Source organism: Campylobacter showae CSUNSWCD, from assembly GCF_000313615.1.
GTDB classification, from domain to species: Bacteria; Campylobacterota; Campylobacteria; order Campylobacterales; family Campylobacteraceae; genus Campylobacter_A; species Campylobacter_A showae_A.
The window spans coordinates 56,882-113,428 of sequence record NZ_AMZQ01000010.1 but is presented as its reverse complement, the minus strand read 5'-3'; the positions used below and the strand labels follow the sequence as shown (position 1 = coordinate 113,428).

Annotated in this window: 55 protein-coding genes and 1 pseudogene (2 of these 56 only partly in view); 26 read left to right on the top strand and 30 right to left on the bottom strand. The window is 46.3% G+C overall.

Annotation, left to right across the window (positions count from 1 at the left end; translation table 11 throughout):
* The 6 genes from proC to CSUNSWCD_RS08045 all read left to right on the top strand — a co-directional run.
* Positions 1 to 522, top strand: the 3' portion of a protein-coding gene (gene proC / locus CSUNSWCD_RS08070) for a pyrroline-5-carboxylate reductase (protein WP_009495632.1). The gene continues 267 nt to the left of window position 1, outside the view; the window shows 522 of its 789 coding nt (coding positions 268-789); its start codon lies off the left edge, out of view; the stop codon is at positions 520 to 522.
* Between the two features lie 472 nt (positions 523 to 994).
* Positions 995 to 1,753 carry an amino acid ABC transporter substrate-binding protein gene (locus CSUNSWCD_RS08065; RefSeq protein WP_009495631.1) on the top strand — a complete coding sequence of 253 codons (759 nt, stop codon included), beginning with the start codon at positions 995 to 997 and terminating at the stop codon, positions 1,751 to 1,753.
* A 41-nt stretch (positions 1,754 to 1,794) separates the two neighbouring features.
* A complete protein-coding gene (locus CSUNSWCD_RS08060; RefSeq protein WP_002953323.1) occupies positions 1,795 to 2,547 on the top strand; it encodes an amino acid ABC transporter substrate-binding protein in 753 nt (250 codons plus the stop codon).
* Between the two features lie 6 nt (positions 2,548 to 2,553).
* Positions 2,554 to 3,222 (top strand): amino acid ABC transporter permease, encoded by a 669-nt coding sequence (locus CSUNSWCD_RS08055; RefSeq protein ID WP_009495629.1) that lies wholly within the window; start codon positions 2,554 to 2,556, stop codon positions 3,220 to 3,222.
* A complete protein-coding gene (locus tag CSUNSWCD_RS08050; RefSeq protein WP_009495625.1) occupies positions 3,222 to 3,956 on the top strand; it encodes an amino acid ABC transporter ATP-binding protein in 735 nt (244 codons plus the stop codon). The genes CSUNSWCD_RS08055 and CSUNSWCD_RS08050 overlap by 1 nt, the downstream gene beginning before the upstream one ends.
* A 15-nt stretch (positions 3,957 to 3,971) precedes the next feature.
* Positions 3,972 to 5,108 carry a trans-sulfuration enzyme family protein gene (locus CSUNSWCD_RS08045; RefSeq protein WP_009495622.1) on the top strand — a complete coding sequence of 379 codons (1,137 nt, stop codon included), beginning with the start codon at positions 3,972 to 3,974 and terminating at the stop codon, positions 5,106 to 5,108.
* Between the two features lie 125 nt (positions 5,109 to 5,233).
* Here the strand turns inward: CSUNSWCD_RS08045 and CSUNSWCD_RS08040 are convergent, their stop codons facing one another.
* Genes CSUNSWCD_RS08040 through CSUNSWCD_RS08025 form a run of 4 tightly spaced genes read right to left on the bottom strand, consistent with a single transcriptional unit; the run spans position 5,234 to position 7,804 of the window.
* Entirely contained in the window at positions 5,234 to 6,238 is a 1,005-nt protein-coding gene (locus tag CSUNSWCD_RS08040; RefSeq protein WP_009495619.1) for a TerC/Alx family metal homeostasis membrane protein, read from the bottom strand.
* Between the two features lie 9 nt (positions 6,239 to 6,247).
* Complete coding sequence (locus CSUNSWCD_RS08035) at positions 6,248 to 6,616, bottom strand: hypothetical protein (RefSeq protein ID WP_009495618.1); 369 nt, start codon at positions 6,614 to 6,616, stop codon at positions 6,248 to 6,250.
* The gene (locus CSUNSWCD_RS08030) at positions 6,613 to 7,215 is read right to left on the bottom strand and encodes a TerD family protein (protein WP_009495617.1); all 603 of its coding nucleotides are present in this window, start codon (positions 7,213 to 7,215) and stop codon (positions 6,613 to 6,615) included. The genes CSUNSWCD_RS08035 and CSUNSWCD_RS08030 overlap by 4 nt, the downstream gene beginning before the upstream one ends.
* A 10-nt stretch (positions 7,216 to 7,225) precedes the next feature.
* A complete protein-coding gene (locus CSUNSWCD_RS08025; protein ID WP_009495616.1) occupies positions 7,226 to 7,804 on the bottom strand; it encodes a TerD family protein in 579 nt (192 codons plus the stop codon).
* A gap of 96 nt (positions 7,805 to 7,900) precedes the next feature.
* On the opposite strand from CSUNSWCD_RS08025, the gene CSUNSWCD_RS08020 reads away from it, so the two are divergent.
* Positions 7,901 to 8,155 (top strand): helix-turn-helix domain-containing protein, encoded by a 255-nt coding sequence (locus tag CSUNSWCD_RS08020; protein WP_009495614.1) that lies wholly within the window; start codon positions 7,901 to 7,903, stop codon positions 8,153 to 8,155.
* A 178-nt stretch (positions 8,156 to 8,333) separates the two neighbouring features.
* On the opposite strand, the gene hemJ is transcribed toward CSUNSWCD_RS08020, so the two are convergent.
* From hemJ to glmM, 4 genes are all read right to left on the bottom strand, one after another.
* A complete protein-coding gene (hemJ, locus tag CSUNSWCD_RS08015) occupies positions 8,334 to 8,768 on the bottom strand; it encodes a protoporphyrinogen oxidase HemJ (protein WP_002944278.1) in 435 nt (144 codons plus the stop codon).
* 295 nt (positions 8,769 to 9,063) lie between these two features.
* A complete protein-coding gene (locus CSUNSWCD_RS08010) occupies positions 9,064 to 9,426 on the bottom strand; it encodes an NINE protein (protein ID WP_009495610.1) in 363 nt (120 codons plus the stop codon).
* Complete coding sequence (locus CSUNSWCD_RS08005; RefSeq protein WP_009495609.1) at positions 9,416 to 9,982, bottom strand: signal peptidase II; 567 nt, start codon at positions 9,980 to 9,982, stop codon at positions 9,416 to 9,418. Before CSUNSWCD_RS08005 ends, CSUNSWCD_RS08010 begins: the two co-directional genes overlap by 11 nt.
* Positions 9,975 to 11,318, bottom strand: coding sequence for a phosphoglucosamine mutase (gene glmM / locus CSUNSWCD_RS08000; RefSeq protein WP_009495608.1), 1,344 nt, complete (start codon positions 11,316 to 11,318; stop codon positions 9,975 to 9,977). Before glmM ends, CSUNSWCD_RS08005 begins: the two co-directional genes overlap by 8 nt.
* A 364-nt stretch (positions 11,319 to 11,682) precedes the next feature.
* On the opposite strand from glmM, the gene rpsT reads away from it, so the two are divergent.
* Both rpsT and prfA read left to right on the top strand, forming a co-directional pair.
* Complete coding sequence (rpsT, locus tag CSUNSWCD_RS07995) at positions 11,683 to 11,949, top strand: 30S ribosomal protein S20 (RefSeq protein ID WP_002949506.1); 267 nt, start codon at positions 11,683 to 11,685, stop codon at positions 11,947 to 11,949.
* A gap of 11 nt (positions 11,950 to 11,960) precedes the next feature.
* Positions 11,961 to 13,028 carry a peptide chain release factor 1 gene (gene prfA / locus CSUNSWCD_RS07990; RefSeq protein WP_009495599.1) on the top strand — a complete coding sequence of 356 codons (1,068 nt, stop codon included), beginning with the start codon at positions 11,961 to 11,963 and terminating at the stop codon, positions 13,026 to 13,028.
* Positions 13,029 to 13,615: 587 nt separating this feature from the next.
* Here the strand turns inward: prfA and CSUNSWCD_RS07985 are convergent.
* Genes CSUNSWCD_RS07985 through CSUNSWCD_RS07975 form a run of 3 tightly spaced genes read right to left on the bottom strand, consistent with a single transcriptional unit; the run spans position 13,616 to position 14,950 of the window.
* The gene (locus tag CSUNSWCD_RS07985; RefSeq protein WP_009495598.1) at positions 13,616 to 14,017 is read right to left on the bottom strand and encodes an SEL1-like repeat protein; all 402 of its coding nucleotides are present in this window, start codon (positions 14,015 to 14,017) and stop codon (positions 13,616 to 13,618) included.
* On the bottom strand, positions 14,014 to 14,268 hold the full coding sequence (locus CSUNSWCD_RS07980; protein WP_009495597.1) for a MarR family transcriptional regulator: 255 nt from the start codon (positions 14,266 to 14,268) through the stop codon (positions 14,014 to 14,016). Before CSUNSWCD_RS07980 ends, CSUNSWCD_RS07985 begins: the two co-directional genes overlap by 4 nt.
* Positions 14,269 to 14,278: 10 nt before the next feature.
* Entirely contained in the window at positions 14,279 to 14,950 is a 672-nt protein-coding gene (locus CSUNSWCD_RS07975) for a hypothetical protein (RefSeq protein ID WP_009495595.1), read from the bottom strand.
* A gap of 94 nt (positions 14,951 to 15,044) precedes the next feature.
* On the opposite strand from CSUNSWCD_RS07975, the gene CSUNSWCD_RS07970 reads away from it, so the two are divergent.
* The gene (locus CSUNSWCD_RS07970) at positions 15,045 to 15,815 is read left to right on the top strand and encodes an exodeoxyribonuclease III (protein WP_009495594.1); all 771 of its coding nucleotides are present in this window, start codon (positions 15,045 to 15,047) and stop codon (positions 15,813 to 15,815) included.
* A gap of 164 nt (positions 15,816 to 15,979) precedes the next feature.
* On the opposite strand, the gene CSUNSWCD_RS07965 is transcribed toward CSUNSWCD_RS07970, so the two are convergent.
* The gene (locus CSUNSWCD_RS07965) at positions 15,980 to 16,546 is read right to left on the bottom strand and encodes a manganese efflux pump MntP (protein WP_009495593.1); all 567 of its coding nucleotides are present in this window, start codon (positions 16,544 to 16,546) and stop codon (positions 15,980 to 15,982) included.
* 299 nt (positions 16,547 to 16,845) lie between these two features.
* Between CSUNSWCD_RS07965 and CSUNSWCD_RS07960 the strand changes: the two genes are divergently transcribed.
* From CSUNSWCD_RS07960 to CSUNSWCD_RS07945, 4 genes are all read left to right on the top strand, one after another.
* Positions 16,846 to 17,592 carry a DUF4197 domain-containing protein gene (locus CSUNSWCD_RS07960; protein WP_009495591.1) on the top strand — a complete coding sequence of 249 codons (747 nt, stop codon included), beginning with the start codon at positions 16,846 to 16,848 and terminating at the stop codon, positions 17,590 to 17,592.
* A gap of 14 nt (positions 17,593 to 17,606) precedes the next feature.
* Entirely contained in the window at positions 17,607 to 18,494 is an 888-nt protein-coding gene (locus CSUNSWCD_RS07955) for a DMT family transporter (RefSeq protein WP_009495589.1), read from the top strand.
* A 258-nt stretch (positions 18,495 to 18,752) separates the two neighbouring features.
* Positions 18,753 to 19,646: a DMT family transporter gene (locus CSUNSWCD_RS07950; RefSeq protein ID WP_009495582.1), complete on the top strand. Its 894-nt coding sequence runs from the start codon at positions 18,753 to 18,755 to the stop codon at positions 19,644 to 19,646.
* A 39-nt stretch (positions 19,647 to 19,685) separates the two neighbouring features.
* Positions 19,686 to 20,324 carry a DUF6630 family protein gene (locus CSUNSWCD_RS07945; RefSeq protein WP_034964655.1) on the top strand — a complete coding sequence of 213 codons (639 nt, stop codon included), beginning with the start codon at positions 19,686 to 19,688 and terminating at the stop codon, positions 20,322 to 20,324.
* A gap of 107 nt (positions 20,325 to 20,431) precedes the next feature.
* Here the strand turns inward: CSUNSWCD_RS07945 and CSUNSWCD_RS07940 are convergent, their stop codons facing one another.
* The 4 genes from CSUNSWCD_RS07940 to CSUNSWCD_RS07925 form a co-directional block, all read right to left on the bottom strand.
* The gene (locus CSUNSWCD_RS07940) at positions 20,432 to 21,286 is read right to left on the bottom strand and encodes a metal ABC transporter permease (protein WP_341871753.1); all 855 of its coding nucleotides are present in this window, start codon (positions 21,284 to 21,286) and stop codon (positions 20,432 to 20,434) included.
* 396 nt (positions 21,287 to 21,682) lie between these two features.
* Positions 21,683 to 22,438, bottom strand: coding sequence for a metal ABC transporter ATP-binding protein (locus tag CSUNSWCD_RS07935; protein ID WP_009495573.1), 756 nt, complete (start codon positions 22,436 to 22,438; stop codon positions 21,683 to 21,685).
* A complete protein-coding gene (locus CSUNSWCD_RS07930; protein WP_009495572.1) occupies positions 22,435 to 24,000 on the bottom strand; it encodes a nickel/cobalt transporter in 1,566 nt (521 codons plus the stop codon). The genes CSUNSWCD_RS07935 and CSUNSWCD_RS07930 overlap by 4 nt, the downstream gene beginning before the upstream one ends.
* Entirely contained in the window at positions 24,001 to 24,915 is a 915-nt protein-coding gene (locus tag CSUNSWCD_RS07925; RefSeq protein WP_009495571.1) for a metal ABC transporter solute-binding protein, Zn/Mn family, read from the bottom strand. It abuts the gene before it with no gap.
* 112 nt (positions 24,916 to 25,027) lie between these two features.
* Here CSUNSWCD_RS07925 and CSUNSWCD_RS07920 point away from each other — a divergent pair, with 112 nt between their 5' ends.
* On the top strand, positions 25,028 to 25,402 hold the full coding sequence (locus CSUNSWCD_RS07920; RefSeq protein ID WP_009495570.1) for a Fur family transcriptional regulator: 375 nt from the start codon (positions 25,028 to 25,030) through the stop codon (positions 25,400 to 25,402).
* A 127-nt stretch (positions 25,403 to 25,529) separates the two neighbouring features.
* Here CSUNSWCD_RS07920 and CSUNSWCD_RS07915 read toward each other — a convergent pair whose 3' ends face one another.
* Positions 25,530 to 25,925 (bottom strand): acyl-CoA thioesterase, encoded by a 396-nt coding sequence (locus CSUNSWCD_RS07915; protein WP_009495569.1) that lies wholly within the window; start codon positions 25,923 to 25,925, stop codon positions 25,530 to 25,532.
* 48 nt (positions 25,926 to 25,973) lie between these two features.
* Between CSUNSWCD_RS07915 and CSUNSWCD_RS07910 the strand changes: the two are divergent.
* From CSUNSWCD_RS07910 to CSUNSWCD_RS07900, 3 genes and pseudogenes are all read left to right on the top strand, one after another.
* Positions 25,974 to 26,696: pseudogene (locus CSUNSWCD_RS07910) on the top strand (class I SAM-dependent methyltransferase); the annotation flags it as partial.
* Between the two features lie 43 nt (positions 26,697 to 26,739).
* A complete protein-coding gene (locus CSUNSWCD_RS07905) occupies positions 26,740 to 27,621 on the top strand; it encodes a cytochrome-c peroxidase (protein WP_009495567.1) in 882 nt (293 codons plus the stop codon).
* Complete coding sequence (locus CSUNSWCD_RS07900; RefSeq protein WP_009495566.1) at positions 27,618 to 30,053, top strand: bifunctional diguanylate cyclase/phosphodiesterase; 2,436 nt, start codon at positions 27,618 to 27,620, stop codon at positions 30,051 to 30,053. The genes CSUNSWCD_RS07905 and CSUNSWCD_RS07900 overlap by 4 nt, the downstream gene beginning before the upstream one ends.
* 273 nt (positions 30,054 to 30,326) lie before the next feature.
* Here CSUNSWCD_RS07900 and CSUNSWCD_RS07895 read toward each other — a convergent pair whose 3' ends face one another.
* Both CSUNSWCD_RS07895 and CSUNSWCD_RS07890 read right to left on the bottom strand, forming a co-directional pair.
* Positions 30,327 to 30,872 carry a DUF1523 family protein gene (locus tag CSUNSWCD_RS07895; RefSeq protein WP_009495561.1) on the bottom strand — a complete coding sequence of 182 codons (546 nt, stop codon included), beginning with the start codon at positions 30,870 to 30,872 and terminating at the stop codon, positions 30,327 to 30,329.
* 76 nt (positions 30,873 to 30,948) lie between these two features.
* A complete protein-coding gene (locus tag CSUNSWCD_RS07890; protein WP_009495559.1) occupies positions 30,949 to 33,195 on the bottom strand; it encodes a nitric-oxide reductase large subunit in 2,247 nt (748 codons plus the stop codon).
* A gap of 151 nt (positions 33,196 to 33,346) precedes the next feature.
* On the opposite strand from CSUNSWCD_RS07890, the gene CSUNSWCD_RS07885 reads away from it, so the two are divergent.
* Positions 33,347 to 33,877: a hypothetical protein gene (locus CSUNSWCD_RS07885; RefSeq protein WP_009495557.1), complete on the top strand. Its 531-nt coding sequence runs from the start codon at positions 33,347 to 33,349 to the stop codon at positions 33,875 to 33,877.
* 322 nt (positions 33,878 to 34,199) lie between these two features.
* Here CSUNSWCD_RS07885 and CSUNSWCD_RS07880 read toward each other — a convergent pair whose 3' ends face one another.
* The 9 genes from CSUNSWCD_RS07880 to folE all read right to left on the bottom strand — a co-directional run bounded on the left by CSUNSWCD_RS07880 (position 34,200) and on the right by folE (position 45,414).
* A complete protein-coding gene (locus CSUNSWCD_RS07880; RefSeq protein WP_157788745.1) occupies positions 34,200 to 34,571 on the bottom strand; it encodes a hypothetical protein in 372 nt (123 codons plus the stop codon).
* Positions 34,572 to 34,652: 81 nt separating this feature from the next.
* Positions 34,653 to 36,425 (bottom strand): ABC transporter ATP-binding protein/permease, encoded by a 1,773-nt coding sequence (locus tag CSUNSWCD_RS07875; RefSeq protein WP_009495541.1) that lies wholly within the window; start codon positions 36,423 to 36,425, stop codon positions 34,653 to 34,655.
* A 185-nt stretch (positions 36,426 to 36,610) separates the two neighbouring features.
* Positions 36,611 to 38,824, bottom strand: a complete 2,214-nt coding sequence (locus CSUNSWCD_RS07870) for a TonB-dependent siderophore receptor (protein WP_009495537.1) — start codon at positions 38,822 to 38,824, stop codon at positions 36,611 to 36,613.
* Between the two features lie 217 nt (positions 38,825 to 39,041).
* Positions 39,042 to 39,461 (bottom strand): TOBE domain-containing protein, encoded by a 420-nt coding sequence (locus CSUNSWCD_RS07865; protein ID WP_009495535.1) that lies wholly within the window; start codon positions 39,459 to 39,461, stop codon positions 39,042 to 39,044.
* A gap of 316 nt (positions 39,462 to 39,777) precedes the next feature.
* Positions 39,778 to 40,770, bottom strand: a complete 993-nt coding sequence (locus CSUNSWCD_RS07860; RefSeq protein WP_009495533.1) for an iron-sulfur cluster assembly scaffold protein NifU — start codon at positions 40,768 to 40,770, stop codon at positions 39,778 to 39,780.
* Between the two features lie 384 nt (positions 40,771 to 41,154).
* On the bottom strand, positions 41,155 to 42,333 hold the full coding sequence (locus tag CSUNSWCD_RS07855) for a NifS family cysteine desulfurase (RefSeq protein WP_009495530.1): 1,179 nt from the start codon (positions 42,331 to 42,333) through the stop codon (positions 41,155 to 41,157).
* A gap of 378 nt (positions 42,334 to 42,711) precedes the next feature.
* Positions 42,712 to 43,392, bottom strand: a complete 681-nt coding sequence (locus tag CSUNSWCD_RS07850) for a hypothetical protein (protein ID WP_009495523.1) — start codon at positions 43,390 to 43,392, stop codon at positions 42,712 to 42,714.
* Positions 43,393 to 43,507: 115 nt separating this feature from the next.
* Positions 43,508 to 44,812, bottom strand: coding sequence for a flagellar protein export ATPase FliI (fliI, locus tag CSUNSWCD_RS07845; protein WP_009495521.1), 1,305 nt, complete (start codon positions 44,810 to 44,812; stop codon positions 43,508 to 43,510).
* Positions 44,812 to 45,414 carry a GTP cyclohydrolase I FolE gene (folE, locus tag CSUNSWCD_RS07840; RefSeq protein WP_009495520.1) on the bottom strand — a complete coding sequence of 201 codons (603 nt, stop codon included), beginning with the start codon at positions 45,412 to 45,414 and terminating at the stop codon, positions 44,812 to 44,814. Before folE ends, fliI begins: the two co-directional genes overlap by 1 nt.
* 140 nt (positions 45,415 to 45,554) lie before the next feature.
* Here folE and tig point away from each other — a divergent pair, with 140 nt between their 5' ends.
* From tig to purN, 7 genes are read left to right on the top strand one after another with little or no spacing between them, the layout of a single operon-like run.
* Complete coding sequence (gene tig, locus CSUNSWCD_RS07835) at positions 45,555 to 46,871, top strand: trigger factor (RefSeq protein WP_009495518.1); 1,317 nt, start codon at positions 45,555 to 45,557, stop codon at positions 46,869 to 46,871.
* A complete protein-coding gene (clpP, locus tag CSUNSWCD_RS07830; protein WP_002949394.1) occupies positions 46,871 to 47,461 on the top strand; it encodes an ATP-dependent Clp endopeptidase proteolytic subunit ClpP in 591 nt (196 codons plus the stop codon). Before tig ends, clpP begins: the two co-directional genes overlap by 1 nt.
* A 10-nt stretch (positions 47,462 to 47,471) precedes the next feature.
* Positions 47,472 to 48,509 carry a GGDEF domain-containing protein gene (locus CSUNSWCD_RS07825; RefSeq protein ID WP_034964649.1) on the top strand — a complete coding sequence of 346 codons (1,038 nt, stop codon included), beginning with the start codon at positions 47,472 to 47,474 and terminating at the stop codon, positions 48,507 to 48,509.
* Positions 48,506 to 49,018, top strand: coding sequence for a peptide deformylase (gene def, locus CSUNSWCD_RS07820; protein ID WP_009495513.1), 513 nt, complete (start codon positions 48,506 to 48,508; stop codon positions 49,016 to 49,018). Before CSUNSWCD_RS07825 ends, def begins: the two co-directional genes overlap by 4 nt.
* A complete protein-coding gene (locus CSUNSWCD_RS07815) occupies positions 49,015 to 50,535 on the top strand; it encodes a YifB family Mg chelatase-like AAA ATPase (protein WP_009495510.1) in 1,521 nt (506 codons plus the stop codon). Before def ends, CSUNSWCD_RS07815 begins: the two co-directional genes overlap by 4 nt.
* On the top strand, positions 50,532 to 51,953 hold the full coding sequence (locus CSUNSWCD_RS07810; RefSeq protein ID WP_009495508.1) for a bifunctional ADP-dependent NAD(P)H-hydrate dehydratase/NAD(P)H-hydrate epimerase: 1,422 nt from the start codon (positions 50,532 to 50,534) through the stop codon (positions 51,951 to 51,953). Before CSUNSWCD_RS07815 ends, CSUNSWCD_RS07810 begins: the two co-directional genes overlap by 4 nt.
* Positions 51,935 to 52,516: a phosphoribosylglycinamide formyltransferase gene (gene purN / locus CSUNSWCD_RS07805; protein ID WP_009495507.1), complete on the top strand. Its 582-nt coding sequence runs from the start codon at positions 51,935 to 51,937 to the stop codon at positions 52,514 to 52,516. Before CSUNSWCD_RS07810 ends, purN begins: the two co-directional genes overlap by 19 nt.
* 427 nt (positions 52,517 to 52,943) lie before the next feature.
* Here purN and CSUNSWCD_RS07800 read toward each other — a convergent pair whose 3' ends face one another.
* Together CSUNSWCD_RS07800 and CSUNSWCD_RS07795 are read right to left on the bottom strand one after the other, a co-directional pair.
* On the bottom strand, positions 52,944 to 54,320 hold the full coding sequence (locus CSUNSWCD_RS07800; protein WP_009495501.1) for an efflux transporter outer membrane subunit: 1,377 nt from the start codon (positions 54,318 to 54,320) through the stop codon (positions 52,944 to 52,946).
* On the bottom strand, positions 54,313 to 56,547 hold the 3' portion of the coding sequence (locus tag CSUNSWCD_RS07795) for an efflux RND transporter permease subunit (RefSeq protein ID WP_009495500.1). 903 nt of this gene lie beyond the right edge of the window; only the last 2,235 of its 3,138 coding nucleotides appear in the window; its start codon lies beyond the right edge, outside the window; the stop codon is at positions 54,313 to 54,315. The genes CSUNSWCD_RS07800 and CSUNSWCD_RS07795 overlap by 8 nt, the downstream gene beginning before the upstream one ends.

Here is a 56,547-nt window from a genome sequence, read left to right as displayed (position 1 = left end):
GTCACGCTCGCCCCGAGCTTTAGCCTGGAGCAAGCCTCGCAAATTTTGGGCGCGCAGGCTAAGATCGCGCGCGCGATGCCAAACACTCCCGCGGCAATCGCAGAGGGCGTAAGCGCGCTGTGTTTTAATGAAAATTTAAGCGCAGACGAGCGGGCGGCGGTGCGAGATATTTTTGAAAATTTCGGCGCCGTTTATGAGCTGGAGGAGGCCAAATTTGCCGCATTTACGGGTATCGCGGGTAGCCTGCCGGCCTATGTTTTTATGTTTATCGAGGCGGCGGCCGATGCAGGAGTGCTTGAGGGGCTGCCTAGAGCGCTGGCGTACGAAGCCGTCGCTGCTAGCGTCGCGGGCTCTGCGCGGCTCATGCTAAAAAGCGGCAAGCATCCTGCAGCCTTAAAAGACGAAATTTGCTCGCCCGGCGGTACGACGATAGAAGCGGTCAAAGCGCTGGAAAATGGGGGATTTCGCGCGGCGGTGATGGATGCGGTGGGCGCGTGCGTGAAAAAGGCGAGAGCCAAGTAAATTTACTGCTTTGGCCGATGCATAAAAACGATTTTTGGAGTTTGAAAGCGTGGATTTTTACTTATAGACGCAATCTGTTCTAGATTATGAGTTAAATTTAAAAATTCTAATCAAAATTTTAATTTTTATAAAATTTAAAATTTAACTTATAGTTCGATTTTATCGATATTAGAGCCGATTTTGTATCCAAAATTTATATCATTTAAAAAATAAAATCCGAAATTTTAATATAAATTTATTTTATCTTAAACTTTTTTTGCATAAAATTACCGCCAAATTTTACTCGAAAGGTACGCTATGAAAAACGATATGTGCGACATGTGTTGTTGCGAAATGAAAAGCTAGGGCGCTAGGCACGAATATCTTTTTAAGTGCTTAGCAAGTCGCTAAACATTTAAAAAGATATTTTCAACTCCGCACTCGCGGGCCTTTTTAGATGAATAGCCAACGATAAATTTAAAAAGGACAAAAAATGAAAAAACTACTAAAATCTTCTCTGCTTGCTTTGGCGAGCTTCGCTCTTTTAACCGGTGCAAATGCAAAAACTCTCGAAAACGGCGTTTTGAAAATCGCGACCGAAGGCACGTATTCGCCCTACTCATACCATGACAAAAACGACGCGCTAACGGGCTACGACGTAGAAGTGGCACGCGAAGTCGCTAAAAAGTTAAATTTAAAAGCGGAATTCGTCGAAGCTCCGTGGGATGCGATGCTTGCGGCATTTGATGCGGGCAAGACCGATATCGTGTTTAATCAAGTAAGCATCACGGACGAGCGTAAGAAAAAATACGATTACACCGTTCCATACACCGTCGCCTATGCCGCGCTAGTCACTCATAAAGACAATAATGAAATCAAAAGCTTCGAGGATCTAAAAGGCAAAAAAAGCGCGCATTCGGCGACTAGCAACTGGGCCGGCATCGCGCAAAAATACGGCGCGCAGATAGTCACCGTAGACGGCTTTAGTAAAGGGGTGGAGCTCATCATCAGCCGCCGTGCGGATGCAACGATAAACGACAGCGTGACCTTCTATGATTACATAAATCAGCGTCCAAACGCCCCTTTAAAAATAGCCGCTAGCGGTAGCGAGCCGATCTACTCCGCAGCCATCGTGAAAAAGGGCAACGAAGAGCTAGTAAACGACGTAAACAAAGCTCTTGGTGAGCTAAAAAGCGAAGGCAAGCTAAAAGAGATTTCGGTCAAATACTTCGGTAAAGATATCTCGGAGTAAATTTTACTCGCATAAAAGCAGCTAAATTTAAAGGATAAAAGATGGTTTCAAAACTACTAAAAATTTTGGCTCTGGGCGCATTTTTGACGCTAAATTTAAACGCCAAAACCATAAAAGAGGGCGTTTTAACGATTGCTACGGAAGGTACTTACGCGCCGTTTTCATATTATGACGATAAAAACGAGCTAAAGGGCTACGACGTTGATATCGCTCGTGAAGTCGCTAAGAAGTTAAATTTAAAGATCGAATTCCTAACCGCTCCGTGGGACGCGATGCTCGCGGCATTTGATGCGGGCAAGGCCGATGCGGTATTTAATCAAGTAAGCGTTACTGACGAACGCAAGAAAAAATATGATTACGCACAGCCCTACACCGTCGTGCACGGCGCCATCATCACTCATAAAGATAACGACGATATCAAAAGCTTTGATGATCTAAAAGGTAAGAAAAACGCCGACTCCGCTACCAGCAACTGGGCAAAGGTGGCCGCTAGCTACGGGGCGCAAAACGTCACGGTCGATAGCTTTAGCAAGAGCATGGAGCTTCTCGTTAGCAAGCGTGTAGATACCGTCGTGCGCGATAATATCGTATTTTACGACTTCATCAAGCAGCGCCCGGGCGCTCCAGTTAAAATAGCCGCCGAGGGAAGCGATACCGACTATACCGCGCCTATCGTGCAAAAGGGCAATACGGAACTTGCCGATCAGATCAGCAAGGCGATAGAGGAGCTAAAAAACGAAGGCAAGCTGGCTGAAATTTCGATCAGGTATTTCGGCAAAGATGTCTCGCGGTAACGGGCGATGAACGAATTTGACCGTATAAGCGAGCTTTTGCTAAGCTCGCTACAACCTATGGCGCTAGCGATGATAAAGGTGACGCTGCCTCTTACGGCGATCTCCTTTTCGCTGGGGCTTCTCATCGCGGTGCTAACGGCGATCGCGCGCATAGCAAATATCAAAATTTTAAAGCAACTTAGCGAATTTTATATCTGGATATTTCGCGGCACGCCGCTTTTGGTGCAGCTTTTTATCGTATATTTCGGTCTGCCGATCGTGGGTATTACGCTCGATGTTTGGAGCGCGGCGATCATAACTTTCAGCCTAAATATCGGCGCTTACGCTTCCGAAGCCGTTAGGGCGGCCGTGCTTTCGGTGCCCAAAGGCCAGTGGGAAGCCGCTACGGCGCTTGGTATGAGCTACGCGCAAATTTTACGCCGTATAATCGCTCCGCAAGCCGCGCGTATCTCGCTACCCCCGCTTTCAAATATCTTTATAAGCACGCTAAAAGACACCTCGCTTGCGGCTTCTATCACAATGGTCGATATGTTTATGGTTGCTCAGCGCATCGCCGCGCGCACCTTCGATCCGCTCACGCTTTACGTGCTCGCCGCGCTTTTTTACTTGATAGTCTGCACGTTTTTGACGTTTCTGCAAGCTAGGCTCGAGAAGAGATTTTCAAGGTACGTGTGATGATAAAATTTAAAAATTTGACTAAGAAATTCGGAGACAACGTTGTTTTAAACGGCTTAAATTTAGAATTTAAAGACGGCGAGACTACGGTTATTTTAGGAAGCTCGGGCTCGGGTAAATCAACCCTGCTGCGTTGCATAAATTTACTCGAGATCCCGGACGGCGGCGAGCTTGAGCTTGGAGGCGATAAGATAAATTTCGCCGGTAAAATTTCGAAAAAAGATATGCTACCGTTTCGCGAGCACACGGGGATGGTCTTTCAGAGCTTTAATCTATTTCCACACCTAACGGCTCTACAAAATGTAACCGAAGGCCCCGTGCAGGTGCTTAAAATCCCGAAAGATCAGGCGGAAATTGAGGCCCTGGCGCTACTTGAAAAGGTCGGACTGAAGGGTAAGGAGCACGAGTATCCAAGCAGGCTCTCGGGCGGTCAATCGCAGCGGGTGGCGATAGCGCGAGCACTTGCGATGAAGCCGTATTTTTTGCTTTTGGACGAGCCCACGAGTGCGCTTGATCCGGAGCTTGAGGCCGAGGTTTTGAAGGTCATCGGCGGCCTTAGCAAGGAGCGCGACTCGCTCATCATCGTCACGCATAATATGAACTTCGCCCGCAAAGTCGCGGATAGAATCTTATTTTTAGAGCGCGGCAATATCGAATTTGACGGTACGGCGGAGGAATTTTTCAGCAGCGATTCGCCGCGCATAGTCAAATTTATCTCGGCGATGGATTTTTAAATTTAAAGGAAAAAAATGAAAATAGATACGCTAATCGTAAAAGGCCTCGAAGCCAAAAACAACCCTCACGGCGCGGTCGTTCCGCCTATTTATCTTGCCACGACGTTTGCGCAAGACGGTTTAGACGACTTTCAAAAGTACGCTTATTCTCGTAGCGCAAATCCGACGAGAAATGCATTTGAAGAGCTTTTTGCTAAATTTGAAGACAGCAAATACGCATTTGCTCTAGCTTCGGGCATGGCGGCGACCTCGGCGGTTTTTAACCTGCTAAAAAGCGGCGACAAGGTGCTTTTAAACAGCAATGTTTACGGAGGCACTTACCGCTACGCAAACGGTATTTTCGCAAATTTCGGGATCAAATTTGAACTCGTCGAAGATCTAAATAAAATCTCTCGTCTAGACGAGGATGTTAAGATGATATTTATCGAAACGCCGTCAAATCCGCTACTGCGAGTAACGGATATCGCCAGACTAGCCGAGCTAGCTCGTAAAAACGGCGCGCTTGTCGTCGTCGATAATACTTTTTTGACGCCGTATTATCAAAAAGCGCTAAAATTTGGTGCCGATATCGTCGTTTATAGTGCGACGAAATATATCGGCGGACATGCCGACGTAATTGCGGGAATCGTGACTACGAACGACGATGCGCTAGCCGAGCGTATAGCTTTTATGAAAAATACTCTGGGTGCGACGCTAAGCCCTGCAGATGCTTATAATCTAATAAGAGGCCTCAAAACTCTTAGCGTGAGATTTGATAGACAAAGCGAAAATACGCTAAAAATCGTAGAATTTTTAGAAAAAAACTCGGCCGTTAAAGCCGTGTATTACGCAGGTTCATTTTCGGCCGAGGAAAAACGTATCCAAAACGCCCAAGCTAGCGGTATCGGCGCGCTAATCTCGCTGGAGCTAAAGGATGGCTACGACTATAAAATTTTTGCTAAAAGCTTGGAGCTTTTTGATCTAGCCGTGAGCCTTGGCGGCGTAGAGAGTCTAATCTGCCATCCGGCCTCAATGACTCATGAATCTTATTCGCAGGATTTACAAGCTAAAATCGGCATTACTCAAGGTTTGCTACGCCTTGCCGTCGGTATCGAAAATTCGGATGATTTGATCGCGGATTTGGAGCAGGCAATAAATAAAGCTAAAATTTAATTTTGCTTGCAATCTCGAACAAATTTAACTTTATACTCGGTGCGCAAAATAGGCGTACCGAGTTTTGCTCAAACTTGGCTACAGAGCATATCAAAACGGTCATGTGCATAAATTTGATCGTTCTACTATTTTGTTTTAAATAAGCTAGCCAAAACTCCGATGCTTAAAATCCCCAAAATGATCCACAAGCTAACCTGTGCCGAAATCTCAAATCCGTGATGAAAGATATGCGCGGAAGCGTTTAGGGCGAGCTTTGCTGCGATAAAAAACAAAAGCGCTATAACGGCTTTTTCTAAATATACCAAATAGTCTTTTAGCGCTTCTAGCACGAAGTAAAGCGTCCTAAGTCCCAAAATCGCAAAAATCATCGCCGAATAAACTATAAGCGGCTCACGGCTAACTGCGATAACGGCCGGAACGCTATCAAAAGCAAACATAACATCGCTAAGCTCTATAACGCAAAGACACAAAAATAGCGGCGTAGCTATCCATTTTGCGTTTAGTTTGGAAATTTGATTTTGCAGTTTCGTCTTTTCTTCTACTGAAATTTGAGTTGAAATCTCGCTATTTTTTACGAAAAAGCTATGCCCTAGAAGACGCGGAAAAACAGGGAAAAATCTATAAACCGCCCTGTAAGCCAGGTGGTTTGAGTAGTCCTCTATCTCCTCTTCATCATCGTCCTTTTTTATCATCATTACCGCGCTATAAGCTACCATGGCAGCAAAAACAAACTCCATCCACGGCGAAAACCCGAGCAGACTCGTTCCGACGGCTACAAAGACGAGTCTAAATATAACCGCGCCTATAATGCCAAAATACAGCACTCTATGACGGTAAATTTCAGGAATCTTGAACCATGAAAATATTGCCATCATAACAAATAAATTATCCACGGATAACGATTTTTCTAAAATATACCCTGCAAAATATAGACTCATCGTTTCGCTTCCGCGCGCAAAATACAAATATCCGCCAAAGGCTACGGAAACGGCTATCCAAAAAATAGACCAAAGTGCGGCTTGTTTGAGCGAGATTTTTTCGTCTTTTTTGTGCGCAAAAAAATCTACCGCAAATGCTGCCACGGCAAATACGATAAAAACGATCATTGTTTGAAATTCTAAATTATCCAAAAATTCTCCTTAATACCCGCAACTTTGCTCGGGAAGCCCTCTTTGACGGTTTAGTTCTTGAGCCGCCTTGCACGCCGAGTATGATTGCTTGCCGGCGCAATTTGCATTAAACCAGTCTATGAGCTGCGAATGCATACGGACGTTTTGATTGTATAAATTTACCTCTTCGCTTGAATACCGATTTACGAAAGTAGAATTTAACGCTCTTTCTATTGCAAGCGCTTTGTTGTAAATTTTTACGCACTCTTTCATCATTTCATCGCTTATTACCGGTGCATTGCCGTAAGTTTGTGCCGAGGGCGGGATCTCGTAACCGCCCTCTATCTCAAATGCGCCTAAAATCGCAATCGTAGCCGCTAAGAAAAATAAAATTTTCATAAGTACTTCACTACGGAATTTAAAATCAGCTCATCAAGCTTCCTATCGCTCGTAGGTTCACCGATAGCCGAAAATTTCCACTCGCCGTTTCGCTTATACAGCTTGCCCAAAATCATCGCTACTTTGTAAGCAAACGCGCTATCTCGTACGATATTATATGATGCGAATACTTTATTTACGCGCGTGGGCGTGCCTTCGTAAAGTCTAATGCTAGCAAACGGAATTTTATCAAAATCTATTTGATTGTAGGAATTTAGCACGAAAAATATCTGCTCTACGTTTGGGCTTAATCGGCTAAGATCGACGCTGATTATTTCGTTATCCAGCCCGTCGTCGCCCCCTACGTCTCCGACCAAGTCATCGCCGCTGTGAAATACCCCAGGAGCCGATTTTTTGCCAAAATATACTACGTCGCAAAACTGCTTGTTTGAGTCAAACATCGCAGCGCTTAGATCCAAATCCACAGGCTTTATCTTATCTCTAAAAAAGCCTTTTTCGGTTATGGCGCCCCAGTTTGCTCCTACGCAAAAGCTGTGCAGATGCCCGCCGCCATCTTTGGCGAGCGATATTTTTTGTCCTTTGACCAAATTTATCGCCATGGCTTGCCCCCTAAACGTCTAGTCCAAACTGCCTACAAAATCCAGCCAGTCCGTCTTTAAAGCCGCTTCCGTTAGCTGCAAAGCGCCACTCGTTATCTTTAAAGTAAATTTTACCGAACGATACTGCGGTTTCGGTAGAAAAATCCTCTTCTAAATCGTATCTGGCTATCTCTTTGCCGCTTCTTTCATCGACGATTCGCATAAACGAGTTTCTTACCATACCGAAATTTTGCCTTCTTGCGGCTGCTTCGTGGATGGTGACGACTATGTCGATCTCTTTGACTTTTGGCGAAATTTTAGCTAGGTCGATTTTTATGGATTCATCATCGCCGTCGCCCTCTCCAGTGCGGTTATCGCCGGTGTGAACTACCGAGCCGTCCGCGCTAGTTAGGTTGTTGTAAAAGACGAAATTTTTCTCGTTTTCTACTTTGCCCGAAGCTCCTACTAAAAACGCGCTCGCATCTAGGTCAAATTCCGCTCCCGTATCGCTAGTATTCGTATCCCAGCCAAGTCCTACTAAAATTTTGCTGAGCCCTGGAGCTTCTTTACTTAAACTAACTCTACCGCCCTTTGATAAATTTACCGCCATTTTAGCCTCCTTGAAAATTATTTATCCTATAGGATATAGATTTGTAGATTTTATCTAAATAAAGTTTAAGTTTAACTTTACCTATAGGATAAAATAATGGGCGAAAATTTAGCTTTTTTTGGTGCCGATGAGATACGAAATTTTTATCTGCAAATTTCTACAAATGTCCGCAAGCTGCGTGAAAATAAAGGTATTAGTCAGCTCGATATGGCGCTAAGTATGGATATAAAATCGGTCGCATTTTACTCAAACTGCGAGAGTTGCCGATACGATAAGCATTTTAACCTTGAGCACATTTATAAAATTTCAAAGATTTTAGATGTAGAGGTCGGAGAGATTTTTAAATTTTAGCAATTTGAATTTGGATTAAGGATTGGCTCTAGATTTAGGCGAATAAATCAAAAATAGGCATTGATTTTTACGCCGAATTTTTATAATCTAACTCAAAAACGCAAGATTAAATTTGTTTACTTTGCAGTCCCGAGGCAAAGCAGGTTTGCCGCACCTCGGAACGCGTATTTATCGCAGTTTAAAACGGCTTATACACCATCATCCAGATGATGATGACCATCGCGATGGTCGGCACTTCGTTGTAAGCGCGAAAGAACATACCGCTCTTGTTACAGCGTTTCTCGCGTAGCTGCACCATATAGCGGCCAAGATCCAGATGAAACGCCGCGAGGATAACGACGACTGTGAGCTTGACGTGCACGTAGCCGCTACGCAAAAGCTCAGGCATCGCGACGATGATCAAAATGCCCGTCAAAAACGTGCCGATCAGCGCGACCCAGCCGATATAGTGGTACATCTTGTACTCTTGCACCTCGACGACGCGCACGAAGTCGGGTTTGTCCATATTTTCCGCGTGATAGACGTAGAGGCGCGGCTGATAGAACAAAAACGCCATCCACGAGATGAAACACAAGTAGTGGAAGTACTTGATGAGGTTGTAATATTCTGCCATTTTTTCTCCTTTTAATTTTTATTTTAGCGGCTTGTCTTTTGAGCGCTTTTTGTGGATTTCATTAAAATTTGACTGGGTAAGCTATATGCCTTATCTTCGTCAAATTTTAACTTCTTCTGCTTGCAGCTGCGAGCTTGCGAAGCAGAAAACCCCAAAAATCATCTCAAAACACTTTGCCTTATCGTTTTACATTCAAATTTGTAAATTTGATTCGCCGAGACCCGCGCCTCGAAAATGCTAAATTTGACCGATCGCGATTAAAAAATCGATCAAATTCTCGTAAATTTACCGAGCCTCACCCTAGCAAAATTTCCTTCCTCGCTTCAAATTCCTCTTTACTTATCGCACCACTCTCATAAAGCTCATAGAGGCGTCTTAGCCGCTCTTCGAGGTCTTGCGCGCGCAGTTTGTCTTTTAGCGCTTCTTTTTTCTGATTTTTCTCGACGGCCGCGCCGGTTAAGCGCAGATCAAAGAGCCACCACATGCCCCAAAGCGCCCAAAATACATAACCCACCATCGCCCAAGCTAAGCTATATCCGATGAAAAACAGCGTCATCATCGCAAAACCGCTCACGAATTTACCCAGATAAAATCTGTGCCCGCCAAACCAGCCCGTAAGCAACCAAAGCGCGTAGGCTATATAAACGTTATCGCCCATTTTTAGCACCTTTTCGCCCAGCGGCGAAGCTTTGCCAGAGTATGAGTACGACTCCGACGTCGATCATAACGTCGGCGAGATTAAATATCGCAAACTCAAACCACTTGTGCCAATAAACGTAGTCTACGACGCCGCCGTGAACGAAGCGATCGAGTAAATTTGAGCTACCAGCGCCCAGGATTATACCAGCCTCTAGCGCGTGCTCCTCTAAAATTTCTTTTTTTTCGATATTTTTACCGTTGCTTGAGCTAAAATTTGAGTCCGAATTTGAGCTCGAATTCGGCTCCGTTTGAGCCGCAGCTCGCGCGTCAAATTTACGCTTTAACCGCCAAAGCAGATAGCCGCAAACGCCCGCAATCAGCGCTAGCTGGATAAATTTGAGCCATTCGCCAAGAAACGCAAACATCGAAAATGCCACGCCTCGGTTGTATGCAAGCACTAGCGAAAAGTACTCGCCCTGCCACGAAAATCCGCCCAAAAATATCTGCTTGACCGCCTGATCGAGAGCAAAAATGACGAAAAAGGCTGCAAAAAAAACGCCTAAAATTTTAGCCATTTAACGCTTTTAGGAAAAATTTCTCGACCTCGTCCATGCGGATTTTTAGCGCGTCGGCGCACTTGCCCTCGAGTAAAAGCCTGATGAGATTTTCGGTGCCAGAGTAGCGAAATAGCGAGCGGATGCCCTCTTTTGAAAGGCTTGCCTCAAGCTCTTTTAGTCCGGCGATGCTTTCAAGCGGCTTTTTCTCGGTTATCTTTAAATTTAGCAAAATTTGCGGATACGGTTTTATCTCGCTTAAAATTTCGCTCGCCTTTTTGCCTTTTTTTAGCACCAGCGCCGCAAACTGCAGCGCCGCCACGAGCCCGTCGCCGGTCTTTGCGTAGTCGCTAAATATGATGTGGCCGCTCTGTTCGCCGCCGAAATTCGTACCGTTTTCTTTCATCTTTTCAAGCACATATTTGTCGCCGACGTTTGCGCGCAGGAGCTTGATTTTGTGGGATTTTAGATAGTCTTCGAGCGCCGCGTTGCTCATCACTGTAGCCACGACTGCACCGCCTTTTAGGGCTTTGTTCTCCTGTAAAAATGCCGCCATGACGCCTAGCAAACTATCGCCGTTTGCCACCTCGCCACGGTCATCGACAACCACGAGTCTGTCGGCGTCGCCGTCAAGCGCAAAGCCCAAATCGGCCCGTAATCGTACGACCTCGGAGGCCAAATTTTGCGGATAGAGCGCGCCGCAGTTTAGGTTTATGTTGCTACCGTTTGGTTCGTCGTTTATGACGATGGTTTCAGCTCCTAGCTCGCTAAATATAGTCGGAGCGACCTTGTACGCAGCGCCGTTTGCGACGTCTAGAACCACGCGCAGTCCGTGTAGGCTGAGGTTTTTAGGAAATGAGTTTTTGATCTGCACGATATAGCGGCCGATAACGTCGTCGATACGCTTTGCAGCGCCGATTTCTAGCATCTGTTTTTGCGATCTCTCGATAAGCGCGTCGTCGAAGTAAATCTTTTCTATTTGCGCTTCGGCCTCTTCGCTTAGTTTATTACCTTCGCTGTCGAAAAATTTGATACCGTTATCGTAGTACGGGTTGTGCGAGGCGCTGATCATGATGCCAGCGTCGCAGCGCATATCCTCGGTGAGAAACGCGATCGCAGGGGTAGGCATCGGACCGATCTGTCGGACGTTGTAGCCCACGGCCGTGAGCCCCGCGACGATGGCGGTTTCGATCATGTAGCCGCTTTTGCGCGTGTCTTTGCCTAGCAAAATGGTGTTTGTATGCGACGCAAACTGCCTAAAATATATCCCTGCAGCCATAGCAAGGCGCATGGATGTGACGGCTGAGAGTTTTTCGCCGGCTTTGCCGCGGACGCCGTCGGTACCGAATAGTTTCATTATTTTTCCTTTTATGACTTATATCGGCTTGTCTTTTGAGCGTCTTTGAATGAGTTTAAAATTTTCGTCTTGCGGCAGACTACCTTTGCTTCGCTTTGCTCGCAACTGCAAGCAGAGGTCTAGCCTTGGAACGAAAATTTCCGCACAACATTCAAATTCATCTCAAAATACTGCACTGCAGAATTTGCCAAACAGCTTTTTGCTTGGCAAATCCCATAAATTTATTAAATTTTCGACCTATTTTATCAAAAAATATCCAAATTTAAGTTGTAAATTTCCTCGCTTTAAATTTTACTTAAATTAAGCGGATTTTAAAACTGATTTTTATATAATCACGGACTAAAATTATGACAAAAGGGACATTATGGCAAACCATAAATCTTCTGAAAAAAGAGCCAGACAGACTATCAAAAGGACTGAAAGAAACAGATTTTACCGCACTAGGCTTAAAAATATCACTAAAGCCGTGCGCGTAGCCGTTGAGGCAGGCGATAAAGAAGCCGCGCTAAACGCGTTTAAAGTGGCAAATAAAGATTTCCACAGCTTCGTTAGCAAAGGCTTTTTGAAAAAACAAACAGCTTCTCGCCGCGTAGGACGCCTCGCAAAACTCGTAAACAAACTATCTGCTTAATCTAAATTTTAATGTTAGCCGACAAACTGCAGCCTTTTTTGGATCGCTACGACGAGCTCTCTCGTCTGCTTAGCGATCCGTCCATCACAAACGATATCGCAAATATGACCAAGCTCTCCAAAGAGCAATCAAATTTAGAAGATATCGCCTCGGCTGCAAAGTCCTATCTGCAAACTCTCGCGGATATCGAGGAGAACAAGGCTCTGCTAGATGACGCCGAGCTTGGCGAACTAGCCAAAGATGAGCTAAAAAATCTCGAAGCCCAAAAGGAAAATCTCGAAGAAGAGATTAAAATTTTACTCCTTCCAAAAGATCCGAACGACGATAAAAACGTGTTTTTAGAGATCCGCGCGGGTACGGGCGGAGACGAAGCGGCGCTTTTTGCGGGCGATTTGTTTAACGCTTATGCGAGATATGCCGAGCTTCGCGGTTATAAATTTGAGATCGTAAGCCAAAGCGAGGGCAACACCGGCGGCTTTAAAGAGATTATTTTGCTGATAAAGGGCAAGGGGGCGTACTCGAGGCTCAAATTTGAGGGCGGCACTCACCGCGTCCAGCGCGTGCCGGAGACCGAAAGTCAGGGCCGCGTGCACACATCTGCAGTCACGGTCGCTATCATGCCAGAAGTCGAAGATAGCGAGATCGAGATAAATCCAAATGACCTTCGCATTGACGTTATGCGTAGCTCAGGTCACGGCGGACAGTCGGTAAACACGACCGACTCGGCGGTACGCATCACTCACATCCCGACCGGCATCGTCGTCACAAACCAAGACGGCAAAAGCCAGCACAAAAACAAAGAAGCCGCGATGAAGGTGCTAAAAGCGCGCCTTTATGAGATACAAGAAGAAGAGCGCCTAGCCAAAGAAACCAGCGAACGCAAAAGCCAAGTCGGTACGGGCGACCGCTCGGGCCGTATTCGCACCTACAACTTCCCGCAAAATCGCATCAGCGACCACCGCATAAATTTGACGCTTTACCGCCTCGATGCGATAATGGCGGCGGGACTTTTCGACGAGATTATCGAGCCGCTGATTGCGCATTATCAGGCCGAAGCGATCTCGGACGCCGATCTGTAAATTTTCAAATTCACTCAAATTTTGGCATTTTTAATACGATATTTTCGTTAAATTTGGATGTAAATTTTGCTACGGACAGGGTCGTCATGCAAGTTAAATTTGAGAACAACTTATCTTTGTGCTTTAGGTAAAATCTCTGAAAAATAGTTGTAAATTCGGATTTGTTTTTAAAATTTAGCGTTAAAAAATATCAAATAAAACTAAGTTGAAGTATGTAAACCGATAAAATTTGGTCGTCCATAACACATAAAATTTCAAATTTATCCAACTAAAATTTATCAAATTTCCAGTCTACCGCACCGTCAATATACAAAACAAAAACCGCCTGTCAAAGCCAAATCTAGCGTTCGAAATCAGGTTCTATAAAAATAGCAAAACCCGCAAAATTCTCAAATTTGACAATCAAATACAAGGTGCTAAATTTAATTTTATGCGGATTTGTGAAAAATTTGAGCGAAGTTTTGCGACAAACTATTTAAATTCAATAGCTAGAAATAATTTAAAATTTCACGACGAAGCTAAAATTTAACCCCGCGCTCGTATGTTTGCCACATATTAAAGCTCGTTTTTTCACAAGCAAAACAGCTTCACTTCGCCAGTTCAAGTATATTGCACGCTCGTTTGGAGCCCAGATCGCAGGCCTTTTTGAGTCGCTCGCCCGATAGCTCAAAGCTTTGCTGCGCGACGTCGCCCTTTAGATAAAACACCGACTCCTCATAGCAGCTCTCCGCGCTCCCTGCGGCGCAGGCGTCTTTGTAGATCGCAAAGGCCTTCGCGCCATCCTTGTAGCCAGTTAGCCCTTTGGCGAAAAACTCCGCGGAAAAGTAGCAAGCCAGAGCGTCGCCGCCCGAGCAGCTTTTTTCTAGCTCGGCGAGCGTTTTTTCGCAGCTTGCGGCGTCGCCTTTGTTGATGCAGGCATTTAGCCCAGCTTCGTCTATCGCGGCATTTGAGAGCACAACTGCAGCGGCTAGTATCCAAATTTTTCTCATTTTTTCTCTAGTTCCTTTAAATTTTTAAATCTATATATCCCGTTTTTTACACGCTCGAAAATTTTGCGATTTTCAAGCAGCTTGATGGTCTGCGTGACGGTGGGCTTGCTAGCGTCCGTCCGCTCGCAGATCTCTGAAATTTTAACGGTTATGAAGCCGTTTTCGTCCGCATTTTTGGCCAAAAATAAGATGATTTCCATCTTTTTCTCGCCCAAAATTTGACCGAAAATCTCCCTCTCTAGCTCCGTCATAGCGCCAATTTTATTTTTTGTATTCTAAGAGTTTTAGATATTTTTTTGCTATCGGATCAAGGAAAAAGGCATCGTATTTATCGCCCGGGTCATTTCCCATAAGTTCCGGTCTCATATTGTATTTATACATTTCTCGACCATTTTCGTTTTCGTCTTCATGATATACGTAAAATGCGCCCTCTAGGACGACTTGTCCGAATTTACATTTTTTGCTCTCGCTTTCTTCGTTAGGCCATTCGTATTCCCATTTGTATATTTGCCCAAAATTTGAATTTCCGACTTTTAAAAATATATTTTTGAGATGATTGCTGTTAGGCTCGTCCAGCATTAGTTCGCCGTATTCTATGCCGGTGTTTACATCTCCGTCATACCCTTCGCCAAAGTCGTAATTTTTTCCTTCGTAGGTTATTTTACTGCCGTCGGTCATAACGAAACTTTCGCCCAGATAACTATAGTTTTCGCCCTCTTTTCGCTTGGTCGCCTCGGCTTCTACGTATTGCATGCTGTTTTCATTGGCGCAGTAACTTAGTTTTAGCTTTACGATATCGTTTTTATTCTTTTTTAAAAACGATTTTAGCGCGTGCATAGACTTGACGTCTGACAAAAATATCTCGGCAGTATCTACCTCCTTCGCACCCAAAAACGCGGCAAGCGCAAGCGATAAAACGATGACTTTTTTCATTTTTTACTCCTTAAAATGAACCTAATTTTACTAAATTTTAGCTTATTTTACAGCTCTTGCGATAAAATACGCCAAATTTAACAAAGGATCAAATTTGAAACTAATCAGCTGGAACGTAAACGGACTGCGCGCGGTCGCCGCTAAAGACGGATTTGCTTGGCTAGAGCAGCATAGACCCGATTTTTTGGGCCTTCAGGAGATCAAGGTGCGCGAGAGCGACGTGCCTGCCGAGATTTACAAGCTCGGATTTAACGAGATCAGCGTAAATTCGGCAGCAAGAGCCGGGTATTCTGGCGTGATGAGCCTGGCTAAATTTAGCTCCGTTACGCAAAAGGCGGCGTTTTTTGACGACGACGAGGGACGGGTTTTGGAGCATAGATTCGGCAACGTCGTACTTTTTAACATCTACTTTCCAAACGGCCAAAAAGACGACGCGCGTCTAGCCTACAAGATGGATTTTTACGCTAAATTTTTAGCCTACATCCAGGAGCTCGTAAAACAGGGAAAAGACGTGATATTTTGCGGCGACGTAAACACCGCGCACCGCGAGATCGACCTTAAAAATCCAAAGGCAAATGCCAAAACCTCGGGCTTTTTGCCTATCGAGCGCGCGTGGTTGGATGAGGTCGTCGCACGCGGCTTTATCGACACCTTTCGGCAGGTGCGCGGTGACGAGGCGGACGCGTATTCGTGGTGGAGCTACCGCTTTAACGCCCGCGCCAAAAACGTCGGCTGGAGGATTGATTATTTTTTCATTTCATCAAGCCTCAAAAACCGCCTAAAAGACGCGTTTATCCTGAGCGATATCATGGGCTCTGATCACTGCCCCGTCGGCATTGAGATTGATTTGGACGGGCTTATTTAAATTTGATTTTTTAGCGGCGTAGGTTAAATTTGAGCTAAATTTACGCTTTTTGAGGCAATCGAAATTTGGGTTAAATTTGGCTTTGGCGCAAGGTTTGATTTCTAAATTTGAACGCAGAGTGCGCGTAAGGCGCAAAATTTAAACCTAAAATTCTGCGCACCGTATCAAATTTGACTCAAAAACCCGTGATCAAAAAGGTGCGTGATTAAGATTTTAAAACCAAGAGCGATGAGGATCGCGCCGCCTAAAATCAGCGCCTTTTGCTCCAAAAACTCTCCCGCAAATTTGCCGACGTAAAACGCCGCAACGCTAAGTGCGAAGCAAACTATCCCGATAACAGCGGCGCTAAAGTAGATGTCCGCGGCCGTAAAGCTCAGCGTAACGCCCACGGCTAGCGCGTCGATGCTGGTGGCAAATCCGCCTGAGAGCAGCATCTTCGTATCAAGGCTCACGGCCTGTGCAGGCTCGTTTCTACAGGCTTCTCGGATCATCTTTGCGCCCAAAAAGCCCAAAATCGCAAACGCGATAAAGTGATCGATCTGTGCGATAAATCTAGCAAACGCTGCGCCCAAAAAATAGCCAGCAAGCGGCATCGCCGCCTGAAAAAATCCAAAAACAAATGCGATAAATAAAATCTTTGATAGCGCGAGATTGCGGTATTTTGCGCCGTTTGCGATGCTAAGCGCCGCCGCGTCCATAGCAAGCGCGATAGAGAGAAGTAAAAGCTCCATTTTGCCCTTTCAAAAAGGCTAATTTTAACTCAAATTTTGCCTCTTGCGGTTAATCACGCTCAAATTTGTGTCTAAATTTGATGTCTGAAATTTGGAGCCAAACAGACAAGCGCGCCGTATAAATTTGCGATTAAATTTAACCCTTAAATCACGGCTCAAATTTGCGTTTTAAATTTTGAAAATTTAAGTCGCCGCGCCGTAAAGATGCGGGTAAATTCGCTCTAAAAAGGCCCAAATTTACCCGTTTAAAAGCTGAAATTTAATATCATAACCGCCGAATTTTACTTTAAGGAAAAACGATGAAGAAAAGTTTGATCTTATGCGCGGTTTTGCTCGCCGTTTCGGCTCAGGCTAATTGGCAAGAGACGCTAAATCAAGGCGCGCAGATACTGGGCGCGGCAAACTCGGGCGACTACAAAAGCGCAGTCAGCTCGGCTCTAAATGCGGCCGTTAAGGAGCTATCAAACGGAGGATTTTTAAAAAACGCTACGGCTAAAATCCCGCTGCCAAAGAGCCTAGAAACGGCGGCAAATTTGGCTAAAAAAGTGGGTGGCGAAAAGTGGGCTAACGAGATGTTAACCTCGATAAATAACGCAGCAAGCGCGGCCGTGCCGGGGGCTGCGGACGTATTTTCGGGCGTGATAAAAAATATGAGCGACGCGGACGTGAAAAAGGTGCTAGAAGGCGGCAAGGACAGCTTTACGAGGTTTTTGCAACAAAATTCGAGCGAGAAACTGCAAGCCGTGTTTAAGCCGATCATCACCAAAATGATGAGCGACAATACCTTTGCCACGGCGTACAACGGGCTAAATTCGTTCGTCGCGGGTAGTGCGCTGGCAAAATCAGACGCCGCAAAGCAGCTAAAAGGCATCGCAACTAGCATGGGCGCTGGCGAATACATACCGCAAGAAAACGAGGATCTAAACGGCTATATCACGCGCAAGACGCTAGACGGGCTCTTTAACGTGATGAGCGAAAAGGAAAGCTCGCTACGAGGCGGCGCTGTGGAGCAGGGCACGAAAATCCTGCAGGGAATTTTCAAGTAAAATAAGGGAGAATAGTGAAAAATAGTTTGGAATTTCGCGCCGACGTAGGCATGATTTTTGTTGCGATAGTCTTTGGTCTGGGCTATCTGCCTACCTCGCTAGCGCTTGCTACTAACGGCGTTTTTGGCGTTTTGTTTTGGAGATTTTTGCTAGCGGCGATCATAGCTGGGGCGATATTTTATAAAAAGCTAAAAGACGTGAGCGCGCCTGATATAAAATCTGGCGTGATCTTGGGTCTATTTTTGTTCGCGGGATTTGTCAGTCAGACTTTTGCGTTTAAATACGCCGACACCTCGTCCGTGGCCTTTATCATCGGGCTAAACGTGGCCTTGGTGCCTTTTATCGCGGCGGGGCTTTTTAGGCATAAAATTTACTCCTACGCGTATGTGGGCGTGGCGTTTGCGGTGGCGGGGCTTTATATGATAGGCGATACGAAGGTCGGCTTTGGCCTGGGCGAAATTTTGGCTCTGGTTTGTGCGTGCGCCTACTCTTTTCATATCGTGCTCACCAACCGCCTAGTGCAAAAATGCAACCTCGTAAATATGGTTTATTTTGAAATTTTGACCCTAATCGCGCTTTGTTTTGCGGCTATTTTGGTTTTTGAGGACGCTAAAATCGCTCCCGTCGTGGACAAGGCGTTTATCATAGCAATGCTAGTCGTGGGCGTGCTGGGTACGGCGTTTGCGTTTTTCGCGCAGGCCTTGATGCAAAAATTTACGATGCCCGTTAAAACGGCGATATTTTTCACTCTAGAGCCCGTAACCGCCGGAGCGATGGGGTATTTCATCGGCGCGGAGGACATCAGCGCGTATAGGCTTTGCGGTGCGGCGCTTATCTTGGTCGGAGTTTTGATCAGCGAGATAGGCAGCTACCTGCGCGCCAAAAAGGAAAATTTAGCCTAAATTTCGGCGGGTTTTGCTTGGCGTTTCGCTCAAAGCGCCGATCCGCGGCAAGATCAAATTTATCAAATCGCCGCCAAATTTACTCTCTCGGCGATTTTGACGCAAATCTTTTTAAAATCGCCTCTTAAATTTAGCTTTAAATTTATCGCCATTTCGACCGCTAGCAAGAGGGCGGCGACTCTCAAATTTGACGCGATAAAGCCCGAATTTAGAGAAATTGCGTTAAATTTGCCCCTTAAATTTAGCTAAAGAAATCAGATGAAAAAAACAACCGAATTTAAGGCCGACCTCGCGCTGTTCGTGATCGCGGTGGTCTGGGGCGTGACGTTTTTGCCGATGGCGCAAACGCTAAAGACAAACGGAGTTTTTACGCTTTTGTTTTGGAGGTTTTTGATCGCGGCCGCGCTGATGGCGCTCATAAGCCTCAAATTTACGCGAAAAATCGACCGCAATTCATTAAGATTTGGCGCATTTTTAGGCGCGCTTTTGTTTGCGGCCTTTACGCTTCAGACCTTTGCTCTCAAATACACCCCAAGTTCCACCGTCGCCTTTATCACGGGGCTAAACGCCGTCTTTACGCCATTTATCGCGCTCGCGTTTTTTGGACAAAAGGTCGTAGTTTATGCCTTTATTGGCGCGTTTTTATCGGCTGCGGGGCTTTATTTTCTAACGGGCAGCGAGCTTGGTTTTGGCGCGGGGGAGGGGCTTAGTGTCGTTTGCGCGCTAGGTTTTGCGCTACATATCATTTTCACGGGCGTTTTGGTGCGAAGGTGCGAGCTATACTGGATGGTGAGCGCGCAGTTTGCGGTCGTGGCGGCGCTTTGTTTTGTTGCGGCGCAGATTTTCGAGCCTAGAGGCGTCGTACCCGTTTTAGACGAGGCGTTTTTTGTCGCAGTTGCTGTAACGTCAGTGTTTGCGACGGTTTTGGCGTTTTTCGTACAGACGGCGGCGCAGCGCTACACGACGCCCGTTAAAACCTCGCTCATCTTTACCTTTGAGCCGGTAAGTGCTGGGGTTGTTGGGTATTTTTTTGGCGGCGAGATACTAAGCGGCGTGCAGATAGCAGGAGCCGGACTCATACTCTTTGGTATCGTCGTTAGCGAGGTGGGCAGCTACTATAAAAATAAAAAATCGCGAGTAGCCGGCTCGTAAAGGCGGCTAAATTTGACGAATCTAATCAAAGGAGCGAAAATGACGAAAGATCAGTGCTGCGTCCTAAAGCATTTGACGGCGGGCGAAACGGGCGGTTTTGAGAAAACGGGCGAGATGGACGATAACGAGTTCTTAAACGCGCTTATCGGAAAAGGGCTTATTTGGATACTTGACTGGGCCGGCGAGGACGAGACGGGCGATGTAGGCAAATTTATCAGCTCTAGGCTTGATGCGCTGCAAAGTGGCGTGTCACTAGACTGCGATAAAATTTACGCAAGGCTCGAAAAAGAAGCAAAAAAAGAGGGTTTCGAGCGCGGCGATGCGAGCCTATTTTTGATGAACGAGTTTCAAAAAGCGCTCAAAAAGAGCGATTTTAGGCTATTTACTTTGGATCTGCATAACGACGCTTATTACCTACTCATAGCACACAAGGACGCCGAAAAAGACTTTAAGAAAATGGCAAAGCGCGAGGAGCTATTTTGGGATATCGTGCCGTGGGGCAAGCGCCGCAAAAGGCAGATCCTTTACGTCATAAACTGCGAGTGCGGCGAGATGTCCGCGTGGCAGCTGGATGCGGACGAGCCGTCGCCAAGAGACGAGGTTTGCGAGGTCTGCGGGCGGGTGCTTTTCGACGCAGACGGCAACGCGATGCAACCTTTGGAGAAGGAATTTTTCTGATTTAGATTTGCGGGGTCAATTTGCCTGTGTCATCGTAAATTTGAGGTCAAATTTACGCCGCAGACTACGAGTTAAATTTGATCAAATTTAACCCAAAAACGCCGAGCCTACCGCCTTTTTACCGCCGTAAATATAAAAAAGCAAACCGAAGCGATGAGGATGATACTAGCACCGCTGGTTAAATTCGCCTCAAAGCTTAGCCACAGCCCGCTCACGCAAAACGCGGCCGAGATGAGCGCGGCGTTTAGCATCATCGTGCCCAGACGGCTCGAGACCACGCCTGCGATATAGGGCGGGATCGTGAGCAGCGCGATAACCAGGATGAGTCCGACCGCGCGTATCGTCATCACGACGCTTAGCGCCATCATGCACGTTAGTGCGTAGTAGAGCAGCGTTGTTTTCACGCCGCGCAGCCTGGCAAACTCCGCGTCAAAGCTAAGCGCCTCAAACTGGCGGTAAAATAGCGCGACGGACGCGAGTATGACGCAGTTTGCGACCGTCATGAAAAGAAGATCGCCCTGTGGCACGGCCAAAATCGAGCCGAAAAGATAGCTCATGAGATCGACGTTGTAGCCGGGCGTTAGGTCGGTGAGGATGATGCCAAACGCCATGCCAAACGCCCACAGCGCACCGATAACGGAGTCCATCTTGCTTTTATCTTTGAGCGTGATCGTGGCGATGAGTAGCGCCAAAAATACGGAAAACAGGCTCGCTCCAAGCAGCGGCTCGAGCGAAAAATAAAACGCGATGCCAAGCCCGCCGTATGCGCCGTGAGCGATGCCGCCCGCGATGAAAACCATGCGGTTTATGACCGTGAGCGTGCCGATCACGCCGCAGGCGATGCTAACGAGGATGCCCGCCAGCAGGGCGTTTTGCATAAAATTTAAGCTAAGAGCTTCTAGCATTTGTTTCCTTTTTTTACTTTTTTCGGCGTTTTTGGCGTTTCTCGCCGAGACCCGCACCTTTAAGATTCTAAATTTGGTTTGGTTAAATTTAGCGTTCTCTAAAAATTTTTAGTTTTTCTTTTTTTCTTGGGAGGCGGAAGGGGTTTCTACTTACGAAGCGTCGCCCCTTCCGCCCCCAAACCCCCACCTGCCCCACTGCACGTGAGATGTTGCTGCACTGCGTGCAGGTTTATTTGGCGCTGTCGCGCCGCACGTTTTTTAAATTTGCATTTTTGTGGTGTGGGTCTCGGCGACTCAAGTTTGCAAATTTGAGCGTAAAACAATAAGGCGCCGTATTTTTTCTTTAGACGAGGCGGAAATGAGCCGAGCGAGGGCGCATACATATAGTATGTAACTGAGCTTCGGTGAAATTTCCAACGACGTATAAAGGAACAAGCCAAGCCGCCGCTAAATTTAATGTTTTCCGCAGCCGCACTCCTTGAGCGCCACCTCCACATCGCAAAAATGCCTATGCTCGCTCGCCAAATGCTCGATAAAATCCTGCTTGGAGCCGTGCGAGATCTCATGCATGAAAAGATCGTGATTGACGTAGGCGACTTTGGTGGCGAAATTTAGCGTCAAATTTACGTCGTGGCTGATGAGCACGACGCCCGTGCCGTCCTCGTTTATCTGTTTTAGCAGCTTATAAACGTCCGCCTGGCCTTTCGTATCGATGCTGGCGGTTGGTTCGTCTAGCATCAAAATCTTTGCCTTCGCGCAAAGCGCGCGCGCGATATAGACGCGTTGGCGCTGGCCGCCGCTTAGATCGCCGATCTTTCGCCGTGTAAATTCTCCCATCCCGACGCGCTCCAGCGCCGCCTCGGCCTCTATCTTATCGTCCTTACCGTAAAATCCAAACAGCTTTTTATCTATCCGCCCCATCAAAACAACCTCGAGCACGCGCATCGGGAAGCTTTGATTTATCGGGATATTTTGCGGGACGTAGCCCACGGCCTTGCTCACGCTAGCGGGCTCCTGGCCAAACACCTCGATCGTCCCGCCGCTTGGCTTGTTTAGCCCTAGCATCAGCTTTAAAAGCGTACTTTTGCCGCCGCCGTTTGGGCCGATGATAGCTAGGAAATCCTTGCAATCGTATTCTAAATTTATACCGTCAAACACGAGGTTTTCATCGTAACCAAAGCTCAAATTTCGCACCGAAATGTCGCTCATAAAACGCTCACCTTACCCGAAATATAAAACATAAAAACGCCAAGCCCCAGCATCACAAAAAGCGCGGCAAACTCGCAGCAAGTCCGCAGCGCGCGAAATCTCATCGCGCCTTTTAGCTTAAAGCCGCAAACGGCCGCTAGAAATATCACCGCACCCATGCCAAGCCCCATAAACACGCCACTAGCAAGCCCGGCCGCGTAGCTGTTTAGGCTAAATGCTAGCACGAAAACTAGCAGCGTACCCGGACACGGTACGAGAGAGCCCGCTAGCACCACGAGCCACTCGCTAGCGGTCTTTGGCGCCTCGGTAGAAGCCCTACAGGCTGCGCAGCCACATTCGCTCTCGTGGGCAGCAGGGCTAAATTTGACGGAATTTAAGCCTAAATTTGACGCGGAGTTTAAATTTGAGCCAAAAACTTTACTCGCTCCATTTGCGCCTTTTTTGTCCGAAACAGACGCGCTAGCAAAGCTAAATTTAGGCTTTAGCGCCGTTTTTTTAAGCTTAGCGTAGATCATATAAAGGCTCACGCAAACGATCGCTACGGCCGAGATTTTCGTCATCGCGCCCGCTATGTCGCTGACCTTGTCCGTCAAAAACGCGTTTAAAAAAACGTAGCTAAAAAGCACGAGTAAAAACGCCCCCGCCACGTGCGCGAACCCGACCTTCATCGCAAAAACCAGCGCGCGCGAGTAGCTGCCGCCGTTTGCGATGAAGTAGCTAGCCGTTAGCATCTTAGCATGACCCGGACCCGCGGCATGCAAAAATCCATAAAAAAAGCTAACCGCAGCCAGCAGGGCGAAATTTAGCGTGTTTAGCTCGGCGCTATTTATCTTAATGAGCTCTTTTAATCGCTCTAAAAACTGAAGGCTCATCCCTGAAACGGAGTCAAATTTCGCCCTATCCTCGGCGTCGATTTGCTCTAAATTTTGCTTACTTTGCGCCTTAACTAGCGAGCTAAGCTCGGGCTTTGCAGGCTCTATTTTGGGCGCTTTTGAAGTCATTTCAAAAAACGCCGTGCTCAAATTTACGTTTGGCACGAGATAAATTTTATCGGTGAGCGCGTATGGCTCGGGCGAGCTTATTTTAAAGTTAAAAAATCCCTCGTGGTCAAAAACCTCGACCGTGACGACGCGGCCGTCCTTGACTGCTAAATTTAGCTCTAAAATATACTCGAAATTTAGCCTGCCCTCATCCAGATAAACCCGCTGCGAGAGCGTTTTGGCGTGCAGATTTACGGTCTCGCCGGCGCCGTCGTAGTAGCCTACGCTCGTTAGATACCCGCGCGGCACGATGTAGTCGAGCAGGGATTTTTGCACCTTCCACGCTTCGTTTTTGCTAAGCGCTTTGTCGGCATTTTCGTCGTAGCTTTGCAGCGTGAGTTCGGTGAAATTTTCAGAAAACGTCCAGGTTACGACGGCTGTTTTTATCATATCGCCTTGGACGTCAAATTTGACCGAGGCGTGCGCGGTCGGAGTGTAAAGCGAACACAGAGCGCAAGCGTGCGCAAAGCTAAAAAAGGACGCAAAAAGCGCGAAAATAGCGAGTATGCGTCCAAATTTCATTTACAGGCTCTTTGCAAAAATTTGCGCCGTTTTGCGTAGCTCGGCGTCCCAATCAAGCGGCAGTTGATCGATCTCTACGACGCTAGCACCGCTTTCTTTGGCGATGGTTTGAGCGGCTTTTTTAGAAAACTGCGGAGCGACGAAAATGACCTTCACGCCGTGCTCTTTGGCCTCTTCGATAAGCTCTTTTAGCTCGGCCGGTTTTGGTTCTTTGCCATCCACTTCGATCGCGATTTGCTCTAGGTCGTAGCGCTTAGCAAAGTAACCCCAAGACGGGTGATATACGATAAATTCGCGGTTTTTAACGTTTGCTAGAGTGCTTTTGATAAAGCCGTCAAGCTCGTCAAGCTGGGCTTCAAATTTGGCCAAATTCGCTTCAAAAAGCGCCTTGTTCTCAGGATATTTTTCGCTTAGCGCGGCGGCGATATTTTTAGCTTGGATTTTAACAGAAACGGGATCTAGCCAGATGTGCGGGTCAAATTCGCCGTGGTGATGCTCGTGATCGTGGCCCGCATGCTCGTGTTTATGCTCGTGATGAGCGTGTTCGTGCTTGGCGTCATGATGATCGTGGCCCGCATGCTCGTGGTGACCTTCAAATTTGATCTTTTCTACGCCCTCATCGGTTTTTATGATTTTAAGGTTTGGATAAGATTTTTGAAATTTCGGCAGCCAAGCCTCCTCAAACTCGATCCCTATAGCAAAATATAGATCGCTTTTTTCAAGCGCGGTCATCTGTTTTGGCTTTGGTTCGTACGTGTGCGGATCGGCTCCTTTGCCTACCATTACGTTTACCTCGACCGCGTCGCCCGCGATTTGCTTGACGAAATACTGCTGCGGCAAAATACTGACGCTAACTTGTCCTTTGGCGTATAGCGCGACTAAGCCCAAACATAAAAACGCGAAAATTTTTCTCATTTTTATCCTTTCCGTGTTAAAATTTGGGCGAAATTATATCAAAAGCAACTTAGTTGCAAATTAATTTTTCTCAGGGTATAATACCCTAAAATTCTTAACGCGGAGGAAAAATATGAGCGAAAATTTGGAAGAAAAAGCCGGTTTTGAGGAGCTTTTAACGAAAAATGATATCAAAATCACTCCGCTTAGACTAGAGATCTTACACATTTTACACGCCGCCGCCGCACCGCTTAGCTATGATGAAATTTTAGCCCAAATCGATGCAAACAAAACCACGTTTTACCGCTGTATGGACCTTTTTGAGACTAAGGGCATCGTGCTAAAAAGCGAAAATAACCGCAAGAATTTCTACGAGCTTGAAAGCGGAGCAAAGGCGTATTTCGTCTGCGACGTCTGCCACAAGATGACCAATATCGACATGCCGCGCCTAAAACAAAATCACGTCAAAAGCGTCGTGGTTAAGGGCGTTTGCGACGAGTGTTTTTAAAATTTACGCTCAAATTTGATGGTAAATTTGCAGCTTAAATCCGCTTGTCGAGCAAATTTTGCCGCAAATTTAAAGCGATTGGTTTCGCCAAAATTTAAAACTCAAATTTGACGCGGGCGCTACAAAACTAATCCTCATAAAGCTTTGCGATCTCCGGCGGTATCGCGATCGGACGACCGCGCGCAAGATCAAAAAACACGTAAGTCGTCACCGCGCTAGCGACCAGTACGCCGTCCTTGCTAAACTCGTAAAAACGCTTGGAGCAGCTTCTTTTTTCGGGCTGCGTCCATGTTTTCACGCTCACTTTATCGCCCAAAAATAGCTGCCCCAGATAGTCTATCTCATGCCTGCGCACCATCCACGTGCGGTTTTGCGCGAGATTGGTCTCGATGAGGTCGCCCACGGCGTTTGAGTGCGCGTTGGCCGCTTCTTGCATCCAAATCACATAGTGAGCGTTATTTGCGTGATGGTTCACGTCGATGGCATCCTCGCCCACGGTAAATTCGTAGTAAAAAATTTTCATTTTCGCTCCTAAAAACGCTAAAATTGTAGCAAAAATTTAAAGGCAAACAAAATGAAAGAGATGTGGGACAAAAAGGCGGCGAGCTATTCGAGATTTACGGGCGAGCCTAGCGTTTTTCATAGAGGGCTTTACGCTAAGATCGCCGAGTTTGGCGTCAAATTTGAGGGCAAAAGCGTCGTTGATATAGGCTGCGGCACGGGCGTGCATACGCTGTTTTTGGCGCAAATTTGCCGCGAGATAACAGGCATGGATATCTCAGGCGAGATGCTAAAAGTCATGGTTGAAGACGCGGCGAAATTTAATATTTCAAATTTAACCGCCGTACAAAGCGATTTTAAAAACTTTAACCCAAACCGCGTCTACGACGTGGCTTTTAGCACGATGAGCCCTGCGATCGCGGATGAGGAGGATTTTGTAAAATTTATAAATTTGGGCGAAAAAAGGGTCTATCTTTGGTGGAACAAACCGCGATATTCAAGCGTTTTAGAGCTTTTTTACGAAGGCTCGCACAGAGGGTGCTTTAAAGAAAAGGCAAATTTTTTCGAAGAGTACTTGCGCCGAGAAAATATCGCTTTCAACTCCTGCGTGCTCGAGGAGTCTCGCGAGCAAAAACGCACGCTTGAAGAGATGACGCAAAACGCGCTTTGGCATTTACAGATAGCAAATTTTACGCACGATGAAAATGCTGTCAGATCGCGGCTAGAAAGCATCGCGCAGGACGGCTTCGTGACGGAAAAAATCGTCTCTTCAATGAAGCTTTTAGTTTTTTAAGATATAATCGCTTTATTTATTTAAAATTTAAAAAGGATTTTAGTTGTCGCGAGCGTTTTTGCAGATATTTTCGTGCGTTTTATGCTTCTTTTGCGTTCAAGCTTTCGCCGCTTCGCACGTTTTATCGCCCGTCACTCAACTAAAATTTGACGAACAAAAAGCCAGGCTAGGCAAGGAGCTGTTTTTCGATGCCTCGATAAGCCTGAGCGGAACGCTATCTTGCGAGAAATGCCATAATCTTTACTGGGACTTAAGCGGCACGAGTAAAAAAAACGTAAAAATCTCCGCCGACGAGGAAATTAGCCCGCCTACCGCGCTAAATTCGGCGTTAAATTTTATCTTTTTTAAGAACGGAGAGATAAAAGACTTAGCGGCACAAGTAGAGCGAAGTCTGATTAGTGAAAACGAGCTTGCTAGCGAGCCGAAATTTCTAGTCCAAAAGGTAAATCAAAACTCCGTTTATAGGAATAAATTTGAAGAGCTTTATGAGGATGGGGTAAGCTTTGAGGGTATCATCGATGCGCTGGTAAATTTTGAAAAAGCCCTCATCACGCCAAACGCCAAATTTGATAAATTTATCAGCGGCAACGAGAGCGTTTTTAATGACGAGGAAAAACGCGGATTTGAACTATTTAAAACCATCGGTTGCATAAACTGCCACAGCGGCGTAAATTTAGGCGCCAACATCTACTATGATCCAAAATTTAACGAAGACAATAAGACGGCGCGCTACAAAGTGCCTAGCTTACGAAATATCGAAAAAACTGCGCCTTATCTTTATAGTGGAGAGATAGCGAGCCTCAAGGATTCGATTAAATTTATTGCTAAAAAGTATATAAACTACGATTTAAGCGACGATCAGACGCTTTTACTTTATAAATTTTTGCTGACTTTAAGCGGCGAAAAACCGGAAATTTTAAAATGAAACACAAGATAATCTTCCATAAAATTTTGTTTTTTATCATCGTTTGTATCGCATTTTTCGGTACGATTATGACATATAAGGCTACCAAGGATTTGGTAACGGCGTATGAATGGAAGGGTACTATCGAGAATATGATGGATGCCAATAGCGAGGTAAATTTTTTATTTGATAAAAGCCTCCTGGAAGCCGACTATGATGCAGTGGCGCGCTATACGGCGGAGTTGAAAGATGGTCTTAGTAAGCTTGACGGGAGTAATCTAATATCATTTGAAAAACTTGCGCTAAACGAAAAAACTTTTAGCGAATTGGAAAACGCGGTTGAAAAGAGAGTCGATCTAACGGATAAATTTAACTCCGCGACGACAATGGCGAAACTTATTTACGACGAGATAATTTTGAAATTTGAAGCTCTAGACGGACTTTATTTTAACAAACTTATGCCGCAAATTTTGATGTTTAGGTACGATTTAAACATTGACCTAAAAGGACCTAGGAAGCTTTTAAACGAGTATTTAAAAGAGCCGAAGTTGAGCAAAAGCGACGCTGGATTTTTAGCCGACGTACAAAAATTACTCAGTTGTTACGAACAAGTACAAGAAATTTATAGCCGTATAAATTCTCTTGAAATCAATAAAAAACTATATAATCTAAAAAAAGGCAATGAACGCTATATACAAAACGTATTGTCAAATTTGCGCGAGACGATAGTATTGGTGTTTGCGTTATTTGCGCTGGCGTCAGTTTTTATCTATGTATCTTACGTCAGAGCTAGAAACAATATTAGGCTACTAAATCGTTTCGAGCAAGCCGTAGATAATAGCTTTAATGCCATAACTTTTACCGATCTCAATAGAAAAGTAAAATACGTAAATAAAATTTTCGAGCAAAATTTCGGATATAAATTTGAAGAGTTAAAAGATAAAAACATAAACATTATAAAGTCTCGCCTGCACCCCGATGAATTTTATCAAGATATGCTAAAAACCATAGAAGCGGATCAAATTTGGCGAGCCGACGAACTAGTCAGTAAAACAAAAAGCGGCGAGCTAATCTATGAACAGGTAATTTTTTCTCCGCTCTTTAACGAAAGTGGCGACAAAGACGGCTATATGTCGATCAAATTTGATAAAACCAAAGAGATCGCGATGACAAAAGAGCTCGAAAACAAAAACAAAGAGCTACAAAACGAAGCGTTAAAAGACAAGTTAACGGGGCTTGGCAGCTACTTTGCTCTAACGCAAAGGATGGAGCAGGGCTCGGGCGGCATGATCATCTACATAAACATCAACAACTTTATGGATTTTCGATTTTTTTACAAAACAAAGACCGTGGACGCCATCATTGCTTCATTTGCGGCGACGCTTCAGCTTTGCATCGATACTTATAAAATGGACGCAGATATTTACAGGGTACAGTTTGACGAGTTTTGTATTTGGTATTGCGGCGATGATGCGTATTTGGCGGTGCGCAGATTTATTGATTATTTTAAGGCTAATAACCTTTATATTACAGTTGAAGGCGCAAAGGAATTTATCCCTAATATCAAAATAACCATAGGCGTTAGCATGCCTCAAGATACGCCCCAAACAAACCGCCTAACACAGGCTATGTTAGCTCACCATGAAGCTAAACAAAATGGCGAAACGGCGCAGTTTTATACTGAAAATAGTCACATCGAACAGCAGTATTATCACAACCAAGTCATGTCGCGCACCATCGAAAACGCGCTATATAACGATACCGTGATCGTCGAGTGCCAGCCGATCTACGACGTATCTGGCGAAACGGCTCGAGTCAAATACTACGAAGTGCTCGTGCGCCTTATCGACGAAAACGGCAAGATCCGCTATCCGGGCGAGTTTTTGGACATAGCAAAGAAAATTTCGCTTTATAACGATATCACCAAAAAGGTCGTCGAGCACGTATTTAGACTCGTGGAGAAATTTACAAACACGAGCTTTTCTATGAACCTTTCTAGCAGCGATATCGCAAACGAGAGCATAAGGGATCTTATAGAGAAAAAGCTACGTGTCTGCTCAAGGCCTGAGCACGTGTATTTTGAGATATTAGAGAGCGAGGGCGTGGATGATTACAAGATCGTAAATGACTTCATCAACAAGATCCGCACTTACGACTGCAAAATCTCGATCGATGATTTCGGTAGCGGCTACTCTAACTACTACCGTATCTTGGAGCTTGATATCGACACGATCAAGATCGATGGCTCGATCATCAAAAAGCTGCCGTACGACAAAAACGCTAGGTATCTACTGCAAACTATCATCGACTTTGCCGGAAGACAAGGCTATAACGTCGTGGCAGAGTTTGTAAGCTCAGAGGAAATCCTCGCCGAGATAAAGAAATTTGGCATCAAATACGCGCAAGGGTTTTTGCTGGGTAAGCCGATCTCGCCGAGCAATATCGAGGAGTAAAACGCGCGGCGGCTTTGTGTCGTTAAATTTAGCTCGTCTTAGTCAAATTTGCCCGCTCAAATTTGACTACTCCTGCATCCAAACTACCAAAAATCCGAGCAAAACGATAACCAAAAATAATCCCGCCTGAAAATAAAAATTCTTTTTTAAATTTTCGTTTATTAGAGCACAAAGCTCGTATCTTCTTTGGCCTCAAATTTTACGTCAAATTTACCGCTACTGCCTAGTCAAATTTGAGCGAGGCGACGAAAAGCCGCTCAAATTTAGCTTGGATTATAAATTTGAGCTTGGCTCGTCTTTAAATTTTCTTCTAACAAAAGCGGCGCAAACCACAAACGAAACCGCAGTCAAAGCGTAAAATATATAGCTAAAAATAGGATTTGCACGGGTCTCGCCCTCTTTTAGCTTTTTAACGGAAACGGCGTTTCTAAACATATCAAACATCGCGATGCGCCAGCCGTAGTATTTGATCTGCGCCCTGCCTTCGCCCACTAGACTTTGCGCGGCAGCTTGGACGTCGGCGGAGTTAAATTTAAAATAAAGCGGCAAGCCCCAGCCCGTATCCTCGTTGCGATACGGCATCACCTTCGTGCCGTTTAACTCCCGCGTGTAGATAAAATACACGTCGCGCGTCGGGCCGTCGGCGGGATTTTGCGCGTCGATAAAGCCGTCTTTGTCCATGCGCTTGACCTCGCCGCCCGTGATGATCACCTCGTCGTAGTGCGGAAAAGCGTAGTTTATCGCCGCAAACGCTAAGGCGTGCAGGGCAAACAGAAAGGTAATGATGGAAATTTGAAAGTATTTTTTGAATTTTTGCATTTTCGTCCTTTTGGGGCGAATTGTACAAGATAGAAGTTTAGAAGAAGCTAAGCCCCTAAAGTAGGGGCTTAGGCGGTTAGGCTTTAGCCTTGCAGCCGCAGCTTCCCGCGATAAATTTAAGAATCTGGATAAAGAAGCAAACGCCGCCGATGATAAAGATCGTATCGCCGATCATCCTTAGCCAGCGTAAATTTTGCAAGTGATCCATTTGCAGGAACTCCGCGCTTCTAGCGTACCACATGCCCACATCTATCGCAGCGACCGCTTGATAAAGACCGATCGGAAGCAGCGATGCTACGATCATCAGCATTAGTCCCGCGTTTAGCGACCAAAAGCCTACTTTCATCAGCTTGTCGTTAAATTCTTGCCCTTTGAAAAGATAAAGCGCGACGAGCCAAACAAAACCTAGCGCCAAAAAGCCGTAAACGCCAAACAGCGCTGCGTGTCCGTGCACCGAAGTGGTGTTTAGTCCCTGGATGTAGAACAAAAATAGCGGCGGGTTGATAAGGAAGCCAAACACGCCGGCTCCTAGCATATTCCAAAATGCCACCGCAATAAAGCAGTAAAGCGGCCATTTGAGATTTTTCGCCCAGCTTTGCGCAAACTGAAGCGAATACTGATGAAACGCCTCTGCTCCAAGAAGCACCAAAGGTACGACCTCAAGCGCGGAAAAGCTAGCGCCCACAGCCATGATCGGAGTGGTTGTTCCCGCAAAATAAAGGTGGTGGAAGGTGCCTGGGATACCGCCGATCAAAAACAAGCTAGCACTTGCCAAGGTTGAGTAAGTCGCAAATTTTTTGCCCACTAGACCCAAAGATGCAAACACGAATGCAAGCGACGCGGTCGCAAATACCTCGAAAAAGCCCTCGACCCAAAGGTGAACGACCCACCAGCGCCAGTACTCCATCACCGGTAGCGGGCTTCTTTGTCCGTAAAATAGTCCCGCGCCGTAGAAAAGTCCCACCGCGATAGCAGAAGCCGTAAATATAGCTAGCAGGTTTTTATCGCCATCAGCCTTAAATCCGCCCACAAAGCCGCGAAGCACGAGCGCCATCCAGATAACAAGACCGACAAACAAAATAAGCTGCCAAACCCTGCCAAGCTCGATATACTCGTATCCTTGGTGTCCCAGCCAAAAGCTCAGGCTAGCGTCCATCTTGCCCGCTATCGCCATGTATTCGCCGATAAAGCTACCCACGACTAGGAAAAGTAGCGCGTAAAATAGCAGATCCACGCCTAGTTTTTGAAATTTAGGATCCTTGCCGCCGTTGATGATAGGCGCCAGGAAAAGTCCAGCCGCCAAAAAGCCCGTCGCGATCCAGAAAATGCTCGCCTGGATGTGCCAAGTGCGCGCTAAAGAGTACGGGATATGCTCGGATAAATTTATACCGTAAAACTCCTGCCCCTCGACCGTGTAGTGCGCTACAAAGCCGCCTATCATGATCTGGAAAACAAAAAGCGCGAGCGCTACAAAAAGGTACTTGCCAAGCGCCTTTTGAGACGGAGTCAAATTTAGCCTTGAGAGCGGATCGGCATCGATAGGAGCGAGCCTTTCGTGATCTTTTTCTCCGTAGAAATTTGAAAACCAAACTAAGAGGCCAACGCCCGCAACCAAAATCGTAACGCTAATAATCGTCCAAAATACGTTTTCTTGCGTCGGGATGTTATCTATGAGCGGTTCGTGCGGCCAGTTGTTCGTGTATGTAGCCTCGCTATTTGGGCGATTTGTCGCCGTAGCCCAGGTCGCCCAGAAGAAGAAATCATTTAGCTGCTCGCGGTTTTCCTCTTTGGCCAGCGTGTTGTTTTTCATCGCGTAGTTTTCGCGTAGCTTTTGGTATTTTGGGTCGTTACCAAAAAGTCCGTTATACTCGTCACGTACTACCTTTGCCGCGGCGATCCTCTCGTCGCTGATCGTTATAACGCCGTTTTTTAGCGTATTCGTGCGGTATTCGCTTTTTGTTAGAGCTTTGATGTTAGCTTGCTGTTCGGTGCTTAGAGCGTCAAATTTGGCTCCGTAAAGCTGAGCGGCCTTGATATCCATAAACGCGACTAGCTCTTTATGTAGCCAATCAGCCGTCCAGTCAGGCGCCTGATACGCTCCGTGTCCCCACACCGAGCCCACCTGCATACCGCCGATGCTTTGCCAGGCTTCCTGGCCTTTGTAAATTTGCTCTTGCTCGATTACGATTTTGCCGTTTTTATCGGCAAAACTCACCACGGGCGGCGCTTCGCGGTAAACCTCTACGCCGTAGTAGCCCAGTATCCCGAAAGCGATGGTGACGACAGCCACCAGCGCCCACCAATACTTCTTGTATTCACGCATACTTTGTCTCCTTTTGAAAAATTCGGACAAAGTTTATCCAAAATAAATTTGCGCAAAAATGATGTATATCAATAAAAGGACTAAATTTGTCCTTAAAATATGCCTTATATTAAAAAATGTATAATTTCAAAAATATATTTTAGGAGATTTTATGCTCAAATTTGAGATCGTTTATAAATTTTGCCTGGTTTGCGCGCTGATCTTGGGGCTTAGTTTGCTCGCATTTTCGGGGCTAAATTTTGCGCTCGGAAGGTACGGCGAATTTTGGATGAGCGCGCATAAATTTGCGGGCTTTTTGGTTGCGCTTGCAGCCGTTTTGCATGTGATAAATCGCAAGAAAAAGCTCATCAAGCTCGCAAACGAATTCATAGACATCCTCACGCGCCGCAAAAACCCGAGCATGTGCAACATGGACCGCATCATCGCATCGCTCGAGCCATACACGATCGCTGAGATCTCGCAAAAACTAGGCTTTGACGAGGCCGAGTTTTGCCGCACCTTGCGCGAAAACGGCGTTAAATTTAACAGTGCCGATCAAACCCTTCGCCAAATCGCTTTTTTAAATGACGAAAAGATATTTTTCGTGCTGGTTCTCATCGTCGAGGCGAAATTTGGCAAGAGATTTTGCGGCGAACTAAAATTTAAAGGCGCTAAATTTAACGGCGGCATAAAAGCAGCGTGAGCTCGGCGCGAGCGAGACGGCGGCTAAATTTATATTTTTGAAAGGGCTCAAATTTCAAAAATAACCGCAATTTTAATCATAACTTTTAACGTTTTACTTTTTGGCGGGATTATTTGGACTATATTTTGGCGCAATCCTAGCAAGCTCAGCCGACGTCAACTCGTCGCAATAAAAGCGACTTCCGCCGCACTTGCAGATAGTGCCCATAAATGTTGCATACTGCCTAAACAACATTAGCTATTCACGCTTTATCGTACGACTTAAAAAGCAAAGGTTGCTTTAAAATAATTTTTGGGAGCAATTTGGCTCCCGAATTAATTTTTTAAAGTGGATTTTTTAAATACCAAATCTCGTCAAATTTTTCAATCGCATATTTACGAGCTCTCTCTCCGCTTGCAAATTTTATTTCAATTACAAGCTCGGCATGCTTATGGTCTATCATGTTTATTTTATAAACAGAGGCATCAAGTATCTTATCTGATTTAATATTTTCTAGCTCTTTTTCTATTTTTTTGGCTATTTTATCTTGCTCGTCTTTGCTATCAGTTTTAACTAAAAACGCCATATCGACTGGATTATTTTTGAAGGTTTTAACGACTTTTTCACCTAATTCCTCAGGCGTTTTTGCCTCGTCGCTTCCGCAACCGACCAGCACGAATGCACCCAAAGCCAATGAAAATAAAATCTTTTTCATTTTTTCTTCTGTTAATAAATTTGTATAAAATTTTATCGTTTTTTTGTAAAGCCAAGCTTGCTTCATTTGAACTGTAGATGGTTATATTTGCTTGACAGGACCGATATTGATAACCTTGTCAAAAATAAATTTAAGCTCCTCTTGGTGCGTGATCATGAGTACGCCAAGGTGCGGAAAGTCGCGCTTCAGGGCGGTTAAAAGCTCTTTTGCCAGTGCGCTATCAAGCGCCGAGGTTGCCTCGTCAAGCAGCAAAAACACAGGCTGCATAAAATAAACCCTCGCAAATGCAAGCCTTTGCGCCTCGCCTCCGCTTAAAGTCTTGCCCCAGTCTTTGATTTCGTCTAGCTCGGGGGTAAATTTCTCTAGCCGCACTCGTCGTAAGATCCCCTCAAAATCGGCGTCTGCGCTTTGTAAGTCGCTAGGATACGCGATAAGCCGCCTTAGGCTCATGCACGCTAAAAACGGCTTTTGCGGCACGACCATAGTCCCGCACGGCACGCAAACCTCACCCGAGCCGTGATCCCAGATGCCCGCGATATACCTAAACACGCTGCTTTTGCCCGTTCCGCTAGCTCCGCGCAGTAGCGTCCATTCGCCGCTTTTTACGTTTAAATTTAGCCCGCATACCAGCTTTTCGCCGCTTGGGGTAAAAATTTGCAAATTTGAGCACTTTAGCTCGTTTTGTTCGCCACTCTCGTCAAATTTAACGCTCTTAAATTTATCCTGCGCCAAATTTGCCGCCGTTACCTGGGCGGATTCGCTCACTCCGTCAAGGTTGCTGTTTTGTCCGCTAAATTTAGCGCCAAATTTGACCTTGGAGTCCGCTGCCTGCGCGATCTCGACGAATTTATACACGCGCTCCACGCTCGCGGCCCACTCCATGATCTGCTTATAGTAGTCCATAAACCACGCAAAGCCGTCCTGCACGCTATAAAACGCCGAGCGCGCCCGCATCATGTCGCCAAACGTCATCGCCCGCGCGAAATAAAGCGGCAAACAGGCGAAAATGGGGATTAGATTCGTGATTTTTAAGTAGCTAGCCGAAAAGCACTCTAGGCGAAACTCGGCGTTCATGATGACACGCCAGTTGCGCACGACCTCGCTAAAACTCGCTCTAAAGCGCGATTTTTCAGCGCCGGCACCATTCATTAGCGCGACGGCTTCAGCGTTTTCGCGGGTGATTAGTAGATTTACACGGTAGTCGGCCTCAACCTGCTGTTTTTTGTAGTTTAGGCGCTTTAAGCTACGGCCGATGAGGTGGGTTATTAGCGAGCTAAAAAGCGTATAAACGAGCGCGACGTAGACCAAAAAGCCTTCTATCGCAAACTCGCGGCCAAACGCGCTAAAGTGCAGTACCTTCGATGCTTCCCAAAGAATAAATGTGAAAGCAAAAAGCTTGGAGAGGTTATAAACCATGGATTTTATGAGATTTACGCTTTTGTCGGCGAGCAGGAGGCTGTCCTCGGCGATACGCTGGTCCGGGTTATCAAAGCCAGCGGCGCCGGACAATCGGTAGAAATTTGCGTTTTTTAGCCATAGATTTTCCATCTCTTCGCTTAGGTTCTCGCGCCACGAGATCACGAGCAGCTTTTTAAACCAGTTTCCTATCACGATAAAAAGCACGATAACGGCGGTATAGGCGAGAAATTCGCCCACAAGCGGGAGCATGAGATCTTTTTCAAATTTCTCGATCGCGTCGTAAAATTTTTTATCCCAAGCGTTCATTAGCGTCGCGACCTTGACGATGGCTAGGCTAGCCCCCAGTGTCACGGCCAGCATCGCCCACGCCACTAGCGAGCGCTTACCCGTCCAAAACCAGCTCGCGATGATGAAAAATTTCTTTAAAATCTGCAAATTTAGCCTTTTTGTTTGGTTTTTGCGCTCTGCTACGAGCGATAAATTTACGTTCAGAGATTTTTATGCGGCGCAAATTAGCCTAAATTTGGCCTGCTTTGTTCAAATTTAAAACGCGAAGCGGTATGTTTATTTACCGCTTCGAAAAAGCTGAAATTTACGCAAATTTGATCCCGCAAAGTTCTTTAATACGTATAGTTAAACGTCAGCGTGAAATTTCGCGGATCGCCGTAGAAGTTGTTCATGCCGGCGGTTCTGTTTTGCGTATTCATAAAATACTTTTTGTCGGTTATGTTTTTGACCGCGAGTCCGAGGCTGAAATTTTTGTTGAAAAAGTAGTTTACGTTCGCATCCCAAAGCGCGTATGCTTTTTGCGTAGGCGCTACGTAGGCTACGTTTTGATAAAAGCCCGAAGTCGCGCTCTGCCATCTAACTCCGGTGCCAAAGCTTAGCTTTTGGCTGCTAGAAAACGGTATCTCGTAGCTGGTGTAAATTTTAAACAAGTGCTTAGGTACGTAGGATTTTGCGTTCGCGCCTTTGTCGTAGTTTACGTTTGTAGAGGTCTTTTTCTCGCTTTTCATATAGACGCTTTTGTTAAACGTATAGCCAGCAAAGAGGTTCCACCTATCCGTTAGCGCGCCTGAAATTTCAAGATCTAGGCCGCGGCTTCGCACCTTGCCCTCGGCGATGCTGTTGGCGGTATTTAGCGGATCTTGGATGGCTCTGTTTTCTTGTACTACCTGAAATAGCGCGACTGCTGTGTTTAGCGCGCCATCAAAGTACTCTGATTTTACGCCGGTTTCTACGTTGTAGCCTACGATCGGTTTTAGGATGTTTTTGTTCGCGTCCGTCGCGCTTTGAGGCTTAAAGATCTCTGCGTAGCTAACATACCAGCTGTGATTTTTAGCAAAATCCCAAGTAAGACCCGCATAAGGCGCGAAATGATTTTTGGTGAGATCTAGCGTCTTTTTACTCGTGTGGTTTTTGAGGTCGTCCCATTTTTTGTCGTATTTTACGCTGGTAAATCTGCCGCCTACTAGCAAGTGCCAATCATCCGTGAAGTTATATCTCGTGCCGATACCAAATGCTCGCTGGTAAATTTTAGTCGTGTATAGGTCGTCATCCGTTATCGTGCTACCGTCCCAGTTTGGCTCGGCTATCGCGGCGCCGTTCCAGTTATATAGCCCGATACCAAGCGAGCTTAGGCTGGCGTTTGGCGCCCATTTGTCGTGGCGTGTAAATTTCTCGCGAGAGAGCGAGCCGTTTACGAAAAACTCGTGCTTACGCCCAAAAAGCTCGTATTTGCCGTCCGCGCCGATTTGCAAATTTACCTCGTCCGATTCATTGTCGTATTTTCTAAATCTCAAGTTGTGCGTCGGTCTTGCGATCGCGACGTTATATGGGTTCGTGCCGCCCATCGCGCCAAATTTAAACATACCTTCGCTTTTAGTGTAGTTTAGTTTGGCGTAGATTTTCGTATCGTCGCTAAGTTGATGCGAAAGCTCAGTAAAGGCGTTAAATTTCTCGTATTCGCTTTTATCCCAGCTCGAACCGAAATAGCTTTTGCGGCTCAAATTTAAAAGATTGCCGCCAGCATCGCTAGCCGGTACGCCGTAGATATCGTAGACGCCGATCGTTCTTTGCCAGATGAGGCCGGTAGTTAGCATCGTTTTATCAGTGAGATCAAACTCAAGCGTACTGCCCAGCGCCTCTCGGTGACCGTTTTTGTGGTTTTTAAACGAGCCTGTTTTGTTTAGGATTCCGATTAGTCTACCGCGGATCGTGCCGTCTGTGTTTAGCGCGTTGGTTACGTCAAACGAGCCTCTGTAGTTGTTCCAGCTGCCCATACTTAGCCCTAGATTTATTCCAAGCTCGTCGCCGGGGCGCTTGCGGACTAGATTTACCGTGCCACCAGGTTCGCCGTTACTCTGCGTAAGTCCCGCTACGCCGCGTAGTACCTCGACGCGGTCGTAAAACTCGAGATCCGTAAATTCTTTTGAAAATCCAAGTGTACCTTGAGCCGTGATAGATACTGAGGATGCGACGCCGTCTTCTTGGATGTTGTCGATGTTAAATCCTCTAGAGACGATGCGGTCGCGCCCGCTGTCGCGATAAAGCGTGATGCCGCTCGCGTAGTTCATCGCCGTATCGACGTCTTTTAAATTTAGGTCTTTGATGAGCTGATTTGAGACAACGGAGACTGATTGCGGAGTCTCGCGGATACTGAGATTTAGACCCGTGGCGGTGCTCATATTTCCCGTCGTATACGAGCCCGTACCCTCGGTCGTCGATAGGTCGGCTTTACCGTATGCGGTGACCTCGCCGAGGTTTGCATCGACTGCGTAGAGCGAGCAAGCAAGGCACATAGATAAGCCTATAAATTTGCAGTGAGCGTTCAAAATTTTCTCCTTAATATTGATAATGATTAGGCGAATTATATTTCAAAATATTTAAGAAAAAATAAAGAACAAACAAGCACTAAATAAGAAAAATCAGGGGTTAAATTTGAGCGGATAGATTTGGTATTTTAAGTGAAATTTGAATAAAAAGCGAAGGTGAATTCGGATCAAATTTAAAATTCAGCGAGCGCCATAAAGCGCTCGCTATGTAAAAGAATTAAGCACCTATGATGATGTGGCTAGCTTTGATTATAGCAGTTACTTCATCGCCCGCTTTTAGAGCTAGATTTTTAGCAGATTCGTTAGTGATGATAGCGCTTAGCTTATCGCCACCTGCTATCTCGATATCTACTTCAGCGTTTACTGCGCCCTCTACTACTTTTACTACCTTACCTTTTAGTTGGTTAGTAGCGCTTAGCTTTAGACCGTTATCGCCTTTAGCTACTATGATAGAAGAAGCCTTAAATAGATAAACCACCTTTTTACCCGCTACTAGATCTAGAGCCTTTTGGCTATCTACGGTTACGGTTGCTTTTACGGTCTCTCCGCCTTGCAATTTTGCTACGATTAGAGAGTTTACCGCTCCCTCTCTTACCTCTGTGATTTGTGCGGCTAGTTGATTTCTTGCGCTAAACATTGCGTTTTCCTTTGTGATTAAATTTGATTTTGTATTAAAATCTGGACGAATATTAACAACTTAAACTTTTATAAAACTTAAAAAACGAATATGCAAAAATTTAACTTTATTACTAAAAACGCATACATTAACGATTATCGGAATTTTAGGTATTTTGATAAATGAAGTAGAAAAATTTAATTTCGTAAGTTGAAATTCGGGACAAACATTTTTTGGGTTAAATTTGAGTGAAAATAGAGCAGGGCGGCTAAATTAACCGCCCGAATTTAATCAAATTTGAGCCCTAAGTCGCGTCAAATTTGCCGTCTAAAGCAAATCAGATAGGTAGGACGCGGATATTTGGGCTGAGGTTTTCTTGAAGCACGTTTTCGATCGCGTATAGCGTGCCGGTCGCACCGCTAGCGCAGCCGCTACAAGCACCCATATAGCGGATATAGACGTCAAATTTACCCTCGGCGTCTTTTTGTAGATCGAGGATCTCCATGTCGCCGCCGTCCATCATCAGCATTGGGCGGATCTCTCTATCGATGACGCTTTCGATGGCCTTTAGCTGGCCCACGACAGTCATGCTCTCAAAGCTCACGTCGTCAAATTTGCCAGAAACCTGCGCGTCGATGACGGCCTGCTTTTTCTCCTGCTCCATCTCGGCTCTGGTGTCTGCGAGGATGTCCACGAGATAATACTCGCGCTTTTCGTGTCCGCCCGGGCGCACGCAGGACTTGCAAAAGGCGCCTGCTTTGGTGTATTGCGTGATCTCCTCGACCGTGTGTAGGTCGTTTAGGCGGATGACCTCTTTGATCGTGCCTAGGCTCACGCGCGCGCACTCGCACACGATGATCTCGTCTTCGAAATGCTCAGGATCCACGCCCTTGTACTGCGCTGCGGCGGCCTTGATGACGTCGTAGGCCATGACCGAGCAGTGCATCTTTTGCGGCGGGACGGCAGGGACGTCCGGGGTATCGCGCATGGCTTTTTCCACGTCGATGTTGGTGATTTTGACCGCTTCGTCCACGGTCTTGCCGACGCAAAGCTCAGCCATCGTATCAGAGCTCGCCACTGCCGTGCCGCAGCCAAAGCTTTTAAATTTAGCGTCCATAATGCGGTCGGTTTTCTCGTCTACGAGCCAATATAGCCTCACTGCGTCGCCGCAGCTCTCTGCGCCAAAGTCCGCCACGATGAGCTTACCGCCTCTTGCTTTTGCCTCGTCCTCGGTGATCTCGCCCATAAATTTGGGGTTGTTCATGCGGTCTTGGACGTTTTGGGAGTATTCGTCCCAGATGGAGCCGCCTATTAAATTATTTTTTGCCATTTTATTTCCTTTTTAGAGGCGTTGTCTTTTTGCTTTATACTTCGTTAAAATCTCGCTCAGCTGCGGTTACGGACGACTAGTCCGCGCCCTTGCTTCGGTCGATTTTGCCTCGTCTAAACCAAAAATACTGCCGCCTGCTTCCTTTTAAATTTAACTCAAATTTGGACTTTTTAGGCTCAAATTTCAATTAAATTTAACTTCAAATTTGACCGCAAAACATTAAGGCGAAGTATTTTGTAGAAACATTTTGCTTCGCAAAAACGCTACGCTTGTTTTGAGATGAATTTGAATGTTGTGCTGAAATTTCCGTCCCAAGGCTAGACATATAGTCTGCCACAGGGCGAAAATTTTAAACTCATTCAAAGGCGCTCAAAAGGCAAGCCGTTACTTGCCGTTAGGGTTGTAAGCGTACGTGCTTGAAATAGCTCGCAACCTCACCACCGCCTTTTTGATATGCTCTATCGCGTAGTCGATCTCTTCTTCGGTATTAAACCTCGACAGCGACAGTCTTAGCGCCGTATGCGCCAGATCGCTACTAGCTCCGATGGCTTCCATTATCGGGTTGCTCTCTAGTGTCTCGGATGCGCACGCCGAGCCTGTAGATGCCGCGATACCGGCCTGATTTAGATCCCATAGCATCGCCTCGCCCTCGACGCCTTTTATGGCCGCCAGGATGGTGTTTGGTAACCTGTGAGCGCGCTCCCCCACGACCGAGACGTCTGGTAGCTGCAGCAGCGCATCCTCGAGCTTATCGCGCAGGCGTCTAACGTGCAAATTTTCAAACTCGATTAGTTTGTTGCTGTTTTCCAGCGCTTGCGCCATACCGACGATACCCGCGACATCGAGCGTTCCGCTACGTCTGCCGCCCATGTGCTCGCCGCCGTGAAGCAGACTAGTTAGCTTTTGCGAATCCTTGATGTATAGGCCGCCTACGCCCTTTGGTCCGTGAAATTTATGCGCCGAAAAGCTCATAAAGTCCATGCCCATCTCGCGCACGTTTATCTTGATCTTGCCCACGGTTTGCGTCGCATCGGTGTGAAATAGCGCACCGTGCTCGTGAGCGATCGCCGCGCACTCTTTTATCGGGAAAATAGTGCCTGTTTCGTTATTTGCCCACATGATGCTAACGAGCGCGGTTTTGTCGTCGATGAGCTTTCTTAGGTCGTTTGGATCGAGCAAGCCGTTTTCGTTTACGGGTACGTAGCTCACGCGCACGCCGTATTTTTTGAGAAACTCAAATGTCGCCGAGATCGCCGGGTGCTCGACGGCGCTAATTACGACGTGATCCTTTTCTTTATTTAATATATGATCGAAAAATACACCCTTAGCCACCCAGTTATTGCTCTCGGTGGCACAGCTTGTTACCACGATATCGTCGTTATCGCTCGCGTTTATGCCAGCATAGAGCTGATCCATCGCGCGGCGAAGCGCAGGGTGCGTCTCGGAGCCAAATTTATGAAGCGAGTTTGGGTTGCCGTATTTTTCATAAAAAAACGGCTTCATAAGCTCGAAAGCTTCGGGATCGACCATCGTCGTGGCATTGTTGTCTAGATATACTCTCACGCTTGACCTTTATCAATTAGGATATATTTTATCCCTTTTATTTTCGCGACGATAATATAACAAATTTTATAAATTTTTGATTAAAATTTTAGCTTAGTTTTTTCAAATTTAAGCGGTTTTTGATAGAGTTTATATATTGAATTTCCTTATCAAATAAGCAAAACATCGTCCTTTCGGTCAAATTTGAGATAAAAAGATAAAATATATCCTAAATTTAGTTTGATTTCTTAAGGTTTTAGAAAATTTAAAAATTAAAATTTTCGCATCTTGAGTGAAAATTTGGCGAAAATAATCCAAATTTTGCACCGACTCGGGATAAATTTGTATCTTTGCTCAGTTAAATTTGACGCGTGATAAAGACGAGAGCAGGCGTCAAATTTAAATCTGTTGAATGTTTCTGGCATCGTAAAATTTGATCGTCCAATGCGCGTCCGCGATATCGGAGCCCAGTTTCGCCCTAAAATACTCCCGCACCGCGGCGTAGTCTGATTTTGAGATGAAATAAATATTTATAACGCTCGTTTGGCTAAACAGGGCAAGGTTGCAAAAGTAGCTTAAATTTACGTCTTTGTCAAAGGCTCTGAGCACGCATTTGGCGAAAAAAATCAGTGCATAAAAAACAAATGCGGCCAAGACGAACATAAACGGGATCACTATCGAGGAAAGCGGATTTTTCGGTATCGTTCCTAAAATTTGATAGGGCGATTTTCGCATTTCGCGGACATCCGTCAAATTTATCGTTACTCCCTTTTTGGTTTGGAAAATTTTATCTTCGTAAAGGTAAACGAGCGAGGGATTTTTGAGTTTTTTGATTAGGTCGGCGGCGGCTAAAATATTCATAAGAATACCGCTACCAAACATCGAAGCAAACCTAGGGTCTCGCATTGCCTCTGCCCTAAAAACTTCCCAAAATGAGCCGCTTTGCCAATCTACCATGCCGCTAAAAAATATAAAAAACGTCATAAGAAGATTGATGCTAAATAAGAAGGCGCAGCCGGCCGCGATGCGGTAAAAATCGTCCTGTAAAATCAGCGGATTTTCGTCGTAGTTTCTGCTCAAATTTGATCCTTTGTGCGCCGCGCGATAAAAATATTTGGCTTAAATTTAACTCGTCAAATTTAAGAACCGGCAGGATAAATCGTGCACCAAATTTGCCCGAAAAGCCTAAATTTGACTAGTTTATCCCGCTTAGCAGCTCCTGCGTCTGCTCGAAGCTAAAGCCCTCTTCGGCGTCTTGTTTTAGGAAGTTATCTATAAATTCTTTTTTCGAGATCGCGAGGTCTAGCTCTTTGTCGCTGCCCTTTTGATACGCGCCGATGCGTAGCAGGACTTCGTTTTCTTTTAGAAGCGAGTAGAGGCGCTTTAGCTTGGCGGCGTTTGCTCTGTGCTCTTTGCTCGCGATGTCGCTCATCACGCGCGAGGCGGAGTTTAGGATGTTTATAGGCGGGTAGATGCCAAAGTCTGTCATCTCGCGGCTAAGCACGATGTGGCCGTCTAGGATCGAGCGGCTCTGGTCGGCTATCGGATCGCTCATATCGTCGCCGTCGACTAGCACGGTAAAAAAGGCCGTTATGCTGCCCTTGCCTTCCTCTTTGCCCGCGCGCTCCATCAGTTGAGGCAGTAGGGTGAGTACGGATGGCGGGTAGCCCTTGGACGTCGGCGGTTCGCCCAGCGCCAGCCCGATCTCTCGTTGCGCCATGGCAAATCTCGTCACGCTATCCATGATGAAAAGCACGTCTTTGCCTTGGTTTTTGAAGTATTCTGCCACGCTCATAGCGCAAAAGGCGCCGTATTTTCGCATCAGCGGGCTATCGTCGCTAGTGGCTACGATGACGACGGTGCCGCTTAGATCGCCGTGCAAATTTTTCTCGATAAACTCCGGCACCTCGCGGCCGCGCTCGCCGATTAGGGCGACTACCTTGATCGGAGCTTGCGAGTTTTTGACGATCATGCCCATAAGTGTACTTTTACCCACGCCAGAGCCCGCGAAAATGCCAAGTTTTTGGCCTTTACCGCAGGTTAGCAGTCCGTCTATGCTTTTAACCCCGACGCTAAAAATTTCATCTATTAGTCCGCGCTTCATCGCATCGATCGGAGCGCGCATTATCGGAGCGTACTCGGTCGCGGCGATCGCGCCTTTGCCGTCTTTTGGATTCATAAAAGGATCCACTACGCGCCCCAAAAGAGCGTCGCCGACGGGGATTTTCATACCTTGGTCGCTTTGATAGACGAAGTCGCCGATCTTATAGCCTTCTACAAAGCCAAAGGGCGAGATGAGCGCGGTATTTTGCCGCACCTCGGTCACCATCGCCAGCCCGCTTTTACTCTTGTCTTTAGCGCAAATTTGCACGATGTCGCCGATACTGGGGCGAAGGCCAGAGATCTCTATCGTCGTAGCAGAAATTCGTTCTATCACGCCAAAGACGCTAGAGAGAGATAAATTTGCCCCCAGCTTTGATTTTAAGCTATCTAAATTCACTAAAATCTCACTTCTTTGTGCGAATTTATGAGGGAGAAAAACTCGCGTCTAGTCTCGCTACTCTTTAAAAAGCAGCCCCGCAGAGCCGACGTAGTAGTGGTCGAGTTGATCTTGCCCACGCCTCGCATCTCCACGCACATGTGGCGCGCCTCGATGACGACACCCACGCCTTTTGGCTTGATGACGTCTTGCACAGCTTCGGCGATTTGCTCGGTGAGCTGCTCTTGGATCTGCAGGCGGCGAGCAAATATATTTACCATGCGTGGGATTTTGCTAAGGCCCACGACCTTGTGATTTGGGATGTAGGCTACGTGCACGCGCCCGAAAAACGGCAACAAATGATGCTCGCAAAGGCTGTAAAATTCGATATCGCGCACGAGCACCATTTCGTTATTCGAGCTGTCAAATAGCGCGTCGTTTAGTACGACTTTTGGGTTTTGCGAGTAGCCGCTCGTTAAAAACTCATAAGCTTTAAAAACGCGCTCGGGAGTTTTAACCAGCCCCTCTCTGTGTGGGTCTTCGCCGACTAAATTTAGCATCTGCTCGACGCAGCTTTCAAACTTTTCTTTTTTTAAATTCTCATTTTTTAAATTTTCTTGCATTTGCGTTCCTGATTCATTTCGCTATTTAAATTTTGATAAACGATTTTACTTAAATTCGCCTTTCGCGCGCTTAAATTTATACTATGAATAAGGAAAATTTTGCTACACTCTAGGAAATTTTTATTTTTTAAAGGAATTTAATGCAAATCAAAACCAAGGCGATCGACGCCGTAAACGCTTCGCTAAGTGCGAAAATACCGAGCGCGGACGTAAAATCCAAACTCGAAAACGCTGCTAAAAAAGCTGCGAAAAATATGAAAATAGACGGATTTAGAGCGGGCAAAGTGCCCGTGAACGTAGTTCTAAAACGTTACGAAAAAGAACTAACAGCCGATGCCGAGCAAGACGCGCTAAAAGACGTGATAGACGCTGGACTAAAAGAGCTAAATAGAAAATTTGAAGAGGTTATCGGCGAGCCGATCGTGACTAAATTTGATAGAAGCGAGAACGAGATAGACGCTGAGATCGAGCTTTCGTTTAAACCCGTTATAAACATCGACGGCTACGAGGAGCTGATAGAAAGCGTCACCACTCCGCGCGTAACTAAAAAAGAGATCGACGAGAGAAAAAATGAAATTTTGAAAATGATGGCTCCGCTAGAAAAAATAGAAAAAGCCGCACTTGAAAAGGGCGATTTTGCTAAATTTGACTTCGAGGGCTTCGTAGACGGCGTTGCCTTTGAGGGCGGCAAAGCTGAAAACTACCTACTAGAAATCGGCTCAGGTCAGTTTATACCAGGCTTTGAGGACGGTATGATCGGGCTAAAAGTTGGCGAAGAGCGTGATGTGAAGGTTAAATTTCCGGCCGAGTACGGCGCCGCGCACCTTGCGGGCAAAGACGCGACGTTTAAAGTAAAACTACACGAAATCCAAGGTAAAAAAGTGCCTGAAGAGATCGACGAAGAGACGCTAAAACGCATCATGCCGGGCGAGGAAAAGGTAAGCGTCGAGCTGTTTGAAGAGAGACTAAAAGAGCAGATTAAAGCCGAGAAGCACGCTAAAAACGTAAACGAGGAGCTAAAGCCTAAATTTGCCGACGCGATCGTGGCTAAATTTAACTTCGATGTGCCAAAAAACATCGTAGAGCAAGAGATGGATATGCAATTCCGCAGCGCTTGGAGTAGCTTTACGCCTGAGCAGATGGCCAAATTTAGAGAGGATAAAGACGCTCTAACTAAGCAGCGCGAGACATACCGCGACGACGCCGTAAAAAGTGTGAAGCTAACGTTTATAATAGACGAACTAGCGCGCCGCAGAGATATCAAAGTAAGCGACCAAGAGCTGATCCAAGCGGTGTATTTCGAGGCGTATCGCTCGGGCGTAGATCCTAAGCAGCACCTTGAAAACTACAAAAACCAAGGAATTTTGCCTGCGATCAAAATGTCGATGATCGAGGAGAAGCTATTTAACGAGATGTTTACGCTAAAGAGCGATAAGAAAGAGAAAAAGGCGGAGTAATGAGCTACTACATCCCCTACGTCATCGAGCGTACGAGTAAGGGCGAGAGAAGCTACGACATCTACTCGCGCCTGCTAAAAGACCGCATAATAATGCTTAGCGGCGAGATCGAGGACGGCATGGCCTCTGCGATCGTGGCTCAGATGCTGTTTTTAGAGGCTGAAGATCCGGACAAAGACATATATCTATATATAAACAGTCCTGGCGGCGTGATAACGAGCGGATTTAGCATTTACGATACGATGAACTACATCAAGCCCGACGTCTGCACGATCTGTATAGGTCAGGCGGCGTCTATGGGCGCGTTTTTACTTAGCTGCGGCGCGCAGGGCAAGCGTTATGCGTTGCCAAATTCGCGCATCATGATCCACCAGCCTTTAGGCGGCGCGCGCGGACAGGCGACGGATATAGAGATCCAGGCGAAGGAAATCTTGCGTATGAAAGAAATTTTAAACGCTATCCTAGCTAAAAATACGGGTCAAAAACTAGCCAAAATCCAAAAAGATACCGACAGGGACTTTTTCATGAGTTCTGCCGAAGCCAAAGAATACGGGCTTATAGATAAAGTTTTAGAGAAGAGCTTTAAGTAAAGAGTAGATTTTGATAAAGTTGGATAACAAAAAAAACGAGACCGAAGTAGTAAAAAAAGATGATGAAAAAGCTGTAGATAGTAGTTTTAATATCTATAGCTTTTCTGAGGCTATCATTAGGGAGTTAGCCGAGGAAAATATTCCGTCAATCCCTAAAAACTACACCGTTTTTTTTGAAAAGATGCTCGAAAAACAGTCCGATGAGTTTAAGAAAAAAGTAGGCGAGATCATAAAGATCGAGGACGAGGTCGGCAGACTCGAGGACGATAGACAAATAAATATAGAGCGCGAAGTAAAAAATAGCTTTATGCAAATAAAAAGCATGTTACAAGCTGTCGCTCTCATATATAAAAATTTGGGAGTTTTAAAAACTATCATCAAAAAACGCTCGGAAAGCCTAGATCCAAATGTAAATTTGATCACGATACAAAGCGTCTTTAACTCTTTTAACGAAGACCTAAATAGACTAAATTCGCTAATGGATAAACACGTTGAGGTGATAAAAACTAGTTATGAGGAGATTGGAAAAGTTTTCAAACTAGTTGAAGAGCAGTCTATATATGATGAAAAATTTGACGTGTATAACAGAAAATTTTTCCTCAAGACGCTCGGTATCGAGTCTGAAAATATAAAAAAATACGACTATAAATCCTCTGTGATGCTACTAAAACCAAAGGATAGCGCGCTGGACGGTATCGGATCAAAAGGCAAGTTGGCCGTTTTAAAAAATATATCTCGCATGTTGCTTCGTACATCGAGGCGCAGCGATATCTTGTCGCACTACGGCGGAGGATGTTTTGCTATGCTGATGAAACATACCGACATAAGCGGCGCGCAAAAAGCCTGCAAACGTATAACCGATATGTTTTACGACACTTCTTTTATGCTAAACGGCGAGAAATACGAGTTTGATATGGAGGTCGTTACTTTTGATCTAAACATGACAAAAACTATCGAAGAGATGCTATCTTTGGCGCTTGATTCGCTTGTAAACACCGGCAGAGACGGCGAACACTTTTTGGTACTAGAGGACAAGACTGAAAAATGATACTAGAAATCCTAACCTATCCGAACAAAAAACTTTTCGTCAAATCGCTTGAAGTTAAAGTTTTTGACGAAAATTTGCATAAATTTTTAGACGATATGTATGAGACTATGATCGCTAAAAACGGCATCGGACTAGCTGCTATCCAGACGGGCGAGGCTAAGCGAATTTTGATCGTAAATTTAGTCGACGAAGAGAGCAAAGAGCAGCGCAAAGAGGATCTGCTAGAAATCATAAATCCTAAAATTTTGCGCAAAGAGGGCGAGATAATCTACCAAGAAGGCTGCCTAAGCGTACCTGGATACTACGAGGACGTAAAAAGAGCCGAGTTTATAACGCTTGAGTATCAAGACCGCTTCGGCAAGCGCCAAGAGCTCGAGGCGGACGGGCTTTTGTCGGTCGCGATCCAGCACGAGATGGATCATCTCGACGGACATCTTTTTATCGAGCGTATCGGCTACAACAAACGCAAAAAATTCGACAAAGAGTATAAAAAGCAAAAAAACGCATGAAAGCCCTAAAATGCGCCACTTATAATGACGAATTGCGGCTTGTGGACGTCGAGTCCAGCTTTAATCGCGGTTTGCCCGCACTTAATATCGTTGGTCTTGCGGGAGCCTCGATAAAAGAGAGTGCCGAGCGCGTAAAATCAGCGCTTTTATCGTTAAATTTCTCCTTTCCAGCGCAAAAAATCATCATAAATTTATCCCCATCCGACATGCCAAAATCCGGTAGCCACTTCGACCTACCCATCGCGCTTTTAATTGCTTTGCAAAAAGAGCGCGACTTTGAGCCGATTTTTGTGTTCGGCGAGCTGGGGCTAGACGGCGGCGTCAAAAGTACAGCGAGCCTTTTTTCTATCTTGCTTTTTTTGAGCGCGAAGGCGCCGAGTTCTCGCGTGCTGATCCCGCAAGAGATAGCGCAAAAAGCGGGCGCCATACCGAATTTAGAAATTTACGCCGTTTCAAATTTGGCCGAGGCGATCAAATTTTTCCTCGAGCCCGAATTCGCCGCCTCGCGCAAAGTCGGCGCCATTCATCCGCTTTTTTCAAATTTAATCAAAATCGGCGAAAAAAGCTTCGTAAAAAATCAAAATTTCGAGCTAAATTTTAGCGACGTTAAAGGCCAGAGTAGGGCAAAAAGAGCCTGCCTGGTGGCCGCTTGCGGTATGCATAATATTATCTTTGAGGGAAGCCCGGGATGCGGCAAAAGCATGAGCGCCAAGCGCCTGCGATACATTTTGCCACCGCAAAGCTTAGATGAAATTTTGCTCAGCTGCGCCTATAGTTCGCTAAATCAACAGGAGAGCGAATTTTCTGCACTCCGCGCCTTTCGTTCGCCCCATCATACGAGCACGCGCAGCTCGATATTTGGCGGCGGATCGAGCGCAGCTAGGATCGGCGAGGTTGGGCTGGCCAACGGCGGGATACTTTTTTTCGACGAGCTTCCGCACTTTGCGCCGCAAATTTTAGAGAGCCTGCGCGAGCCGCTGGAGGACTATAAAATCAACATTTCGCGGGTAAACTCAAAAATCACGTATGAGACCAAATTTATGTTCGTAGCCGCGATGAACCCGTGCCCATGCGGTAATCTACTCTCAAAAAATCTAGAGTGCAAATGCTCGGAGCTCGAGATCAAGCGCTATAAATCGCGTATTTCGGCACCCATACTAGACCGCATCGACCTTCACGTACAGATGGATGAGGTGGCCGCGAGCGACAAGAGCGATGTCACGAGCGAATCGATGTGGCAGACCGTGCTGCGCGTATTTGAGGCGCAAATCTCGCGCTCTCAAAGCGAGCTAAACGGCAAGCTTGACGACGAAGAGATAGCCAAATTTTGCATTTGCGACGACGAGGCGAGCGGCGTGCTAGATAATGCGACGCAGAGATTTTCACTCAGCCGCCGCGCTATTAATAAAACCCTAAAAGTCGCCCGCACGATCGCTGACATCGAGGGCTCGCGCATAATCAAAAAGCCGCATATTTTGGAGGCTTTGAGCTACCGAGTGAAGCAGGAGGGCGCATGAAAAAGCTATTTTGGGATACGGCGGAGCTTGACGCTAGAGCCGTGAGCGAGTTTGGGCTTAGCACCGAAGTTTTGATGCAAAACGCCGCTAACGCGTTAGCTAATGTCGTGCGAACTAGGTTTAAAAAATCATCGACCAAGCGCGGTAAAATTTTAGGCGTAGTCGGCAGCGGAAACAACGGTGCAGACGTGCTCGCCGCGCTTAGACTTTTGGGCGGCAAATTTGATTGTTTCGCATTTTTAGCCAGCGACAAACAAAACGAAACCTCAAAAACCGAGCTAACTAGGGCGCTAAAATGCGGCGTAAATTTGATCTCAAATTTGACGGAAAGCGGCGAATTTGACTGCATCATCGATGGGATTTTTGGTACGGGGCTTAGCCGCGAGCTAGACGAGCGAACGATAAATTTGATAAATCTACTAAACGCAAAACCCGGCTACAAGCTCGCCTGCGACATCCCGAGCGGACTCGATAAAAACGGTTTATCGCAAGGCGCGGTCTTTAAGGCGGATACGACCGTGACGATGGGCGCGCTAAAACTCGCGCTTTATAGCGATTTTGCAAAGGATTTCGTCGGGTGCGTAAAAGTCGCAAATTTAGGCTTCTCGCGTGAGCTTTACGAGACGCAGACGAGCTTTTATAAGCTTGGCAAGAGCGATTTAAATTTACCGTTTCGCGTAAAGCAAAACGCTAACAAGGGCGACTTTGGCCACGTGTTTATCGTTAGCGGCGAAAAGGTCGGAGCGGCGCGTATAGCGGGACTTGCCGCACTAACTATCGGTGCGGGACTCGTTAGCGTCGTGGGCGAAAATTTAGACCTCGAGCCCGTTTTGATGCAAAGCGCGCGCATAACGTCAAAAATGCGAGTCGGTGCCGTCGGCATGGGGCTTGGCGAGCTTAGTAAGGCGCAAAAAGACGAGCTTTTTAGCGAGCTAAAAACAAAAGATGCGCTCGTTATCGACGCCGATCTTTGCTACGAGCCGCGCACGCTTGGGCTTTTAAACAGCGAAAAAGTCGTGATAACGCCACATCCAAAAGAGTTTGCGAGCTTGCTAGGGCTTGCTAATCTGGGCAAATTTGATGCCGGCGAAGTGCAAAAAAATCGCTTCAAACTCGCTCAAGTTTTTAGTAGAAATTTTAAATGCGTGCTTGTGTTAAAAGGTGCAAACACCCTAATCGCACAAGGCGGCGAGGTCTACGTCATGACGCAGGGTAGCGCTGCGCTCGCAAAAGGCGGTAGCGGAGACGCGCTAAGCGGTATCGTTGCGGGGCTACTCGCGCAGGGTTATAGCCCGCTAAATGCCGCGATCTCGGGTACGCTAGCTCACGCTCTAGCCGCTCGCAAAATCAAAATCAACGACTACGCGCTCACGGCCGCGGACGTCATCAAAGGACTCAAATGCTTACGAAAAAAATAGCGGTTTTATTTAGCGGCGGCGGCTCGAATTTAGAGGCGATTTTAGAGGGGCTGCACGGCAAAGTTTTTGGCGAAACTAGGATCGAAGTCGCGCTAACGCTAACAAATAAAGCTAACGCAGGCGGCATCGCAAAAGCCGCGAAATACGGCCTAAAAAGCGTCGTCATCGAGCACGTTAATTTTACCTCGAGAGAGGAATTTGACGCCGCGGTCGTAGAGGAAATCAAGCACGCAAACGTCGATTTAACGGTGCTTGCAGGCTTTATGCGTATCCTCACGCCCGTTTTTACAAGCCAAGTTCGCGCGATAAATTTACACCCGTCGCTACTGCCGCTTTTTAAGGGCGCGCACGCGATAAAAGAGAGCTTTGAGAGCGATATGAAGGTGGGCGGCGTGAGCGTGCACTGGGTGAGCGAGGAGCTAGACGGCGGCAAAATCATCGCTCAGCGCGCGTTTGAAAAGAGCGCGGGGATGAGCCTTGAGGAATTTGAAGCAAAAATCCACGCAATAGAGCATGAAGTTTTGCCCGAAACTATCGTGCAAATTTTGACGGACAAAGAGTAAAATTTAACGAAATCTAGAGTAGCGTTGTCGTTTCTTTCCAAATTTCGCTAATTTCTGGGTTGCAAATTTAAAAGTTTAAAACGTAAATTTGCGGCAATATGATTCATGGCACCACTTGCCAAAATTGTATGACCGAGCTAAATTTGAAGCGGTAAATTTGCAAATTTGGCAAAATGTACATACTGGATAGTGCGATGCGAATTTGACAGCTTTGCCTATAGCTCAAATTTGAAACAAATTTACGTCTTTAAATACAAATTTATCTCTTAGTAATATCTGAAAATTTAAAGTCGAAAAGCAAAATAAGTTACGACAATAAACAGGTTAAATATCTAAATTTGCACCCAAGGCCGCGTCAAATTTAAAACCGAAAAGCAAAAAGAAATTCAAAAAGAAAGAGGCGGAGAATCTCCGCCCAAAAGTAAAATTATTCGGCCCTAAATCCGCCACCAAATGCCTTATATACGTCCACGACCGAGTCGATGAGGTTTAAATTTGCCGCGATGTCTTGGAGTCTAACCGAGAGTAGGTTGCGTTGTGCGTCGAGTAGCTCCAGGTGCCCCGTGTAGCCTTCTTCAAACTGATCCTTGGCTAGCTTATAGATTTTTTCTTGCGAGTGCAGGAGCTCTTTGACTTGATTTAGCGTTAGTTTGGCGTTTTTACGGTTGTTTAGCGCGTCTCTAACCTCGCCCAGAGCCTTTTTGACCGCCGCTTCGTAGGCTACGGCTGCGATTTGCTCGTTAGTTTCGGCTATGCGGACGTTGTTTTTGGTTCTGCCGTAGTCGAAAATTTTCTGCACCAAAGATCCGCCTATGCTCCACGTGTTTGCGTTGCTGATAAATATATTTTCAAAATCCACGCTGGAAAATCCAAAAAGTCCCGTTAGCGAGATGGACGGTAGATAATCGGCCTTTGCGACGCCGATTAGCGCGTTAGTCGCGTTTAGATCGGCGTAGGCTTTAGCTACGTCGCTCCTTCGCAGTAGTATATCTGCGCTCACGCCCGCACTCACTTCGGGCTCTTTAGGTAGCATTTTAGCGCTCTGCACGGAACCTTTTAGGATCTCGTCGTTTGATTTACCCGTTAGTATCGCTAATGACGTTAGAGCCTGAGACAGCGAGGTTTGCACCTCTAGCAGGCTTACTTTGGCGCTTTCGACGGCCGCTTTGCTTTGTAGATAGGTCGTTTCGTTTATGCCGCCTAGATCAAGCTGTGTTTTGCGAAGCGCCAGCGTCTCCTCGTAGGTTTTTAGCGTGTCTTTTAGCACGGCTTCGCGCATATTTAGAGCCACGAGCGCGAAGTAGCTTTTAGCCACACTAGAGCTTATGCTAAGGCGCGCGGTGGCGTAGTCGAGCTTGGTCGCGTTTAGACTGGCTTTAGCCGACTCGACGCTGTTTCGCACTCTGCCCCACAGATCTATCTCGTAGCTAAGGCCTAAATTTATTTCAGAGTTTCGGTAGCGCGTTTGGGGCTGTTTGGTGTAGGTCTCGCCGCTGCTTTTTGCTTTGGTGTAGCCGACGTTTAAATTTACGCTAGGAAAAAGATCGGCCTCAGAGATGCCTAGGCTTGCGGCCGCTTTTTGTAAATTTAAATAAGCCGTGCGAAGGTCGGTGTTTTTCTCTAGCGCGCTAGCTACGAGGGCGTTTAGATTTTCGTCGCCAAACTCCTTCCACCACTCGTCTCTGATGTCGCTAGTTTCAAATTTATACGTAGATTCAAATTTCGTATCAACCTCGGGGATCTCGGGTCGAAACGAGCAACCGGCTAAAAATAGCGCCGCGGCTAAAGTTAAAATTTTATACATTTTTGACCTCCTGTGCTCCGCTTGGTTTTTTATCCCAGACTTTGTTGTTTAGCTTTTCTAGCAGATAGTAAAACATCGGTATGAAAAATATCGCTATCGTAGTGGCCGCTATCATACCGCCGATCACGCCCGTGCCCAGCGAGTGGCGAGACGCAGCGCCAGCACCCGTACTGATAACCATCGGGAAAACGCCCAAGGTAAATGCGAGCGAGGTCATGACGATCGGGCGGAAGCGAAGTCTGGCTGCATTAACGGCAGCGTCAAATACGCTCTTGCCCGCTAGTCTTTCTTGCATCGCAAATTCGACGATGAGGATCGCGTTTTTGGCAGACAGACCGATGAGAAGCAGTAGTCCGATCTGGAAGTAAATGTCGTTTGTTAGCCCTCTAGCCCAAACAGCGACTAGTGAGCCAAAAACCGCGAACGGAACGGCCGTGATAACGGCTAGTGGGATGAGCCAGCGCTCATACTGCGCCGCTAGGATCAAAAATACGAAAATCATACCGAATATAAACGCCGTAGAGCCCGTGCCTTGCGAGCTAACCTCCTGATACGCGGTGCCCGCCCAGCTGATGGAGTATTCCTCAGTGCTTAGCGTCTGCTCGACCACCTCTTGTATAGCTTTTATCGCGTCTCCAGACGTGTAGCCAGGTTTCGGGTCGCCTTGGATCTTAGCCGCCGGGAAAAGGTTAAATCTATCCACGATATCGGGACCCAAAATTCTGGTTAGGGTGGCGACGGAGTTTAGCGGTATCATCTCGCCGCCACTTGAGCGGACGTAAATTTTACGCAGATCTTCGGGATTGTTTCTAAAACCGTCCTCGCCTCTGGCATAGACGCGGTAGGATTTGCCAAAAAGGCTAAAGTCGTTGATATAGTAAGAACCGAAAGTCGAGCCTATCGCGCTAAATATTTCGCTCTCGCTCACGCCAAACATCTGGGCTTTTTGCCTATCGATGTCGATTTTAAACTGGCGGTAATTAGTTTCTAGCGTCGAGCGTACGCTGGTTAGATCCGGGCGAGCGTTTGCCGCGGCGACTACTTTTTTCACGTCGGCTTCGATCTGGGCGTAGCTTTTGCCGCTTTTGTTTTGCAGATACATCTCAAAGCCGCCCGTCATCGAAAGACCCATGATAGGCGGGACGTTTACGACAAAACTCATCGACTCCTTCGAGCCCCAAAGCATGCCGTTAAAAGGCCCTGTTAATGCGTCTGCTTGGCTATCTGGCGTTTTTCTCTCGCTCCAGTCTTTTAGCTTGATAAAGCTGATGGCCGAATTTTCTCTAAGCGCGCCCGCAAGCATATCGTATCCCGCAAAACTCATCATAAACTCGACATTTGGGTTGCTAAGGATAGCTTGGTTGATATTTTGAACTTCTTTTTTGGTTTTTAGCATATTTGACGACGGCGGTAGCGAAGTGATAACCATCAACGCACCTTTATCCTCGGACGGTACGAGGCCGCTTGGGACTTTTTTAAACAGCTCATAAGTCGCAAAACCCATAATGCCTATCAAAATAAGGCTGATGATAACGTGGCGAAGTACCGTTGCTACGCCCGCAGTGAAAATTTTCGTACTCCAGTCGAAAAAGTCGTTAAATTTCTGCACAAACCAAAACGGCTTGCTCTCTTGTTTTTTTAGCATAACGCCGCAAAGCGCAGGAGTAAGCGTAAGCGCCACAAAGCCCGAGATACAAACTGAAGTAACGAGCGTAAGCGCGAACTGGCGCTGGATCACGCCGACAAAGCCCTCCATAAAAGAAACGGGGATAAAAACGGCCGAGAGAACGAGAACGATAGAGATGACGGGCGTTTGCACCTCCTCCATCGCCTTATATGTCGCTTCTTTGACAGTTATATTTTTATCCTCGTGTAAAATTCTCTCCACGTTTTCGATAACGATGATGGCGTCGTCCACGACGATACCGATGGCAAGTATGAGTGCAAAAAGCGTAATCAAATTTATACTAAATCCCATCGCGTATAGTCCGCCAAACGTGCCGATGATAGACACAGGAACGGCTAGTATCGGGATGATAGTGGCGCGGAAGCTCTTTAAAAACATATACATAACAATGATAACTAGGATCATCGCCTCGATGAAAGTTTTTATAACCTCTTGGATAGAAACTTCGATAAATTCGGTCGGGTTATACGCGATCGTGTGTTTAAAGCCTGCGGGGAAATTTTTACTTAGCTCATCAAGCTTTGCATTTACTGCTTGCGC

Bases quoted from the DNA above. Each gene is read 5' to 3' on its own strand.
- CSUNSWCD_RS08065 (WP_009495631.1), top strand. From the start codon at position 995: ATGAAAAAACTACTAAAATCTTCTCTGCTTGCTTTGGCGAGCTTCGCT.
- CSUNSWCD_RS08060 (WP_002953323.1), top strand. From the start codon at position 1,795: ATGGTTTCAAAACTACTAAAAATTTTGGCTCTGGGCGCATTTTTGACG.
- CSUNSWCD_RS08055 (WP_009495629.1), top strand. From the start codon at position 2,554: ATGAACGAATTTGACCGTATAAGCGAGCTTTTGCTAAGCTCGCTACAA.
- CSUNSWCD_RS08050 (WP_009495625.1), top strand. From the start codon at position 3,222: ATGATAAAATTTAAAAATTTGACTAAGAAATTCGGAGACAACGTTGTT.
- CSUNSWCD_RS08045 (WP_009495622.1), top strand. From the start codon at position 3,972: ATGAAAATAGATACGCTAATCGTAAAAGGCCTCGAAGCCAAAAACAAC.
- CSUNSWCD_RS08035 (WP_009495618.1), bottom strand. From the start codon at position 6,616: ATGAAAATTTTATTTTTCTTAGCGGCTACGATTGCGATTTTAGGCGCA.
- CSUNSWCD_RS08030 (WP_009495617.1), bottom strand. From the start codon at position 7,215: ATGGCGATAAATTTGGTCAAAGGACAAAAAATATCGCTCGCCAAAGAT.
- CSUNSWCD_RS08025 (WP_009495616.1), bottom strand. From the start codon at position 7,804: ATGGCGGTAAATTTATCAAAGGGCGGTAGAGTTAGTTTAAGTAAAGAA.
- CSUNSWCD_RS08020 (WP_009495614.1), top strand. From the start codon at position 7,901: ATGGGCGAAAATTTAGCTTTTTTTGGTGCCGATGAGATACGAAATTTT.
- hemJ (WP_002944278.1), bottom strand. From the start codon at position 8,768: ATGGCAGAATATTACAACCTCATCAAGTACTTCCACTACTTGTGTTTC.
- CSUNSWCD_RS08010 (WP_009495610.1), bottom strand. From the start codon at position 9,426: ATGGGCGATAACGTTTATATAGCCTACGCGCTTTGGTTGCTTACGGGC.
- CSUNSWCD_RS08005 (WP_009495609.1), bottom strand. From the start codon at position 9,982: ATGGCTAAAATTTTAGGCGTTTTTTTTGCAGCCTTTTTCGTCATTTTT.
- glmM (WP_009495608.1), bottom strand. From the start codon at position 11,318: ATGAAACTATTCGGTACCGACGGCGTCCGCGGCAAAGCCGGCGAAAAA.
- rpsT (WP_002949506.1), top strand. From the start codon at position 11,683: ATGGCAAACCATAAATCTTCTGAAAAAAGAGCCAGACAGACTATCAAA.
- prfA (WP_009495599.1), top strand. From the start codon at position 11,961: ATGTTAGCCGACAAACTGCAGCCTTTTTTGGATCGCTACGACGAGCTC.
- CSUNSWCD_RS07985 (WP_009495598.1), bottom strand. From the start codon at position 14,017: ATGAGAAAAATTTGGATACTAGCCGCTGCAGTTGTGCTCTCAAATGCC.
- CSUNSWCD_RS07980 (WP_009495597.1), bottom strand. From the start codon at position 14,268: ATGACGGAGCTAGAGAGGGAGATTTTCGGTCAAATTTTGGGCGAGAAA.
- CSUNSWCD_RS07975 (WP_009495595.1), bottom strand. From the start codon at position 14,950: ATGAAAAAAGTCATCGTTTTATCGCTTGCGCTTGCCGCGTTTTTGGGT.
- CSUNSWCD_RS07965 (WP_009495593.1), bottom strand. From the start codon at position 16,546: ATGGAGCTTTTACTTCTCTCTATCGCGCTTGCTATGGACGCGGCGGCG.
- CSUNSWCD_RS07960 (WP_009495591.1), top strand. From the start codon at position 16,846: ATGAAGAAAAGTTTGATCTTATGCGCGGTTTTGCTCGCCGTTTCGGCT.
- CSUNSWCD_RS07950 (WP_009495582.1), top strand. From the start codon at position 18,753: ATGAAAAAAACAACCGAATTTAAGGCCGACCTCGCGCTGTTCGTGATC.
- CSUNSWCD_RS07945 (WP_034964655.1), top strand. From the start codon at position 19,686: ATGACGAAAGATCAGTGCTGCGTCCTAAAGCATTTGACGGCGGGCGAA.
- CSUNSWCD_RS07935 (WP_009495573.1), bottom strand. From the start codon at position 22,438: ATGAGCGACATTTCGGTGCGAAATTTGAGCTTTGGTTACGATGAAAAC.
- CSUNSWCD_RS07930 (WP_009495572.1), bottom strand. From the start codon at position 24,000: ATGAAATTTGGACGCATACTCGCTATTTTCGCGCTTTTTGCGTCCTTT.
- CSUNSWCD_RS07925 (WP_009495571.1), bottom strand. From the start codon at position 24,915: ATGAGAAAAATTTTCGCGTTTTTATGTTTGGGCTTAGTCGCGCTATAC.
- CSUNSWCD_RS07920 (WP_009495570.1), top strand. From the start codon at position 25,028: ATGAGCGAAAATTTGGAAGAAAAAGCCGGTTTTGAGGAGCTTTTAACG.
- CSUNSWCD_RS07915 (WP_009495569.1), bottom strand. From the start codon at position 25,925: ATGAAAATTTTTTACTACGAATTTACCGTGGGCGAGGATGCCATCGAC.
- CSUNSWCD_RS07900 (WP_009495566.1), top strand. From the start codon at position 27,618: ATGAAACACAAGATAATCTTCCATAAAATTTTGTTTTTTATCATCGTT.
- CSUNSWCD_RS07895 (WP_009495561.1), bottom strand. From the start codon at position 30,872: ATGCAAAAATTCAAAAAATACTTTCAAATTTCCATCATTACCTTTCTG.
- CSUNSWCD_RS07890 (WP_009495559.1), bottom strand. From the start codon at position 33,195: ATGCGTGAATACAAGAAGTATTGGTGGGCGCTGGTGGCTGTCGTCACC.
- CSUNSWCD_RS07885 (WP_009495557.1), top strand. From the start codon at position 33,347: ATGCTCAAATTTGAGATCGTTTATAAATTTTGCCTGGTTTGCGCGCTG.
- CSUNSWCD_RS07880 (WP_157788745.1), bottom strand. From the start codon at position 34,571: ATGAAAAAGATTTTATTTTCATTGGCTTTGGGTGCATTCGTGCTGGTC.
- CSUNSWCD_RS07865 (WP_009495535.1), bottom strand. From the start codon at position 39,461: ATGTTTAGCGCAAGAAATCAACTAGCCGCACAAATCACAGAGGTAAGA.
- CSUNSWCD_RS07860 (WP_009495533.1), bottom strand. From the start codon at position 40,770: ATGGCAAAAAATAATTTAATAGGCGGCTCCATCTGGGACGAATACTCC.
- folE (WP_009495520.1), bottom strand. From the start codon at position 45,414: ATGCAAGAAAATTTAAAAAATGAGAATTTAAAAAAAGAAAAGTTTGAA.
- tig (WP_009495518.1), top strand. From the start codon at position 45,555: ATGCAAATCAAAACCAAGGCGATCGACGCCGTAAACGCTTCGCTAAGT.
- clpP (WP_002949394.1), top strand. From the start codon at position 46,871: ATGAGCTACTACATCCCCTACGTCATCGAGCGTACGAGTAAGGGCGAG.
- def (WP_009495513.1), top strand. From the start codon at position 48,506: ATGATACTAGAAATCCTAACCTATCCGAACAAAAAACTTTTCGTCAAA.
- CSUNSWCD_RS07815 (WP_009495510.1), top strand. From the start codon at position 49,015: ATGAAAGCCCTAAAATGCGCCACTTATAATGACGAATTGCGGCTTGTG.
- CSUNSWCD_RS07810 (WP_009495508.1), top strand. From the start codon at position 50,532: ATGAAAAAGCTATTTTGGGATACGGCGGAGCTTGACGCTAGAGCCGTG.
- purN (WP_009495507.1), top strand. From the start codon at position 51,935: ATGCTTACGAAAAAAATAGCGGTTTTATTTAGCGGCGGCGGCTCGAAT.
- CSUNSWCD_RS07800 (WP_009495501.1), bottom strand. From the start codon at position 54,320: ATGTATAAAATTTTAACTTTAGCCGCGGCGCTATTTTTAGCCGGTTGC.